We start from the raw sequence: 41344 nt of genomic DNA, 5'->3' as shown, positions 1-41344 counted from the left end.
CCAATTAAAAATAAGAAGAAAATCGTAAAAATATAGAAAATGAACCAAATAAAAAGCTTGTGGAAGAAAAAATAGTGCCTTTCTCCACAAGCTGAGCGGATATTTTGTATCCGCTGTTTTTCTCTATCGATCTTTATTTAATTCATCGATCAGCTGCTTTGTCCTCTTTGCATTTCCTTCAGCAAAGTTTTGCAGCCGGTCCTTCAGTTCGTCATCGTCATGAATCCGCTCTGCAGTAATTAAATAGGTCCTCATTAAATCCTCTTCTATTTCAAGCGAGTTTTCAAGAACAGCCTCAATGGTTTCTTTCTTCTGATCTTCACGAGAATGGGAGCCCATATTATAAGCCTCCTTTTTCTCTTATATTCCCCACCAGATTGGCTTTCATTCCCTACTTAAGATATTTTTCGCATCATTTACTTTTTTTATATTCTTCTTTTCTCCAGATGAAGAAGGCAGCCACGGCAAAAAGTGTCGATAGTAGTGCGACAGTCATGTAAGTATAGACATGACCGTATTCCTGTCCGTAGTAGCTTTCTATCACTTTTGTCAGACAGACAATATTGACAGCAAGAAAAAGGAATATGGAAAGAAAAGCGGCCCGTTTTTTATCCATGCCTTACTTCCCTCCCAACTGCATACACTTTTCCATTTTTCACTTCCAGGAGTATTTTGGGAAGTTCCCGCTGGGGAGGCCCGGCAACCGGATGACCGTTATTCACATCAAAGTAACCTTTGTGGCACGGACATAACAGTACATTCTCTTTATGCTCATAAAATACCGGACATTGGAGATGCGTGCATTTATTATTGTAGGCAACGTATTGATCGTCGGGAGTCCGCACAAGCAGGGCAGGTTCATCCTCTGTAGGGTAGGCAAAGTTCTTTGATTCCCCGATGGCCAGCTCTTTTGTATCCGCAATCTCCACTCTTTTCACCTTGCCATCAGCATCCCTCATATAAGAGAAAACCCCAAAAGGTGTTGTCGCAAGGCCAATGGCCACTGTTGCCCCGAATGAAGCTTTTAAAAATGCTCTTCTGTTTAGATTTACATCATCTTTACGATTTAAATTCTCGATCAGCTTAATCATATCCTGATCATCGTTTTGATGGTTGTTCTTCTTTTTATCATCACTCATATGAGAAATCCTCCAGCATTGTGGCTTATAAATCCTTGTTCTCTTTCAAACTGTTTTGGTGTCAAAATTTCGAATCAATTACCTTTGCAAGGTTCATGTACTCCCTATGAAGAGGAGTACCGCCTATTGCTATGGCAGGAGTTTCCGAGCTTTCAGCCGGCTCCTGGATGGGAAGCTGTGCCAGGAGGTCGACATGAAGCTGGTCAGCGAGCACTTCTCCGCCGCCAGATCCAAAGATAAAGTATTTCTGAACCCCGTCAGGTAAGAAATAGGACATATTTTCAACAACACCGATTACCTCATGCTTGCTTTTTATTGCCATCACCCCTGCCCGTTCCGCTACAAAGGCCGCTGCTTTGTGCGGCGTGGTGACTATAATCTCTTTGCTCTCGGGAATCATGAGATGCATATCAAGGGCGACATCCCCTGTACCAGGAGGCATATCAAGAATGAAATAATCCAATTCTCCCCACAGGACATCCTCCGTGAAATGCTGGATCATCTTGCCCAGCATTGGCCCGCGCCAGACGATTGGCTCATTGTCCTTTACCAGGAAGCCCATGGACATGACTTTGATGCCGTGGGATTCGACCGGAATAATTTTACCGTTGAATGTTTTTGGTTTATAATCGATATCCAATATTTTCGGGATACTAAATCCGTAAATATCCAAGTCAATGATGGCTACAGATTTCCCAAGTTCCTGTAGAGCGAGGGCAAGATTCACAGACATGGAGGATTTCCCCACACCCCCTTTGCCGCTTGTGACAGCAAGGACATTTCCCTTTAACAAATTGATGCACCCCTTCTGTTTTATTGGCTCCTGATTCCGATTACGCTTATTTAACTATTACCTAACCCGTCCTGATATAAGCCTCCAATATTCAAAAACTGGGGCGTTCTTCCTAAAAGACTGGCACAGGAGCAAGAGAAGAGCAGAGCCAAAAAACTTATGCCCGCTCCATATTGACTGGAACTTTAAAACTCGTTCCAGTTCTATCGCTGAGAGTCGGTATATACTCCGAAAAATTCCGGAACGTACTCCCACTTGTTTCCTTCCTGCGGTTTCTTGCCCTCCACAAGGTTCATTTGTGTACGCCTTCTTCTTAATTGCTGCATTTCATCAAAATCGATGAAGCGAATAGCTTCACTTGGGCAGACAGATGCACACATTGGAGCAATATCGTCCTTTGTTCTGTCATAGCACATATCGCATTTATACATTTTATTGGATTCAAAGTCGAACTTCGGGATGCCGAATGGGCAGCCAAAGGTACAGTTCCGGCAGCCGATGCACTTTTCTTCCATTGCAGAAAGAACGACACCTTCATCAGTGATTTGGATGGCATTAGCCGGGCAGACACGGGCACAGGCCGGATCTTTACACTGCATGCAAAGCATGGGGAAGGTCTGCCGGGATTCCGTAAAGTCAACATACTCAACATAGTTCCGTTCCTTTGCATCATGGTCCCCACACTCACGGCATGCAGCCTGACAGGCACGGCATCCAATACAGCGCTCAAATTCCAAATACATTATTTTATTCATATTAGCCGTTCCTCCTTGGAAAGCGATGGTGGTATTCTGGGAAACTCGTTTTTAGGACGAGCACCATTTCATCCGCCTTTTCCTATTTTGCAAGTTTTTCTAGCTTAACTGCACAAACCTTAAATTCAGGCATCCGTGAAATTGGATCCAATGCAGGATTCGTCAATTGGTTTATGGAAAGTTCCTTGCCCCAGTGGTAAGGAACAAACAAAGTATCATTCCTGATTGCTTTCGTAAAACGGACTGGAGCAGTCATTTCTCCACGAGGAGTGGAGATCTTTACTCTCTCGTTATTTTCCAGCTGATAAGCGCTGCCAAGCTCAGGATGAATCTCGATATATGGTTCCGGACATTGTTCCATTAAGAAGTCTACCCGTCTCGTTTGGTTGCCGGATAAATAATGGAAAACAACACGGCCAGTTGTAAGCCAGAGAGGAAATTCCCTGCTCGGAACTTCAGCCGGCTCCTCCCAATCGATGGCAGCTAAATTGGCACGTCCGTCATCAGTGGCAAATTTCTCCTTAAAGACGGTCGGTGTCCCTTGATGATCCAATTCGGGGACAGGCCAGAACATTCCATCAAGTTCGTCGATTTTTTCATAGGTGACACCGTAGTAATCTGCCTTTCCGCCTTTGGAAGCAATTCGCAACTCGTCAAAAATTTCTCTCGGTTCATTGTATTGAAAATGCTTCCCTTTGCCCATTCTCTCTGCAATCAGCTTCAGGATTTCCCAGTCAGGCTTCGACTCTCCCAGAGGTTCCACCACTTTGCGGATGCGGATAATCCGTCCTTCAATATTAGTCGTTGTTCCTTCATCCTCAGCCCAGGTTGTTGCGGGAAGGACAACATCCGCGAATTCCGCTGTTTCGGAAAGGAAGAAATCATTTACAACAAGGAAGTCCAGTTCTTTCATCGCTTCTGTTACATGGTTAATATTAGGAGAAGATACAACAGGGTTGGAGCAAATTACATGCATTCCCCGGATTGTCTTGTTCTTCATCAGATCAAACATTTCGTAGGCAGAAACACCCTCCATCGGCAGTTCTTCCGGTTTTATGCCCCACACTCCGGCAATGTACTCTCTGTGTTCAGGGACAGCAATTTTTCGATAGCCCGGAAGTGCATCTGCCTTTTGTCCATGTTCCCGTCCTCCCTGGCCATTTCCCTGGCCTGTGAAAGTGGCAACCCCGGAAGCAAATTTCCCAATCTGTCCTCTTAACAATGCCATGGATGTATACAGACTCACATTGTCGACGCCTTTTCTCTGCTGCTCTACTCCCCTTGCAAACATCACCACTGAGCGGGGTGACTTGCCAAAGATGTGGGCCGCCTTCAGAATTTTTTCTACACTGACACCAGTAATTTTAGAGGTCACTTCAGGAGTGAATTTCGCTGTCATTTCCTTCAATTCTGCAAAGTTATTGCAGCGTTCCTCCACATATTGATAGTCTACATAATCATGCTTGATTAACAGATGCATGATCCCGTTGGCAAGAGCTGAATCAGTTCCGGGCAGCAAATCCAGGTGGACATCTGCCACTCGGGCAGTTGGCGTTTCTCGGGGGTCGGCCACAATTAGCTTCGCTCCCTTGTCCTTCGCCTTCCAAAACCACTGAATGCTGGTTGGATGGCATTCTGCCGTATTTGTTCCCGACATGAAGAAGCAGTCTGAATGCTCAAGCTCCGTCCATGGCAGCGTTGATCCTCTGTCCATTCCCAGCGTTTTGTTGAAACCGCCAGCGGCCGAGCTCATGCAATAACGTCCGTTATAGTCGATATATCGCGTTCCAAGTCCGACACGTGCATATTTTCCGACAAGATAGCATTTTTCATTGGTCATGGAAACCCCGCCATAAACACCCACTGCATCTTTCCCGCAGGAAGATTGAATCTCTTTAAATTTCCTTTCGATTAAATCCAGCGCTTCCTCCCAGGAGGATTCAACAAACTGGCCATTCTTTTTAATCAAAGGGCGTTTAATCCTGTCCGGATGGTCTACTGTCTGGTAAGCAGTAACCCCTTTGGGGCACATCTTCCCTCGGGTCAGCACCCAGTCATAACGCGGCTCGACACCGACAACCTTGTTGGTTTTTTCATTGACGCGGATATGCATCCCGCATTGCATCCCGCAGTAGCAGCAATGAGTTGTGATCAATTTTTCACCTTTGCGGATTTGGTTTTTGACGCCTTCTTTAACGAGAAACTGGCTCATGCTCATTTTCCTCCTTTGAATCTTCCCTTGCCTTTTTATCCATTCCATAAAATTCTTCCGACCGTTTTTTGCCGAAGCCTGAAATATGGATGCCATTGTTCGTATTGACCGGGCCATACGGGTCCCCCATAGGAGCCTCCATATTCATTTGTTTCATCACACGGATGCGCCGGCGGCATCCTGTACAATAATCCGACAGATACGTTCCGTCTGCCAGCTTGAAATCAATGTCTTGAGCCTTCAGTATCGCCTGGACGTCGGCAATCTGGTCATCGTTGCTGTAAGGCTGACCGCAGCCTTTGCATGCTTTCGTGTCCACTTTAACGATTTCCTGATAGCTCATAGGCACAGCTGCTGCGAGCGGCCTGATAGGCACGTGGAACAGCTTCCCGAATGGGAAATACATCAGCATAATGACAACTGTTACCTGATGAGTCAGCGACATATAATGGTGCATCCAGCCATCAAGGAACGTATAGGAAATGGTCAGAAATAAACCGGTAGCTGTTACAGCCAATAAAATCAGCAGAGGCAGGATATCAAACTCAAAACGCTGGGTTACTTTGACATCGTAGTTTGTCAGCCTCCGGTAAAGCGCCATGCAGACACCGATCATCACCATGATTGCACCGATATTCAACGCGTTATAAACCAGCTCCGCAAACAATCCGTGTGCGGCCATTGTCATGGTCGGGATATTAAAAACAACAACCTGATATGTTTCAGGATCAATCAAATCAAAACGGAACCAGCCGAACGTCAGCCCAAAGGTAACCCCGAAGGAAATGAGGCAGCCCCAGGAAATCATAATGTGCTGAATGCCCCGGTAAATCCCGCGCCTGAAAATGAACTTCTGCAGAATGATATTATCAATCAATGTTCTGAAAATGGATTTAGCACTGCGCTTTAACCGTTCTATATCGAACAGGTTCTCGGTGCTTCTCGACGCCACCCGGCTGGTTGCTTTCCGATAAAGCCAAAAGCTCATGCGGATCCCCAGCCCAATGGCAAAAATGAAAGAGGAAATCATGTAGCCAAGCAAGGCCATATCGATATGAAGAAAATTTGATGTAGACACCCACATTGAAAAGAACAGAAGGAGAACTGCAAAGAAAGAATACATGCTTGCCTTGGAGTAAAAGGATTTTTCCAGTTTTATCATTAATCGTGCCTCCTAACGAGAATTGCTTGAGTTCGAAAGTAATCTTAACACGGCAAAAAGTCTGTTTATGTTTTAAATGTAAACACTTTGTGAATAGTAAAAATTCGCCTGCTGTTTGTTAAAAATTTGTGAACGAATAACTGCTGGAACCTACACGCCACCCTTCCGAGAAGACTTTCATCCTTTTTATCTAAATTTTAATAAAAGGAAGAAAGGGTGTATGTGAAATACGTCACAACAGAAATAGTCTCTTCTTTCTTCAGGAGCATTTGCTGGATGGTAAAAAAAACTTGCCATATACTTTAAGTAGTAGGAAATAGAAAGGGGTTATTTTATGGACAAGCCTTTTAAGGCGTTTATGGTAAACAAAATGGATGAGGATTTTTCTGCGGGATTGACGGAGCTGACCATGGCCGATTTACCGGCAGGCGAGGTAGAAATCAAGGTTGCTTATTCAAGTGTTAACTATAAGGACGGCCTCGCCAGTATCCCTGACGGCAAAATCGTCCGTTCTTACCCGTTTATACCTGGCATTGATCTGGCGGGCACAGTGATCAATTCCAGTGATTCACGCTTTAAAGAAGGAGACAGCGTCATTGCCACAAGCTACGAAATTGGCGTCTCCCACTATGGCGGATACAGCGAATATGCAAGAATTCCGGCTGACTGGATTGTTCCGCTTCCCGATGGCCTTACTTTAGAAGAATCCATGGTCCTAGGAACGGCCGGCTTTACAGCTGCTCTGTCTGTTCATCGGCTGGAGGAAAATGGCCTTACACCCGAAAAAGGCAAGGTTCTCGTAACTGGGGCAACTGGCGGGGTAGGCAGCATCGCTGTGGCCATGCTAGCGAAGAGAGGGTATCACGTCGTAGCAAGTACCGGGAAAGAAAGCGAACATGAATACCTTAAGGAAATTGGTGCAGCTGAAGTGATCTCACGCAGTGACCTGTCCGGTGAAAAACTCAGGCCATTGGATAAACAGGTTTGGGCGGGGGCAGTCGACCCTGTTGGGGGCAAGTCACTTGCATCCATCCTGAGCAAACTGGACTATAATGGTTCTGTTGCCGTTAGTGGCCTAACCGGTGGCACGGATGTTCCGGCGACGGTATTCCCCTTCATTTTGCGCGGCATCAACCTGCTTGGCATCGACTCCGTTTATTGCCCAATGAAAACAAGGAAGGTATTGTGGGACAGAATGGGATCCGACCTTAAGCCAGAGGCTTTGATTAATAGTATTAAACAGGAGGTTACACTCGACTCGCTTCCTGATGCGCTCTCCTCTATCCTAAAAGGACAGATGCGAGGCAGGACCGTTGTAAAGATTTAACTTAAATAAAAAAGCGCCGATTCAGCTGAATCGGCGCTTCGTTAACTCTCAAAGAATATCTGACAATAAATAAGGTCATTATGAATATTGTTAAATCTTTGTCGCTATTTCCCGAGAAATGATCTGAATCTCATTAATTTTGACATAATAACACCATATATACGGTAATTACCATTAAATAGTCTAATGGCGGCCTCTGCTGGCAAAAGGTTTTTACTGCTGCATTTTACCAGGATTGATGCTCGGTTTTCGGAATACATGATTGATTACCTCAGAGAAAACAAGCCCTACTGCAATCGCACCCGAAAGCATGGAAGCTCTTACTGCAAGGGCAACAGCTGTATTATAATCGCTCTCGACAATATTCCTCATCGTATCATAAGCCAGGCCGCCGGGAACAAGTGGAATGATTCCCGCGACGCTGAAAATAATAATCGGCATCTTGTATCGTTTGGCAAAAACCTGACTGATGACGGCGATTAGAAAGGATGCCGCTAAAGTCCCTGCAATGGGCCCGCTGCCGGAGTAAGTCAAGCCGAAATAAACGATCCATCCCAGCATTCCTGAAAGGCCGCACTTCAGCAATGCCTCTTTTGGGGCATTAAACAGAACAACAAAGGCAGCAGAGGCGATAAAACTTGTCACAAGCTGCTCTAAAAATACCATCTCTATTCCTCCAGACCTTTATAACAGAGATAAAACAACGGCAACACCCGACCCAATAGCAAAAGCGGTCAGAAAGGCCTCAGCACCTTTCGAAAGCCCGGATACTAAGTGGCCCGCCATCAAATCCCGCACTGCGTTTGTAATCAAAAGGCCGGGGACCAGCGGCATAACAGCGCCAATAATGATTTTATCCAATTCATTCCCGAGACCAAAGCTGATAAATCCTAACGAAACCACGCAAACCACTACGGCACCAACAAACTCTGCGAAAAATTTTACCGGAATCAAACGGTGAAAAAATGCCACAAAGTAATAGCCCGCTCCTCCAGCAATTAAGGATGGAAGGAAATCAGGCCACCCTCCCAGGAACATGATCGTAAAACAGCCGCTCGCCAAGGCAGCTGCCATGATCTGGGTCCAGATTCCATACGTTTCGCTTGATCTTTCAATCTCCCTCAGCTGGCTGCAGGCTTCCTCAAGGCCAATTGAACCTCCGCTTATTCTCCGGGAAACATCATTGACCTGCATAACCTTTTTCAAATCTGTTGTACGATTGGAAATTCTGATGAGCCTGGTCATTGCAGGCCTGGTCCCCTCTACCGAAAAAACGATGCCCGTAGGGGTCACATAGCTATGTGTCAATTCGACACCGAGAGAGGATGCAATGCGTGTCATCGTATCCTCAACCCGATATGTTTCCGCTCCGCTCTGAAGCATAATTTTCCCTGCTAAGAGGCAGGCATCCATAACATCGTAAATCATTTCCCGTGTTTCCATAAAAATCCTCACTTAAAACCAGGGCCTATTCCCCCGGCTAATCAAATCCGCAAATACTAAAACCAGTCTACTCGAAAGGAAAAAATCAATCAATGACAGATTCTTAGCATCTTATTTATCCAGCAGGAGTCAGGCACCGCAGCATTTCTTATATTTCTTCCCGCTGCCGCAAGGGCAAGGGTCATTTCGGCCAATTTTCTGTGATTGAATAAACGGAGTTTCTGAGGAGATGTTGGAAGTCGATTGAGCCGATTCCAGCAAATACTGTTTAAAACTCTCGGCCTTTTCATCTGCCTTGCGCTTCCACTTTCCTAACTCCTTATGTTCCATCCCTAAAATCTTAAAATAGCTATAGACAGTCTGTTCGGCATCTATCAGGAAAGATTCATGGCGAGCGGCCATGTACTCCTCTATTTCAGGCCTGGCATCAGCAGAGAGTTGCTGGCAAAGCGCTTCAATCAGGAGCTCTCGGTCATCCACATTTTTATGGAAGGCTTCCCGGAGAAGCTCCACTGCCCGGGGCGTTTTAATATTGCTCAAAACGGAAATGGCATATACAGAGGGCTCTTCGCCGGATAGATAAGGAACCACCGCTTCAGCCGCTTGATCATTCTGAAACGAAATCAGGGCATCTGAAGCCTCCTCCATCAGGAGGTCGTCTTCACCAGTCAACAATTCAGCAAAAAGCGGGATATGCTTTTCAAGCTTCATCTGGCCTGCCATATAAACAGCAAAAATACCCTTAAAGGAGAAGAATTCCTCCTTCATATCCTCTGCCAGGTCTTCGTCAATTTCCCACTCTTCGATCCAGCCGCTTTCCACCAGCTTCCTGGCAAGCAGTTTGGCTCCAAAGTACAATTCAGGATTGAAAGTCGCTGCTTCGTCCAAACTGGCCAAATAGGAACCGTACTCTTCCCATGTCTCTTCTTCCGTCCCATTGAGAAGCGTTTTGTACAATGCCCAGGTACGGCTGCTGACCCAATTTTGTAATTGATCCCTGTGCCTGACCGCGAGCTCGGGCTGAAGAGAGTGAAGCAGCGGAAGATAACGCAGCCTTACATTGTCTCCCGCCTTACGAATCCCCTCTGCTAGGACTTCCACAGCCTGATCATTAAAAGGAAATTTGCCAATGTAATCCAGAATCTGAGTTTCTTTTTCTTTGTTGTTCATTGCTTCTTTTAAAAGCATGGCTGTCCAATCCTCAGGGATGCCGGGGAAATCGGTGAGGGCCCCGAGGACAAAGCTTTGGATATGCAAGTCATCACTTATTAAATAAGGTTGTATTTTCTCAAGAAATTCCATTGCTTCCTCCTAGAACGCAAATTGTACTTCTTAGTTTTTCATTTTTATTAAAAGAAATCAAATAAAGAGGCCGGCAGCCAGAATAGGGTTCTGGCTGCCAGGCCTCTTTGGTCATGCATGACTGTTTCTTTATAGCGCTTTACGCAGTCTCCTGCTTTCGGCCCGTGCACTTTTTTTCCCTTCAAACAGGGTTAAAAAGAGAGCGGCAACCAGGAAAATGCTTGATATTTGGAATAATGAACCTGTTTGAACAAACTGCGCCAGAATTCCAAACACCAGTCCGCTGACCCCTATTCCCATATCAATCGCTGATAGATACATCCCCGTGGCAATCCCGCGCCGGTTCGGGGTCGTTTTAGACAATGTCCAGGATTGGAGAGTCGGCAGCAGGGTCCCAAAGCCGATTCCAAACAAGACACCCGCCAATGCCAGGGTCAAGTTTGAATGGGCAAGGGAAAGAACCCACATCGCTGCAAACGTAACGACAATCATAGTAAGCACAAGGCCTTTTGGGCCTTTCTCATCAAACCATTTGCCGGCAATGGGCCTTGATACAGTGGCAAGGATTGCATTGCACAGATAAAAGAGAAAAATCTGGCTGATTCCTCTCTCTTCTCCAAAAATCACGATAAAGGTAGCAATGGACCCGTAGCCAAGGCAGACAAGCAGCGTAACGAGAGCGGGAAACCAGCTGGACTTTTCAATAAAGGACCCAAAATAGGTAAACTTCAAATCTTCTTTTTTCGTTCGTTTTACTGTTTCAGGAGTTTGATAAGTGACAGTAGTTAGCAACAGCAGTGCAATGACTCCGAGAATAGCAGAAAAATAGATAAGGTTAGTGAACGAGGTAACCTGGAAAATCAGGATTCCAAGGCTTGGAGCAATGATCATCCCGATTGTCATGGACAGCCCGTAATAGCCCATCCCTTCTCCGAGCCTTGAATTCGGTACCACGTCAACCGCTGCGGTTCCCGTAACAGTGGTGGACCAGCCCCAGGCTAAACCATGGATGAGTCTGAACAGAAGGAACATCATGATGATCTGGGATAACGGATATAAAAGGGTGATGGCAAGCAGCGCACCTGCCCCAAGAAGAACAAGCGGCTTCCTGTCCCTGTACTCAAGCAAATAGCCAATGACCGGACGGCTGAGAACCGCCCCGATTGAAAACAATGCAGTGACAAGGCCTATCTCGGTCCCTGAAGCCCCGATGGATTTGATATAAGGCGGGAGGGTTGGGATCAGCATCTGAAATGACATAAAGACAAACAGGTTGCCGACCATCAGCATAATAAACGATTTGGTCCACAATGGCTCTTTCTTACTCAGAATCTCCATCTCCTTTAGGTAAACAGTTATTACCATTAAAAAAGAATCTTTCTTTATAGGAAAGATCCGGCTGCTTTCAACATTTGCATTTTAAAATTATATTTCGGATTCCTAAATATTAGCACAGATCAATAAATTTTAAAAGAGAAAATGGTCTCAGTTATCCAAAGAAAAGATTAAAACTGTATTGAAAAAAACAATATTCCCTCCGATATTACTATCAAACAGAAAGCGGAGGACTCCCTCCCCGCTATTAAATCGTCAGAAAGGAATACAGCCATGAATAATCAGAAAAGAAGTAAAATGAGGAGATTCTCTACCCTCACCATCAGAACCAGGTTATTTTTATCTTTTATCCTCCTGTTAATCATACCTGCCCTGCTAATCGGTACGTTTTCCTATAACAGTGCGGTGAAGGAACTGAAAGAAACCATCCTGTCCGGAGCAAGCGAGAACGTCAAGCTGCTGGATGAATTTTTATCAGACCAGCTAGATCCAAAAATCAACGATGCAAACTATTTCTCGGATCTTTTTAATAAGGATTCCTACAGCTCAAAGGAAAAGGGAAATACGATAAAAAAGCTTGAGCAGTATGCTAAACTGCATCCGGAAGCAACCTCAATTTATATTGGAACTGCATCCGGTGATATGATATTATACCCAAATCAAGATTTACCCGATGATTTTGATCCGCGGCAAAGATCCTGGTATCAGGATGCTGTTTCCAGCGATGGGAAGTCGATCACCACCGATCCATATACGGATGCCTCAACCGGTGATGTCCTGATTACCGTTGCACAGTCAGTGAAGGATGGGTCAGGTGTTTTGGCGATTGACATCAGCCTGAAAGAATTGTTTGAAATGGCAAGCCTGATCAAGATTGGCGAAAAAGGATATCCAATTATACTGGATACCACCGGTAATTATGTCGTGCACCCAACCCAAAAAAGCGGAGATCCGGCAACAGAGAGCTGGTCGAAAACGATTTACCGCTCCGACAGCGGACATATTAGCTATGATTATAATGGAACGCCAAAGGAAATGGACTTTTATACAAATGAGCTAACAGGCTGGAAAATCGTTGGAACCATGAATTTGGCTGAAATCGACGATGCTGCAAAACCTATCCTGATCAATACATTGGTGATCATCGCTATCTTTATCCTCCTGGGCCTGACGGTTTCTTATTTTATTACCCGGTCCATTTCAAGACCGCTCAAGGAACTAGTTGAGATTACAGAAAGAGTAAGTGAAGGCAATTTAACACAGTCCTTCAAGGTTAGGAATAATGATGAAATCAGCCAGGTTGGCATTAGTTTTAACAAAATGATTTTTGCTTTGAAAGACTTGATTCAGCATGTCGGCGAAAAATCGGATCAGCTGGCCTCCTCTTCTGAAGAGCTTACCGCCAGTTCTGAACAAAATAACCACGCCACTGAACAGGTGGCAAGCGCCATCCAGCATGTTGCTGCAGGCACGGAAAAACAGAAGAATATGGTAAGGGAAAGCACTACGGTCGTAACAGAAATGGCTGAAGGCATCCAGACCATCATGGCGAATTCACAGACCGTGGCCGGGACCGCGACTGAAGCAGCATTGGTTGTAACCAGCGGCGTGGAATCCATCCAGCAGTCCGTAAAGCAGATGCAAAACATCAGTGAAACCGTGAACGATCTTGGTGCAGTGATCAACACACTTGGAGAACGCTCAAAAGAAATCAGCCAAATCATCGATGTCATCTCTGATATTGCCGGACAAACAAATCTTCTGGCTCTCAATGCAGCAATCGAGGCCGCCAGAGCCGGTGAACATGGAAAAGGATTTGCCGTAGTAGCTGCCGAAGTCCGAAAACTGGCCGAACAGTCAGCAAAATCTACTGAAAGCATCCGCCACTTGATTACTTCCATCCAGTCTGATACCGGGCTTGCTGTGGGATCAATGGAAAAAGGTGCATCAGAGGTGGAAAAAGGTATTGCTATAGTCGATTCTGCAGGTACTTCCTTTATGCAAATCCAAAAGTTTGTTGATACCGTTACTACACAGATCCAGGAGGTTTCTGCTTCGATCGAACAAATGTCGGCCGGCGCAAGCCAGGTTGTCGAGCTCGTCAGCGAGATTGATGAAATCACAGCGTCAACATCCGCAGAGGGACAGGAGGTTTCAGCCGCAACCGAAGAACAGCTTGCATCTATGCAGGAAATAGCTGCCTCTGCTGCTGCCCTTTCGTTTATGGCTGAGGAACTTCAGGAATCTGTTAAGAGATTTAAAATATAGCAAAATAAAAATAATTCAAATAGAGACAGCGGCCGCTGTCTCTTTTTTTACTAGTCGGCATAGTTTAGAATATCAGGGAAATACACTTGTCTTTCTTCAATAAATAACTTTGAAGCAAATCAATTAGGAGGAATGAGAGAAATGCTCGATTGTCGGGATGAAGTTTTATTTTATACAAAGCAGCTTGTTAATATCGAAAGCATCGTCAATACGAACGGGGAAAAGGAAATTGCCCAGGTATTGCATGCGATGATTGCCTCTCTGCCCTATTTCATGGAATTCCCCGAACAGGTTGTGATTTCCCGGACGTCGGATGATGAGCTTGAGAGATATAACGTTCTTGCGTTTGTAAAAGGAACAAAATCGGACAGCAGCGATACCGTCATACTAATGGGCCATCTTGATACAGTCGGAATTGATGATTTTACCCAGCTGGCCGATCTGGCGTGCAATCCCGATGAGCTTTTGGAAGCAATCAAAAAAGAAGCCCTTCCGGAGAGTGTACGGGCCCATGCTGAATCCGGAAATTGGATGTTTGGCCGCGGAACCCTTGATATGAAAAGCGGGGTTGCCAGCCACCTGTATCTTTTAAAATATTATTCCGAACATCCTGACGAGCTTGAAGGAAATCTCGTACTCCTGGCTGAATGCGATGAAGAAGACAGCTCGCATGGAATATTATCAGCCCTTAAGGACCTGCAGGCCTGGAAGGAACAGCACGGCTTCAATTATATAGCCGCCATCAATGCCGATTTTGTTGCTCCCCGTCACGAAGGGGATGAAAACCGCTACATTTATAAAGGAACTGTTGGGAAATTGCTCCCTTCCTTTTTTATTACAGGTTCGGAAACACATGTAGGCTCATGTTTCGAAGGGCTGGATCCCAATCTGATCGCAGCCGAGCTGACAAGGCAGCTGGATTATAATCCGGAACTATGCAATGAGGCATTGGGCGAAACCACTGTACCCCCTGTTTCCTTGAAACAGATGGATCTGAAACCCGCTTATACCGTTCAGACAGCTTTATCTGCTTACGTATATTATAATTTTTTCATTCATTCCTGGTCGCCAAAGGATGTACTTGAGAAGCTGACTGTACAGGCAGAGATCGCCTTTACGAATGCCTTGACCCTTTTAAAAGAGCGATACGAGCGATTCTGCAGGATGACCGGCGAACCTTGCCGGGAGCTGCCCTGGAAAGTGAGGGTAATGACTTACGGGGACATGGAAGCAGAATTGGCACAAGCACACGGGGAAAAATACACCCGATATATAGAAGACTTCAAGCAGCAGCTTCTAAATGATCAGTCGCTGGACGTCCGGATGTTTGCGGCTAAAACAGTCGAGGAAGCATGGAAATGGATGCCTGATAAAAGTCCGGGGATCATTCTCTTTTATTCCTCGCTCTATTCGCCAAGGGTTGAACTTAAGGGAGATCGACCGGAAGAACAGAATCTGATGGAAGCCCTGGATAAAGCAGTGGCAGCTTTACAGCCTTCGTATTCAAAGCCAATTGTCGTACGGGACTTCTTCCCATATATTTCGGACATGAGCTTCGTCGCACTGAGCGATGATGAAGCGGCACTGGAAACCGCAGCAAAAAATAACCCAAGCTGGGGATCAAAGCTGCTGGTGAACTACCAGGATGTGCGCCGTTTAAACGTGCCAGTCGTCAATATTGGGCCCTATGGCCTTGATGCCCATAAAAAATATGAACGAATGGAGCTTGAATACTCACTGGAAGCCGTTCCGAACCTGACCAATATGGTTATAAAGGAGCTGATTGGAGGGAAATAAAGGAATCGCTTGATGATTGGAACATGAGATCCCTGATTTCTTGATGGGAAAAGCTTCCCTTGCCCGTGGTACCCCAGGGAAATAAAATCCGATCCCGTTCCCTTGGATTTCGTCCAGAAAACAAACATAGCCTTTTGAAATGCGGAGGCTGGATGACAAAAACAGGGGTAAGATGTTTGAATAATCAGATCCTCATCTTGGCAAATAAAATCGGCTTCTGCACTAAAAGCGAAAAGGGTACGGACACTATGGAGCTGTCCGTACCCTTTCCTGTTTCTAATTTAACGTATGACGGACCTGGCGAGAAGCTCGATGGTCATATCATCCATCGGCGGGTTATGCAGACCTGCACGAACATCCCGGTAGTAGCGCTGAAGCGGATTTTTTTGTGACAGGCTCCGTGCTCCTACAATTCTCATTGCCAGATCGACTACCCTGATGGCCCCGTTCGTGACTGCCAGCTTGACTGCGCCCAGCTCTGGAGACATTTGAGCCCGATCCTCTTCACTGGAGGAATCCCACTGTTTCGCCACGGAGTAAAGGAAATGGCGGGCTTTCATTAATTCAAGCTCCATCTCGCCTATTCTTTGCCGCACGGCCGGGATATCGATAATGGTCCCCTGAATGCTGTTCGGCGAGTACTCATTGGCAAATTGAACCGCATAGGTCTGTGCAGCCCAGGCAATTCCCAGGTAACACGCAGGAATATGGAGGAGCCAGCCATTGGCTCCTTTCTTTCCTGGAACAAATTCTTCAACAAAACATTCCTCACTTATCCTGACATTTTTGAGGACAAGGTCATGGCTTCCTGTACCCCGCATCGCCACACTATCCCATGTCTCTTCAATGCTCAGGCCTTCAGCTGAACGATGTATTAAAAAGTTCCCGGTCTTGTCGCTGTCTTGAACCGATGCAGAGACAATAAAATAGTCCAGAACCGGTGACATCGTTGTAAACGTCTTTCTGCCATTGAGAACCCAGTACTGCCCATCTTTTTCAGCAGTGGTCTGGGGTCTTCCCCCTCTCGTCGGGCTCCCTGTGCCCGCTTCACTCGCGGCCCCATTAAGCAGTGCCCCTGCTAAGGCTTCTTTACAGACCTTCCTGTAAATCTCCTCGTCCCAAAGCTTCTTTTCACCAAGGTTTTTCATTATGCCCATGTGCCAGCCTATGGAGAGTGCCGTAGATCCATCCCCTGCGGCAAGCTTTTCCTGCAGCCGGACCATTTCATATAAAGAGATTTCCTCTCCCCCATACCGTTTTGGAACCGTAAGGCTTGTATAACCCGAATTTCTTAAATCGTCTATATTTGCAAACGGAAAGCTTCCTTCCTCATCCAGGTTGGCGGCCCGTTCTGCAAATCTTCCAGCCAGGCTGCCCATGATCTCCAGCCTTTCCTCCAATGATCCTGCCTCTTGAAAATTCACCTATCCTTCACTCCCTGCTATTCTTACCTTCCGGCCACTGCCTCATAGATAAAAAGTGTATATATTAAAAATAACAGATTATCCCCCGTTTGTTTAACTTTGAACTTCCCCCTTTGCCGCACTTGTATTTCTGATCATTTCTTATTAGTATATACTTCTATAGAAAGGTATAATGATGATAATACTTTACATAAACAATGGAAAGGCGGATCAGATTGGAAGAGAATTCTAATTTTATTAAAACGATAATTAAAGAAGATTTGGAATCTGGCAAGCACGACAAGATCGTTACCCGGTTCCCGCCTGAACCGAATGGCTACCTGCATATTGGCCATGCGAAGTCAATTGTGATCAATTTCGGCCTGGCAGATGAGTTCAACGGCAAGACCAACCTCAGGTTCGATGATACAAACCCTTTAAAGGAAGACCAGGAGTATGTGGATTCCATTAAAGAAGATGTATCATGGCTTGGCTACGAGTGGGATAATCTGTTTTTCGCCTCCGATTATTTTGAAGAAATGTATAAACGGGCGGTGCTGCTGATCAAAAAAGGCAAAGCGTATATCGATGATCTCAATGCCGATCAAATCCGTGAATACCGCGGAACCCTGACGGAGCCAGGAAAAGAAAGCCCATATCGCAGCCGCTCCATTGAGGAGAATCTTGATCTGTTTGAACGGATGCGCAAAGGCGAATTCGGAAATGGTGAAAAGGTGCTTCGGGCAAAAATTGATATGGCATCGCCAAACGTAAACCTGCGCGATCCTGTCATTTACCGAATTGCCCATGCCACTCACCATAATACAGGTGACAAATGGTGCATCTACCCAATGTATGCTTTTGCCCACCCTCTTGAAGATGCAATTGAGGGGGTAACCCACTCACTATGTACGACGGAGTTCGAGGACCAGCGTCCTCTTTATGAATGGGTGGTCGCGGAGTGCGAGATGGAAGCAACCCCTCAGCAGATTGAATTCGGACGGTTAAATCTTACCAATACGGTTATGAGCAAACGCAAGCTCAAACAGCTTGTGGATGAGAAGTATGTGGACGGCTGGGATGATCCTCGTCTGCCGACCATATCGGGTTTAAGGAGAAAAGGATATACTCCGGAAGCCATCAGGGAATTTGTTATGGCAGCCGGTGTCTCGAAGGGCTTCTCCACTGTTGATGAGCAGATGCTCGAGCACTTTGTCCGCGAAGACCTGAAACTCAAGGCACCGAGAACGATGGGAGTCCTTAAGCCTTTAAAAGTGGTCATCACCAACTATCCAGAAGGTGAAGTCGAATGGCTTGATGCGGAAATCAACCCGGAAAACCCGGAAATGGGAATCAGGAAAATTCCTTTCTCCCGCGAGATTTATGTGGAGCAGGATGATTTCATGGAAAATCCGCCAGCTAAATATTTCCGCTTATTCCCCGGAAATGAGGTTCGTTTGAAGCATGCCTATTTCATTAAGTGCGAAGAGATTATTAAGGATGAAAACGGCAATGTCATCGAGCTTCGCTGCACCTATGATCCCGAAACAAAGAGCGGCTCCGGCTTTACCGGCAGAAAAGTGAAAGGCACCCTTCACTGGGTGGATGCAACACACTCTTTGCCGGCAGAATTCCGCTTATATGAGCCGCTCATCCGTGATGCCGACCTGAATGAAGATGAAGGCGAAGATAAGTCCTTCCTTGATTATGTCAATGAAAATTCCCTTGAGATCCTTGAAGGCTTCATTGAACCTAATATGAAAGATGCGAAGGCACAGGATAAATTCCAGTTCTTCCGCCACGGCTACTTTAATGTCGATCCAAAGCACAGCACGTCCGAAAAGCATGTGTTCAACCGGATTGTCTCACTTAAAAGCTCATTCAAACTTAAATAAAAAAAGGGTGCCTGACCCCCTTTAGCGCATGAATGCGCCGGGGGTCAGGCACCCTTTTTTATTTTAATCCGTTAAAGCACCTTGCTCAGGAAGGCCTGTGTCCTTTCCTGGTGCGGGTTTTCAAATAGCTGTTTTGGTTCGTTTTCCTCGACGATATACCCGCCATCCATAAAGATGACCCGGTCCCCGACTTCTCGTGCAAAGCCCATTTCATGCGTTACGACGACCATGGTCATTCCCTCTCTCGCAAGCTGTTTCATGACTTCAAGGACTTCTCCGACCACTTCAGGGTCGAGGGCTGAGGTCGGCTCGTCGAACAGCATGATTTTAGGTTCCATGGCCAGAGCTCTTGCAATTGCTACCCTTTGCTTTTGTCCCCCTGACAGCGAATCCGGGTAAGCAAGGGCTTTTTCCTCCAGGCCGACTTTGCGGAGAAGCTCCAGGCCCTTCCGCCGTGCTGGTTCCTCGGCAATTCCTCTGACCTTAACAGGTGCAAGCATGATATTTTCAATGACCGTCTTATGAGGGAACAGATTAAACTGCTGAAAGACCATTCCCACTTCTGCCCTCATTTTATTAATATCATTCATTTTGTCGGTAATATCCTTGCCTTCAATAAGGATATGGCCGCTAGTGATGGTTTCCAGCAGGTTGATGCAGCGCAGCAGCGTTGATTTCCCTGAACCTGACGGGCCAATGACAACCACTACTTCCTGAGGATTGATCACCAGATTAATATCTTTCAAGACTTCATTTTCACCAAATGACTTTTTGAGATTATGGATCTTTATCATCCTGTGTTCAGCCTTCTTTCAAGTCTATTTAATAAAAAGCTCAAGCTGATCGTCAAAATGAGATAAATCAGGGCCGCAGTCAGGTAAGGCTCCCAGACCTTATAGTACTGTCCTGCCATGGCTCGTCCCCAATACATGATTTCCGGGGCGGTTATAACGGCAGCAAGCGACGATTCTTTAATTAAGACGATAAACTCATTTCCAAGCGGCGGAATCATCCGTTTGAATGCCTGAGGCAGGATCACATACCTCATCGCCTGCCTTTGGTTCATGCCCAGCGACCTGGCTGCCTCCATCTGTCCCCTGTCGATGGACTGGATGCCAGCCCGAAAAATTTCAGCTATGTAAGCGGCTGCATTTAAGGATAATGCAATGATGGCCGCAATGATGGCATTCGTTTCACCCATGAATAATGGCACGACTCCAAAATGAACCAGTAAAATCTGTACAAATAACGGTGTTCCCCGAAAAAAAGTAATATAAAGGTTAAACGGAAAAGCAGCCAATTTATTATTAACCAGCTTCCCCAGTCCAATCAGTAAACCAAGCACCGTCCCTATGAGGATTCCTGCAATTGACAGTCCAATTGTCAGCAGGGTCCCCTTCACCAGGAAAGGTGTATATTCCGCGATGATATCAAAACGAAAATCCATTATTGCCCCCCCAATAATCTATGCAAAACTGCTTGGGTCAGAGCGTCTTAACATTCAGATGTTTCGCGCCGCCTCTTTTCCCAATGTGCTCTTGCCAGAAAGTCTAGATAAAAATTGCGTAACTTAAATGACAGTTACGCAATTTCTTTTCCATTATTGCTGTTCTTTTAAAACATCGATATTAGGCTCCGTTCCGAACCATTTCTTGTAAATTTCAGTATAAGTGCCATCATCGAGGATAGAATTGATCGCCTTATTGAATTCTTCCGGCAGATCGCTGCCTTTCGGGAAAAGCAGTCCATAGAATTCGGAGTCAAAATCAGCATCTTCAATGACCGTCAATTTTTTATCAGGATTGTTCTTTGCATACTCTTCAACAACAACGTTATCGGCAACAACCGCCGCAGCACCGCCGCTTTCCATTTCCATGATTGCAAGGTTGTTATCCTCGAATTTTTTGATGTCTTTATGATTTTTCCCAAGCAGGGCATCCATCGCCGCCTGACCGGTTGTTCCGTTCTGGACGGCAACCTTTTTTCCTTTCAGGTCTTCGGCACTTTTAATGTCACTGCCTTCCGGAGTAAGGATTTTATTGGTTGATTGAAAGTACGGCACAGAGAAATCATACGACTGTTTTCTTTCGTCATTGATTGTAATCGATGAAACAGCTAAATCTGCCCGTTCTCCTTCGATCTCGACAAAGATTGGATCCCATCCGACATGATCAACCTTAACTTCATAGCCCGCTTCCTTTGCAACGGCTTTTACGAAGTCAATGTCGAAGCCGACCACTTCTCCTTTATCCTGGTATTCCATTGGAGCATAGGCTGCATCTGTTACAACTCGCAATGTCTTTTTCTCTTCTTTTTCCTCTGTTTCAGCTTCCCCTGATGACTCCTGTGAAGAGCTGGATCCGCATGCCGTTAAAAATAAGGCAAATACGAACATGAGGCTGAGCATCGGCAACCATTTTTTCTTTTTCACAACATTTCCCCCTTGATTCTCTTATTCTAAAAAAGGACAATCTTCCAAATTTTCTATATTATTATGTGGTTTATTATATCTTGCTTTGCATGTGTATGCAATAAATCCTATAAAAAAACTTGTCAAACTATTTTATCAATATACTATTCACTTCTATACTTTGGGACAGGCCGGCACTAAGCTGCCTTTTCCATAGTTATATATACATGGGCTATCGCCCTGTCATTCCACATTCACCCACATAATGTATTAGGGTATTTACCGCCACCAAAAGGAGAGATGCCCCAATGAATCATTATGGATTTTATCCTGGCCTCCAGCAAGGCCACCCTTTAATGGAAACCCATCCATACGCGAGGCAGCAGACACCGGAAACCATGCAGTTTGGGATAGACCCTTTTTATCAGCAGCAATATAACCTGAACTATTTTGATCCGTACAATCATCCAGCCTCTTATATTGAAAATACCTTTGATGCTGAAGAAGAAAATGAACTGTCCAGACAGCCTGCCCTTGAGAGGCGAATCGCTGCCCTTGAGAGGCAGAACCGGGAACAGACACAGGAATTAAACCGGCTGAGCCAGGAAAATAGAAGGCAAAATCAGGAGACTGCCCGCCTTAATAGAGAAATCAACCGACTGAACCAGGAAGTAAACAGGCTGAATCAAAACGATGTCAGAACCACCCGCAGGCTAAACCGTCTCAACCAGCGCCTCCGGACAGTAGAGAACCGGCTGAATATCCCATTCACCGCGGAAGACGGATTTTAAAAGCGGGGTTGGTCCTCTTTTCGCAGCTGAGAGGACCTTCTTCATTTTACATGGCTTTTCCAGTTTTTTTCTATCAACTCCCTGTTAAACTATGCTACTATTATTACTTGGAATAATAGAGAACTTCAGGGGAATGTCCCCTGTTTTATAGAGTATATAGGGAACGGAGCCATTAACTATATGAAAAAACTGAAATCGCTGCTGACCTTCGTGTTTGTTAGTTTTTTATGGATATTTGGGACAAATTATCTAATTGAAGAATTTATTTCCCCCTCCTATTACAATCTATTCAACCATGGCAAAGAGGCTTTCTATGTGGTTGTAACGGGCTGTTTCTTTTTCTTTTACGTAATGAAGTCAGAGGAGCTTGATACAGCCAAAGAGGAGGAAAAGCGCTTATCCACCTTGATCAATTCCATGGTGGACTTTGTGAACTTCAAGGATGGCGATGGTAGATGGATCGAAGCCAATAAATTTGGACTTAAACTGTTCCAGCTTGAAAATGTCGACTATCGCGGGAAAAAGGATTCAGAGCTTGCGGAGTATACGGAATTTTACGGAGATGCTCTGAGATACTGTGAGATTTCGGATGAGGAAACCTGGCAAAAGGGGGTCATTTCCCGGATTGAGGAAGAAGTATTAATTCCGGATGGCTCAACTAAAACCTTTGATACATTGAAGGTCCCGCTCTTCCACCCGGATGGGGGCAGAAAGGGACTTGTGGTAATCGGCAGGGATATTACCGACCAAAAGCATGTCAAGAACCTCCTGGAGGAAAGCGAACAACGCTACAAATCGCTGTTTGAATATAACCCGGACATTGTTTACATGATTGATATCGATGGATTCATTACCAATCTAAATCCCCAGTATGAAAATATAACAGGGTTTAGCGTGGAGGAAACCATCGGACAGCATATTAAAGATATACTGCCTCGCAGGAGCAGGACAGAAATTTCGAACATCATTTCCTCGGTCATCTCCGAAAAGCAGCCCAAGACTTTTGAGCTGGAGGTTACCAATAAAGCCGGGAATAAAATTGTCCTGAATTGTGCGTCCGTGCCCATGATCATCAATGGCAAAATTGCCGGGATTGTCGGGTATGCGAAAGATATTACCCAGATCAGGGAAACCGAAGAACGCCTGAGAAGAACAGAGAAACTTTCTGTAGTCGGGGAGCTTTCCGCAAGTGTTGCCCATGAAATCCGGAATCCCCTCACCTCGCTCAAGGGCTTTGTCCAGCTTTTAAAAATGGAGGATGAAAAGCATCAAAGCTACTACCAGATCATGCTCGATGAACTAAACAGGATCAACCATATTGTCGGGGAACTCCTCCTATTGGCAAAACCACAGCGGCTTCAATATAAAAAGGCTGATATCCAAACGATTCTGTACGATGTAATTTCCCTGTTAAAAACAGAGGCAAGCCTTCACAATATCCAAATTGACTTTGAGTTTCTGGACAAAAAGCTTGAAATTGAATGTGAGCCGAACCAGCTCAAGCAATTATTCATCAATCTGATAAAGAACGCGATTGAAGCCTCTGCCAGCGGGGATACTGTCTTAATTTCAATTGAGCTGTCAAATGAAGAAAGTGTGGTTGTAAAAGTAAAAGACAATGGATGCGGCATATCGGACGAATTCCTCAAAAGGCTTGGAGAACCATTTTATTCCTCAAAGGAAAAAGGCACGGGGCTTGGCCTTACTGTCTCCTTTAAAATAGTTCAATCCCATAATGGGGATATCAGGTTCAACAGCCTTGCAAATCAGGGAACAGAAGTATTGGTTGAATTGCCGATGAGCAACAACCACAAGCGGGGAAAAGACCGTTAAGATCTAGTTCCTGCTCTATATGTTTCGAACTTTCCACCATTTTTAGCGTCAGTGAAGAGACTGAACGAAATGAAAAACCCATTCCGTGCCGGAATGGGTTTTTGTTTTACACCTTATGAGCTAGTCCTCATCCTTCACGTCTATATCTTCGGGGATTGGTTCACTCAGCACTTCTTCAATCAGCTTCTTATACTTTTCCACTTGTTTGAGGTGGGCATTAAATTGTTCCTTATAGATAAGGTATTGTTCACCATCATGGATTGCCCGGATTCGGTTCTGCCTGACCAGGCTGACAACCTGCTGTTCCGGCAGTGACAAATACTGTGCTGTTTCCTTTACTGTTAAATACATAAACTCCATCCTTTTGCAGGACCTCCAGCATACCCCATTACATTAAACCGCTAAAGGGGGTCAGACCCCAGAAGTGGAATCCGGTTCTGGTATTTCTGAATGAGCCTGCGGTTGTGTTCTTCTGCCCCATCCATGTTCCCGCTTTTGAAAATGGGAGGGTCAATCTTGCGGTCTGCCAGAAGCTTCACGGTTTCCGCCATGATTGCATTGACAATCGAAACGCCAATGATGGTTGAACCCGGTCCAAATGAGACATCGACTCTTTCATCTGTCATCAGCGCATCCCCCGCAGGAATATGGTTGTTAATGGCCAAATCAACGGCTTCGTATAAAAAAAGGCCATCCTTGTGCCTGGATGATTGTTTGCCGACATAGTCCAATGAAGTAACTCCAATGACAAAGGCACCCTTTTCCTTCGACAGTAAAGCTGCATCAATGGGAACGGGGTTCCTGCCGGAGTTTGAGGCAACAATGACTACATCCTCCGGGCGAATGTCGGCATCCTTCATAAAACTGTCGGCATAATTATTTTCCTGCTCAAGCCTTGAAGACCTTAGCGCTCCTTTATGCAGCATCAAATCCTCTACAAATAAAGGACTCACAGGTACCAGTCCCCCGGCCCTGTAAAAGAGCTCTTCACCCAGCAGATGAGAATGTCCGCATCCAAATACATGGATGATTCCGCCCGATTGAATACAATCAGAGATTTTTAAGGAAGCTTCTCCAATCGCAGTTTTTTCTTTTTCTTCTACAATATCCAGCAGTTCTTTTAATTGATGAAAGTATGAATGGATCATGGCAAGCCCCTTTACTTATTGTGGGAAGAACGCAGTGGCCTAGCGTTTCATATTAATCATAAATTTATAGCGGTCGGCCCGATAGACAGATTTAACGACTTCGAGCGGCACATCCCCTTCTAAGAAAGTGTTCCTTTGAATCAATAAGATAGGCGAGCCTTTTTTTATCTTTAAATGCAGTGCTTCGGCAGAGTCTGCGGAAGCTGCCTCGATTTGCTGGGATGCATGGCCGATCTTCAGCTTTAGATGTTCTTCGATATAGGCATAGAAAGAACGGCTGGCGATTTCTTCCGTCAAACCTTTAACAAGATTGGCAGATATATAGGTTGTTTCTAAAGCCATGGGGACATCGTCAGCCAGACGCACTCTCTTCATTTCGTAGACAGGCCCGTATTCCTGGATGGAAAGCTGCGAAGCAATCGCCTGACTGGCGGGGATAATGCTGAAGCTGATAAACTGGCTGGCGGGGGTTAATCCTCTTGCTTCCATATCTTCGGTAAAACTGGTCAAGCCGGTGAGAGGCTGCTCAATTTTCCTTTCCGCAACAAAAGTTCCTTTCCCCTGAAGCCTGTAAATATAACCGCTGTTTACCAGCTGTGTAATGGCTTGCCTGACCGTCATCCTGCTGATGTTATACATTTCCGCATACTCTCTTTCAGAAGGGAGAGCTTCACCTGGTTTAAGCTCTCCCTTTTCAATCCTGTCTTTTATTGCTTCTTCCAGTTGATAATAGATTGGAATCGGGGAGTTCTTATTGATCATGATAAAACGGCTCCTCTTTTAAGGGGTCTCTTTAGGAAATAAACTACACTTATTATAGCAAACATCCCGGAAGTCCTATGAGTAAAATCATTATTTTAACCCTGAGGCCGCTGCTTCATCTGCAATGATCGTTACATTGGGATGCCGCAATAAAACCGATGCCGGAAAGCTTTCATCCGGCTCGCTATTCATCAGTTTTGTAAAAGCATCTTTTTTAGCCTCTCCTGAGACAAGCAAAAGAATTTCCCTGCTTTTCATAATCGTTCCGATGCCCATTGTAATTGCATGAGACGGAACCTCTTCCATACTGTTGAAATAACGAGCATTTGCTTCCCTTGTCGATGAAGTCAGGGGGACGACATGAGTTTTTGACTGAAAAGAAGTGCCAGGCTCATTAAAGCCTATATGCCCATTTTTTCCGATTCCCAGAATTTGCAGATCGATTCCTCCATTTTCGGCAAGAAGCTTTTCATACCTTTCGCATTCTTCCTCGCTGTCGCCTGCATCGCCTTTTGGAATGTGGGTGTTGGCGGGTACAATATTAATGTGATCGAAAAGGTGATCCTTCATATAAAAACGGTAACTGTTTGGATGATTTCCCGAAAGTCCAATATATTCATCCAGATTGAAAGTGGTCACATCGCGATAAGATGTCCTGGAGTTCCGATGGTTCTCAATCAACTTTTTGTAAGTTCCCTCAGGGGTGCCGCCGGTGGCAAGACCCAATTTAATGAAGGGAAACCTCTGAACTTTTTCAGCAATATACTCTGCTGCTTTCCTGCTCATTTCCTGATAATCTTTTACAATCTTTATATTCATCTGGCGTTCTCTCCTGCCTTTCTATAAGCGATTTTCCCTTTACAAAGCGTAAGGTAAATATTGTGCTCTTCATCAAGGATGACGAGATCTCCATCTTTCCCGGGTGCAATGCTCCCTTTTCGGTCATACACATTCAGCTGCTTCGCCGGATTCCCCGAAGTCATTTCAATTGCTTCTTCCAGCCCGCAGCCTGTATACGCCATGATGTTCTTTACCCCATCGCCCAGCTTTAAAATACTCCCTGCCAGGGTCCCATCTCTAAGAACGGCTTTTCCATCCTCAACCGTTACATCCTGGCCGCCCAGATCATATACCCCATTCTTGAGGCATTTTGCCCGCATAGAATCTGTAATGAGGATTAACCCTTCAGACCCCTTCTGTTTGAAGGCTACCTTCACCGCTTCCGGCCTTGTATGGATACCGTCTACAATGATTTCCGCCATTAATTCATCCAGCAGGAAGGCTGCCCCGACTACTCCTGGCTCACGGTGATGGAACCCTCTCATCTGGTTATAAAGATGGGTTACCTGAGTTGCACCTGCTTCGGCTGCCTCCTTTACTTCCTCAAAAGAGGCATCGGAATGTCCGATCGAAGCAACAACTCCACTGTCGCGAAGATGCTTCACTAATTCCAGTCCCCCCGGGATTTCAGGCGCCAGGGTCACTAGCTTGATATTTTTTTGCGAGAGCTCCTGCCACTTATTAAATAAGTCCGTGTCTGGCTTCACCATATGCTCAACAGGCTGCGCCCCGGCCCTTTTTTCATTGACAAATGGGCCCTCCAGATGGACTCCAAGTATCTCCGCTTTTCCGGAGGCCTGCGAATGATTGATATATTCGGCCGCATTCTCCAGAGCCTTTTCGATTTCCGTTTTCCCTTGTGTGATCGTCGTTGCCAGGAAGCTGGTTGTTCCTTCGCAAGGGAGCGCTTTCGCCATTGTTTCAAGAGCTTCCGGAGTGGCATCCATCGTGTCGGCACCGGCAACTCCATGTATATGGACATCAATCAAGCCTGGTATCGCTTTATGAGCGGGTGGGATGTCAACTTCCAGATAGGTTTCGCCATTTCGAAGTTGAGCCATCTCCCCAAGTTCCACTATTTTTTCGCCTTCTATTTTAATAAACCCATTTTCAATAATCATATTCTCAGCATATATTTGGATGTTTTTGAGCAACATTCTAGTAGGGTTTTGGTTATTCATCCGTCTTTCCTCCCTTTTCAGTCGATTACATAATATCACCTACGAAGTACAGTTGTCTATACCAGTAGATTAACACAAATGCATTCCCTTCAGTAACGATTATAATTATAACATGCTCGTTTTTTAAAAAAATTACTAAATAAGTTTTGAAAATGGTATAGACAACTAAACATATAGCTGATAAGATTTGAAACTGTAGGTATACGCTTTCATCTTTTATAAAATTAGGAGTGATTATTATGCTTGGATTTCTGCAGCGAATTGGCAAAGCGTTAATGCTTCCCATAGCCGTACTGCCTGCAGCAGGCTTATTGCTGCGTTTTGGCCAGCCGGATTTATTGGATATCCCCTTTATTGCAAGTGCAGGTAATGCTGTTTTTGCCAACCTGGCCTTAATCTTTGCCATCGGAGTCGCCATTGGTTTTTCAAAGGACAGCAATGGTGCAGCTGCCTTATCCGGGGCCATTGGGTACCTGGTGTTGACAGAAGGGGCAAAGGCTTTAAATGAAGACATTAACATGGGGGTTCTCGGCGGGATTATCGCCGGAATTGTTGCAGGTTTATTATATAACCGTTTCCACAATATCAAGCTTCCGGAATGGCTGGGATTTTTCAGCGGCCGGCGTTTTGTCCCAATTGTAACTTCTTTGGCGATGGTCATCATCGCGTTTATTGCAGGCTTTGCCTGGCCGCCAATCCAGGAGGCAATTGACAGTTTAGGAAACTGGCTTATCGACCTCGGGGCGGTTGGCGCTGGTTTATTTGGCTTATTTAACCGGCTCCTGATTCCTTTAGGTTTGCATCATGTGCTAAACAGCCTATTCTGGTTTCAATTTGGAGAGTATGCTGGAAAGGCCGGGGATATCGCCCGTTTCTTTGCAGGCGACCCGACAGCCGGCGCTTATATGACTGGTTTCTTCCCAATTATGATGTTCGGCTTGCCTGCAGCTACACTTGCCATGATTGCTGCCGCTAAACCTGGCAGACGAAAAGCAGTGGCCGGCATGTTTTCCAGCCTTGCCCTTACCTCTTTCCTTACCGGGATCACGGAACCAATTGAATTTTCATTTATGTTCATCGCGCCGCTCTTGTATGGAGTCCATGCATTATTGACAGGCGTGTCAATGTGGATTACAACTGCCCTTGGAATCAGGGACGGGTTCACTTTTTCTGCAGGTGCCATGGATTACCTGCTGAACTTTGGGATTGCTGAAAAACCTCTGCTTCTTTTGCTCATAGGACTGATCTTTGGTGCTGTTTACTTTTTCATCTTTTATACAATGATCCGGGCTTTTAATATGAAGACACCCGGCCGTGAAGATGATGACCCTGAGGCAGCACAAGATGAAACAGCGGTAAAAGGAGAAAATAAATATTCCAGCATGGCTGCACAATTTATGAATGACCTTGGCGGAAAGGAAAATATTACAACCATCGACAACTGCGCGACCCGACTCCGTCTGCAAATCAAAGATATGGATAAAGTCGACGAAGGAGCCCTTAAAACACACGGTGCAAAGGGCATCATGAAAATGAGCAAAACGAATCTCCAGGTCATTGTTGGCACAGAGGTAGAATTTGTCGCAGACGAAATGAAAAAATTATAATTAAAACGAAAACCGGCTCATTTCTGGCCGGTTTTTTTTGTGTTCCCGTCTTCTTGACCGGACAATCCGGGAAGGCTGTCTGTCAGCTGTTCAGCCGCCCTTCGGTATAAATTGGAGATATTGGCAAGGGACAGAATCAGCATGACTTTTTTTAGGTCTGCGGAATAACCTTCTGCGTCGGAAAGCTCAGCATGAACAGCTCTTTCCATTTCCTCAACGTTTCTTTTAAAATCTTCAGCCCCCTTTTCATAAAGATGAAGATAACTCTTATAAAACTGCTCAAGATCAAAGTTTTCCTCGTCTGTTTTTTCATTGATCCCTCCCAGTATCGATTTGATGTCACCGATCGAGAGCGCCCCTTTTAGATGGTAGATTAATGAAATCAGAATGATGTGCTCCTTAGAGTATTTTTTATTTTTCACAGGAAAGAACAGCTTGCCTTTTGCATAATTATTGATCATTGTCTTCGTAAGGATTTTGTCGCCTTCCGATCGTTTCGTACCCTTGAACTTATTTTCAAACAGCTGAATCACTTGATCCATATATAAATCGATACCCGGAATATCCTCCAGCTGAATGTTCTGGTCCAATTCCAGTTTTGCTAAAAGCTCATCTAATTCGTTCATGTCCTGCCTCGCTTTTGTCCTTATTTTAGTCCATTATATCTTCATTCACACCAAAGGTAAACATTTGACTATGTGTCATTACGCGTATATAATAACACGTAGTATAAAAAACTACATTAAAGAGTTAAAGGAGTCGTTTTACATGATCCAGCGTATTCGTGAGCCCATTAATGGACTGACCCATTTATCAGGTGCTATTTTGGCCCTTATCGGATTGATCCTGATGATTTTAAAATCTGCGGTTGAATCCGCATCTCCTCTTGCGACAGGGGCAGTCGCCATTTTCGGAATCAGCATGATCCTTTTATACAGTGCCTCGGCGACTTATCATATGGTGATCGCAAGGGATGCGGTCATTGCATTTTTACGGCGCCTTGACCACTCGATGATCTATGTCTTAATCGCTGGTACGTACGCCCCTTTCTGCTTAATCAGCCTTAAAGGGCTTACGGGCTGGATATTATTCTCCATTGTCATGGCTGCCGCTATATCGGGTGTCGTATTTAAGATGGTCTGGTTTGAATGCCCCCGATGGATTTCAACTGCTCTTTATATTGCTATGGGGTGGCTGATTATCTTTGCTGCCGGCCCCCTTGCTAGCAGTGTGCCCGCCCCGGGTTTCTGGCTTTTGGTGGCCGGGGGGATTTTTTACACGGTTGGAGGCTTGATCTATGGATGTAAACCAAAATTCCTGAAAACCAAATATATGGGCTTCCATGAAATTTTTCATATTTTTATCATGCTCGGAAGCCTCGCCCATTTCCTGTGTGTTTACCTGTTTGTCATCTGATTCTTTTTATTATGGCCTCTATTTTTGAAGTAGGGGCTAAAGCGTTTTTCATCCCTTTTCCAATCCTCGCAAAAACATCGTCAGATATCATTCCAACAATGCTGACTTCCAGCAGCACTTCCAGTACTCTTATAAAAAATAACAAAAACCATTACTTGACCCAGCACTTCTTCCCAGCAAAAAAATATGATGGAAAAGGGTGGCAAGCAGAAATGAAAAACGGCAGGGAACTCCAATTGGCAGAAAGAATTATACAGCTCGACTTGTTGCGGGACGAATTATATGAGGAATTGCTGAAAACCTTTGGCAGCAGGACCCATGAATTCCTGAGGGCTGTGCAAAATCGGCCAAAATCTCCGACAGAAAGGAGTCCGCAGCCTCAAGCTTGACCAGATAAACAGCCTGTGAAGGTGTTCAGGAGGCTCCTTTCTGATGATGATGGGAGCCCTGTAAAAGTTCACCCCATTTACTGAATGAAGTTTTAATACTCTAGCAGAAAGGAGATGAAGGAAATGTCAAACCTTTTGCGCGAGGGCATTGAAAAAGCAAGGAAGCATTATATAGACAAAATTCTCAAGCTGAAACTGTACCAAAATTCCTCCTACGATATCTCCCACCTTTCCCTGACTGAACTTCAGGAGCTCTTCAAGAAAGAAACTTCACTCAATAAATAACCTACCAGTACAAAACCGCCAGGATTCATTCCCGGCGGTTTTGCATTTACGATTCACGTCATCCTTTATTTCCTTATGTTGAAGTGGGCATTGATCTGACCACGGATCATTTGGTTGCGCACTTGTTTTTGATTTCTTTCCTTTACTAGTTCCTTTTTAATTTCCGAGGTTTGAACTCCTTCTTCCCTTTTTTCGGCGATTTTCATTAAGGTTTCCACATCCGCAAACGAATATCTCCGGCTCCCCCCATTCCCGATCCGTTCTGGTGTAATTAACCCCCGTTCCTCATAATAGCGGATCTTTCTTAACGAAAGACCGGTCAGTTCACTGACAATTCCAATGGATATCACCTTTTTTTCTTTATAAGATGTCATTTTTCCCTCCTTGCTTCTTAGCTTTTTAGAGAAGCGATACCTGTAATGTGATTATCTAATATTTGGTACTTTTCACAACTTCCTTGGAAGAGTTTCTGACACTATTTTGTTTCAGATAATTTCCGAAGCACCGCAAAAGGAAATAACAGGAATTTAGTTTTAACTGAAAATTTACAATTTTTTATAGTCTAATCCAGCACTATGTGAGATAATTTAACGTAGATTGTAATATATATTAACAAATCAATAATGAGGTGATGATCGGTGTCAAAGGAGGCTTCCTACAAGGATAAGAAGGTAATTACCATTGGGATTGTGAGGGAACTCACCGGTTTAACAGAAAGGCAAATACGTTACTATGAAGAAAGGAAGCTCATTTTTCCGGAAAGAACAAACGGTGGGAGCAGAAAATATTCTTTCGCCGATATTGAGCTGCTGATGGATATTGCCGAGAAGATTGAAGACGGTGTTCAGACGTTCGAAATACGCCAGGAAATGATGAAGGAAAAGAAGGCCGCGGATGCAAAACTTCGCAAGAAGATGATCCAGGGCCAGCTGAACGCACAGTTTGGCATGAGGAGAATCTAGGATTGTTCAGCCGGATTATGCTCCAAGATTTCCTTCAGGCAGGTCTTTAGAATTTCATTTACGAAATCCACCAAAATCTATGTTAGGTTTTCTAACAAACTTATAGAATTCCACTCTGTACGATGCGAAAATACAATTACAAGTTAGAAACCAGAACAAAGAATTTGGAAGGGGCGAAATGATGGATACTTTATTTTTAATGAACAGTCTTTGGGTTATGATATCTGCGGTTCTAGTAATCTTAATGATTGGGGGCTTCATCCTGCTGGAGACCGGGTCCACAAGGATGAAAAACGCCGGCCATATTGCTGGCAAAACGATTCTTACCTTCGGAATTTCCTCCATTGTCTTCTGGGCAGTCGGATATGGGCTCATCTTTGGGGAAGGTAATTCATTAATTGGTTTATCAAACTTTTTCTATTCAGGTTATGATATAGAGGGTTTATCACTCTCTGGAGCAGTATTTTTCTTATTCCAGACAGCATTCGCAGGCATTTCGATCACGATTGCCTTCGGCGGATTTGCTGAAAGAGCAAAAATGTCTGTTTATCTAGTATTCTCGGTTTTATTTTCCGTATTGATCTACCCGCCTATTGCCCACTGGATCTGGGGCGGAGGCTGGCTGGCTGAACATGGAAAGCAGGACTTTGCCGGTTCAACAGTTGTTCACTTGACTGGAGCGATGGCTGCACTGGCAGCTACGATTCTTCTAAAGCCCAGGATTGGGAAATACAATAAAGATGGCTCCGCCAATAATCTTTATGGTCATAACCAGGTTTACACCGCACTAAGTGTCCTGCTTTTATGGGTTGGCTGGTTCGGTTTCAATGCAGGCAGCACAGTAGCTGTTGACGATGGATTCTTTGGATTTGTAGCAGTGAACACGAATTTGGCCGCAGCAGCAGGTACCATCGCTGCGATGATTATTTCCTGGGTTGTAATGGGGAAAGCGGATGTTTCCATGATGCTGAACGGTGCTCTGGCAGGATTGGTTGCCATCACTGCCTCCTGTGCCTTCGTTGATGTATGGGCATCGGTGGTAATCGGATTCATCGCTGGCATTCTCGTATTCTACAGCATTCGTTTCTTTGAGGCCCGTAAAATTGACGATCCAATCTTTGCCTTGTCCGTCCACGGTGCTGCAGGAGTCTGGGGAACCTTATCCACTGGTTTCTTTGCAACACCGGAACTTGCTTCTGTTGGGAAGCCTGGTCTCTTCTACGGCGGCGGTTTTGAACAGCTCGGTGTTCAGGCACTGGGAGTTGTAGCTTGCGGAGCATTTGCATTCATCGTATCATTCGTTGTTTTAGCCATAATGAAAGCGTCCATGAAAGGACTGCGCGTCACGGAGGAAGAAGAAATCATGGGTCTTGATATCAGTGAGCATGGATCTTATGGATATCCTGAGCTGCTTCAATCCGAGATGAATCCGACTGCTGACAAGTCAATTAAGGCCGGAACTGTACCGGCCGACAGCAAGCCGGTCAATGCTTAACTATTAAGCGGGATTAAATAAAAGAGATTTCCCCTTGGACGTTCTGTTCAAGGGGAAATGCTATTTACACACGGGGAGTGAGTCAGCATGGCAAGTCTCGTCACATATGAACAAATAAGGAAATCCCGGGACCGGGAGATTCGCCATGTTTCGTCCAGCGCAGCAAGCTTAAATCTGTTCCACGACCAAATCATCAGACAAACGGTTGCTGCGGCGCTCGACCGGATCAAGGAGGAATCAGGGCCTCCCCCATCACCGTTTTCTTTCTTTGTAATGGGGAGCGCCGGCCGCCGGGAACAAGGCATCTGGAGCGACCAGGATCATGGCATCATTTACGAAGGAGGTCCGGTACAAACAAAGCACTATTTTCTAAAGCTGGGAAATGAGATTTCAGAAGGGCTTTTACAGACAGGGTATAAAAAGTGCGAGGGAAACGTAATGGCAAGCAACCCGATGTGGTGCCGTTCTCTGGAGGAATGGGAAAAGCAGCTGAAAGAATGGGTTTTGGATGCTTCCTGGGAATCAATCCGCTATCTGCTCACCTTCCTTGATGGCAGGACCCTGCATGGTGAATCTTCCTTTATCACCCGACTAAAGCTTAGGGCCTATGAGACGATTCATCAGGGCAAGCTGATCGTCCGCATCCTCCAAAACACGATGCATGTCCGGAAAGGGGTTGGCGTACTTGGCCAATTCCTCGTCGAGACACATGGGCCCTATACGGGAATGCTTAATATCAAGGATACTGCGTTATTTCCGTATGTAAATGGCGCAAGGCTTTTGGCAATTCATGAAAAAATCCTCGAAACGTCCACCATTCAAAGGCTGGAAGAGCTGCCTGATTCACTTCTGCCTCGCCGGGAACGGGATAAACTTAGAGACAGCTTTATCAATCTGCAAAACTATCGATTGCTATTCAGCAATCACAGTGACTATGAATCTGGGCATTATCTGGCAGTGGACAGATTAACCAAACAGCAGAGAAAAGTTTTGAAAGAAGGGCTGAGGGACGGCATCCATCTTTATGAGTATGTAAGGAAACTGGTTGAAAAGGAAGATCGCGATGGGCGTGAATGATTTTATTCGATTTTTTAGGGGAATGGGCGGCAGGATTGGTTCGAATGTGCTCGCTGGGGTTCATGGACAGACAAACCCGCAGAGCATTTCATTTTTACGCCAGCTCGAAAAGGAAGTCAGGCAAAAGAGTGATCTGGACTGCCCGCTCGACAAGCTGGAAGTGGTTGTTTTTGACATCGAAACAACGGGGTTCCATCCGGAAAGAGGGGACCGGATCATTTCAATTGGTGCAGTGAAAATGAAAGGCAGCAGCTTGATCGAGCAGGAAACCTTCTATTCTCTTATCCGCTCGGATTCCCCCCTGCCTCCAACTATTTCTGAGCTGACCGGGATTGAAGACAGCCAGCTTTCGGTTGCCCCGGATATTGCCGATGTCCTTATAAGGTTCTTTAAGTTCGCCTCCAGCTCTATCCTTATCGCCCATCATGCCAAGCATGAACTGGATTTTATGCAAAAAGCCACCTGGGAGCATACCCGTACCAAATTCAATCACAGGATTATCGACACTTCCTTTTTAACAAGGCTTTTTGATCCTTCAGCAGAGTCACTGCCCCTGGAAATTATATGCGAGGATTGCGGGGTGAACATTGAAAACCGCCACAATGCCCTTGGGGACGCCTTAATGACAGCCAAGGTCTGGGGTATATACCTTGAAAGAGCCCAGGCAGCAGGCTTCAAAACCCTCCAGGAAGTATACGCCCACCTCGCCACCTTAAGATAGGATCTTATTTTATTCATTCGGCGAAGCGGCAGTGCATCACACCACCAACGCGTGCCTGACCCCCCTTTAATTAACTAAAGGGGGTCAGGCACTCTATTTTTGAATTTGATTTCTCATGAAGTGGATGGTCTGGCGCAGTCCGTCTTTGTAGGGGGTTCTCGGCAGTGGTCCGATTGCTGTCTCATACTTTTCTCCATCCAATACGACCGGTTCTTCGTTTAGGTAATACATTTCCACAGCTTCCCTCATGTTTCTGTCGAAAAGGCCAAGAAGTCTGATCATGCTTTTTGAAACGGTATATACTCTTTTTTTGCAGGGGGTGATTTCACGGATTTCCTTAATAAGCTCCTCCCCGGTTATCACGCTGTGTCCCGGAATATTCCAATTCTGCCCATATGTCCGATCATTCATGGCCAGGTTCACAATGGCTTTTCCTCCATCCGGGGTAAAAATGAATTCCCTCGGGGTCTGCTGGTTCCCAACATAGAGGGCGTTCTTGTTTTTGACCATACTTGAAAGAGTGTAGTGAAGGATCGAATTCTCTACATTTGGCCCGTAGAAATCAGGAAAGTGGGCAATGACGGCATCTACTTCGGATTTTTTAATAAAGTTCTCAATTTCCAGGCGAATTCTTCCTTTTTTTGTATGGGGATTTTTTGGAAAGGTTTCTTTTACTTTGTTCCCGCTGCTTCGCCCATAGGCATAGATGTTTTCAACAATGGCAAGCTTCGCTGATTGACTCTGGGCTGCTGAGACGATGTTCTCCATGAGCCTGCCAAGGTTCCCCTCCCACTCGGCGTAAGGAATATTGGCTGCCTGGAATATCACATCCACTCCTTTTGCAGCCATTTGGATATCCTCCATAACCGACAGATCCCCCGTCCTGATTTGAACATTTGGAAAATCATTAAAAAGCCTATCTAATTTAGGCCGGTTCCGCGCAAAAGCGATGACCTCCATCCCCCTGTACGACAATTCCCTGACAATGGAATACCCCATTCCGCCAGAGGCACCCAAAACCAGTGCCTTTTTCATCCTGATTCCCCCTTTATCATTCGTTAGTCTGAAGCTTTAAATTAATTGACCACTGTTCAATAGTGGCTAAAAAATTAGCGGATCGACCTTAAAAGAAAATCCGCATGTGCCGCCGCCATGCCCTGAACATCTTCATATGAGGTAACATGACGGCTGTAGTGCGTCACAAACCCGTGCAGCGAAATAAAGATGGACCATATATCCTGGATGGAAAGCTTACGTTCGCTTAATAAGGAAAGTGCCCGGGCAAATTTCTCATAACTTCTATTTGGGCTCTGGCTGAGAAAATTTCTTACTTCCTCATCCTTGGTCAAAAACATGATTTCATAATGGTTTTGATGGGTCAGGCCAAATTGCATGAAGCCAATCAAAACCTCCCTTATCTTTTCCTTTGGTTCTATTTCTTTCTCCAGGATTTCATCGAGGATCTGATCCAGCATTTTAAAATGCTCCTCGACAAGGGCATAAAATAGTTCTGCCTTATTTTTAAAATGATAGTAGATAGCCCCATGACTATATTCCAGTTCCTTGGCTATCTGCCTCATTGATACGTGCTGATAGCCTTTGTTTACGAACAGGGTTCTTGCAGCATCCATAATCATATCACGTGTCAGTTCTTGTTGGACCGATTTCCTTGGCAATGTTCTTCCTCCTATTGACCACTGTTCAATTAAATATTATTACATTTAATTCCAGTTGTCAAACACGAGACTTTATCGAAAATCAAATCCTTAAACAAAACCAGTATATCGCTTATAGATAATTTCTTATATTGACAGGGACACTGCCTGATTCTTTTTTCAATATTAATCCCAGGCTCCTTCGTTCAAAATAAAAATAAAAACCCAGAAAGGAATTGCTTCATCCTTTTTGGGCTGCCAGTTCTATGTGGTATTAAATTAATCTGCCTTCTATTTTTTCATCAGCTTTTGAATTGTTACAAGCAGTTCATCGACCACTTCATGGTCACCTTCCTGAATCCGTTCGACAATGCATGTCTTCATATGCCCTTCCAGCAGCAATTTTGCGACACTGTTCAATGCAGCCTGAGTTGCGGAGATTTGGGTAATGACATCATCACAATAAGTATCTTTTTCAATAAGTCCCTTTATTCCCCTGATTTGGCCTTCAATCCGGTTGAGCCGGGTAACTAAGTTTTTCTTTGTTTTATCAGAATGGTGGCTTTTTCTGCCGGATGACGCGCAGTGATCACCTTGTTCAATATTTTCTAAATCGGTATCGAGGATATCCAAATTAAAACCTCCTTTCCCTACATTTTATAATACCCCCATAACGTACTCAACTACTCATTTGGCTATGGAGGTGCCTTTATCATTTCCGCCTTATATGGATTGATCAAAACCATTTCAATATGGATCTTTTATTTAATCAATACAAGCTGGAACATCCTGGCGCGTTTTTCGGATGAAATCATGTCCTGAAACTGGTTTCTTTCCGTCCTTCTCATCAACCCTTCAAAGAAACATTTCTTCGGTTCCCTGCAATCAGGTATAATCGCAGACACCTTGTTTCTCTATTGGATTTCAACGACAAACGGAAAAGTCCGGACCTTTCCACCCTGTTTGAACTCCGCCCAGACCTTATAAATCCCTGCCTGATTAAAAGTGGTTTCAAAGACAGGCTGGTTATGATTGAGAGGATGAACATGAAGGTAATTCTCCGCCGTTTCATCGAGTATTACGACATGGCCTGCAGCCCCAAGATAAGGTTCAAGCTTCCCGTCACCCAGATCAAATGTGAGAGTCACCGGTTCTCCCGGATGAAAGGAACTCATCTTCAGCATTGCTTTCTGTCCGTCGACTGTCTTTTCTAAAACACGATCCGGCTTAAGCGGCTTCTGGTGTTCGTGATGGCTGGCTTCATCCCCGGATTGAAAAGAAATCGGGGAAACCTGGTAAGCTAGTTCTTCCGGCTTGATATCAACGAACGCTTTAAAGCTGCCTTCAGGAAGGTCCTTATCGATTTGGAATTGTCCCCCTCCCAGCTCTTCCGGGTGAAGATGGTAGTATTGATCGAGTTCTTCATTCACCACGATTAAGTGCAGGAGTTTTTCATGGTTGACCTTTAATTTTGAGACAGGATTCCCGTCAAGGTCTCGCAGCTCAATTTCAATCTTTCCATCGGTATAGGAAAGAGAAGGGATGACCTCACTATGGACATGCTCGGTATTTGCCTTATGGCTATGGCTTTGATTCTTTCCTTCATTGGACTCATGGCTGTCGGAATGCTGTCCGCTTTTATGTTCATTTTCGCCTGTGGCAGAGATTTCTTTATCACTTGCGTTAAACTGGTCAAATATCTGGTAAGCTCCAATTACGGCAGCTAAGTAGATAATCGCTGCTATCGCCCACTTTTTCATGCCCTGACCTCCTTTACAATTTCACTCTCTGAAGGCGCAAGGCATTCAGGACAACCGAAACAGAACTGAACGCCATTGCTGCGCCGGCAAGCCATGGTGCAAGAAATCCTAAGGCCGCAACCGGGATTCCGAGTGTATTATAGGCAAACGCCCAAAACAGATTTTGTTTGATATTCCTTATGGTTTTTTTACTCATAAGGATAGCGTCGGCTATGCTGTTCAGATCACCGCGCATCAGCGTGATGTCAGCGGCTTCCATCGCCACATCCGTACCGGTCCCAATCGCCATGCCGATATCAGCAACTGCCAATGCCGGAGCGTCATTGATGCCGTCCCCGACCATAGCAACATGCTTCCCTTGCATCTGGAGCTTCTTCACTTCTTCCGCTTTGCCTTCCGGGAGGACTTCTGCGATGGCGCGATCAACCCCAACTTCTGCCGCAATTGCCTCTGCGGTGCGCTGATTGTCACCAGTCATCATGATGACCTCGAGCCCCATATCCTTAAGACGTCTGATAGCAGCCTTTGAAGACTCCTTGACCGTATCGGCTACAGCGACAATTCCGGAATAAACGCCATCCACAGCTACCAGCATCGCTGTTTTTCCGTCCTTTTCGAGAGCTTCCATTTTTTCAGCAGCAGATGCAATGTCAATTCCAGACTGATTCATCAGCTTTCTTGTGCCTACCATGATGTTTCTGCCACCTGAAGCCGCCTTGACTCCATATCCCGGGATTGCTTCAAAATCATCCGGGTCTGAAAGAGATATGCCGCGGTCTTTAATACCTTGCACAATGGCTTCTGCTAAAGGATGCTCAGATTGTTTCTCCACAGAGCCCACTAAGGATAACAGCTGCTCTTCCGTTATGTTTCCTTCTGCAATGACGTCGGTTAATACGGGTTTTCCATTCGTAACCGTACCGGTTTTATCAAGGACTACAGTTGTAATCCTGTGTGTCAGTTCGAGATGCTCCCCGCCTTTGAACAAAACTCCTAATTCAGCAGCCCTGCCGGAGCCCGCCATAATGGATGTTGGCGTTGCAAGGCCAAGAGCACAAGGGCAGGCTATGACGAGCACTGCAATGAATTTCTCGAGTGCTTCTGCAAACTCGCCAGGACTTACGAATAAAAACCAGACCAAAAAAGTAATGATGGCAATCCCGACAACGACTGGAACAAAGACTCCTGAAATCTGATCGGCAAGCCTCTGAATTGGCGCTTTGGACCCTTGGGCCTCCTCCACCACCTTAATGATCTGCGCAAGTGCCGTATCCCTTCCAACCTTCCGGGCCCTGATTTTTAAGGAGCCGTTTTTATTAATAGTGGCACCGATGACCATATCGCCTGCAGTTTTATCGACAGGAACACTTTCGCCTGTCAGCATGGATTCATCCACTGCGGACCTTCCTTCAATGACTTCCCCATCGACCGGGACCTTTTCACCAGGCTTTATTACCAGCACATCCCCGACAGCGACCTGCTCCAACGGTATCTCCTCTTCATTCCCGTCCCTTAGGACTGTGGCCGTTTTCGCCTGTAAACCCATCAGTTTTTTTATTGCTTCAGAGGAGCGGCCTTTGGCTCTTGCTTCGAACAGCTTTCCTAACAGAATTAAAGTAATGAGCACAGCACTCGTTTCAAAATACAGTTCCACCATATGCGCACCTGAACCAATTGAAAGAAAAGCTAAATATACACTGTAAAAATAAGCAGCCGATGTTCCGAGGGCCACAAGGACGTCCATATTGGCACTTTTGTTCTTGAGCGCTTTATAGGCACCAATATAGAATTGTTTCCCGACAATAAATTGGACAGGTGTGGCAAGAGCCATTTGAACCCAAGGATTCATAAAGGCTTCCGGAAGATAAAGGAATGAAGTAAATTCAAAATGATTCACCATTGCCCAAAGCAGCGGAAAGGATAGGATCAGCGAGAAAATAAATTTTCCTTTCTGTTTTTCAATCGCCCTTTCACGGTGGTCGCTCCCTTCAGATACCTGGTCCTGCTTAACCTTTGCTTCATAGCCCAGGTTTTCCACCTTGCTGATCATGTCCTGAACAGTCAGCTGTGACGGATTATATTCAATATTTGCTGTTTCCAGAGCTAAATTTACTGTGGCCTTTGAGACGCCCTCCAGTTTGTTGAGCCCTTTTTCAATCCTTGTAGCACAGGCAGCACAGG

42 protein-coding genes (1 of these 42 only partly in view) are annotated in these 41344 nt (G+C 45.2%); 14 read left to right on the top strand and 28 right to left on the bottom strand.

Going from position 1 to position 41344, the window contains the following annotated elements:
* Nucleotides 1-123: 123 nt before the first annotated feature.
* The 7 genes from EV146_RS20745 to EV146_RS20715 form a co-directional block, all read right to left on the bottom strand.
* Entirely contained in the window at nt 124-339 is a 216-nt protein-coding gene (locus EV146_RS20745; RefSeq protein WP_132010301.1) for a hypothetical protein, read from the bottom strand.
* 73 nt (nt 340-412) lie between these two features.
* A complete protein-coding gene (locus EV146_RS20740) occupies nt 413-616 on the bottom strand; it encodes a hypothetical protein (protein ID WP_121609890.1) in 204 nt (67 codons plus the stop codon).
* Nucleotides 609-1139, bottom strand: a complete 531-nt coding sequence (locus tag EV146_RS20735) for a Rieske 2Fe-2S domain-containing protein (RefSeq protein WP_121609891.1) — start codon at nt 1137-1139, stop codon at nt 609-611. Before EV146_RS20735 ends, EV146_RS20740 begins: the two co-directional genes overlap by 8 nt.
* Nucleotides 1140-1200: 61 nt before the next feature.
* Nucleotides 1201-1932, bottom strand: coding sequence for an Mrp/NBP35 family ATP-binding protein (locus EV146_RS20730; protein WP_219916422.1), 732 nt, complete (start codon nt 1930-1932; stop codon nt 1201-1203).
* Nucleotides 1933-2135: 203 nt separating this feature from the next.
* On the bottom strand, nt 2136-2687 hold the full coding sequence (locus EV146_RS20725; RefSeq protein WP_121609893.1) for a 4Fe-4S dicluster domain-containing protein: 552 nt from the start codon (nt 2685-2687) through the stop codon (nt 2136-2138).
* 82 nt (nt 2688-2769) lie between these two features.
* Nucleotides 2770-4899 (bottom strand): molybdopterin oxidoreductase family protein, encoded by a 2130-nt coding sequence (locus EV146_RS20720; RefSeq protein ID WP_132010297.1) that lies wholly within the window; start codon nt 4897-4899, stop codon nt 2770-2772.
* Entirely contained in the window at nt 4880-6061 is a 1182-nt protein-coding gene (locus tag EV146_RS20715) for an MFS transporter (RefSeq protein WP_181215952.1), read from the bottom strand. Before EV146_RS20715 ends, EV146_RS20720 begins: the two co-directional genes overlap by 20 nt.
* Before the next feature lie 334 nt (nt 6062-6395).
* Here EV146_RS20715 and EV146_RS20710 point away from each other — a divergent pair, with 334 nt between their 5' ends.
* Nucleotides 6396-7388 carry an NADPH:quinone oxidoreductase family protein gene (locus tag EV146_RS20710; protein ID WP_132010295.1) on the top strand — a complete coding sequence of 331 codons (993 nt, stop codon included), beginning with the start codon at nt 6396-6398 and terminating at the stop codon, nt 7386-7388.
* Nucleotides 7389-7601: 213 nt separating this feature from the next.
* Here EV146_RS20710 and EV146_RS20705 read toward each other — a convergent pair whose 3' ends face one another.
* The 4 genes from EV146_RS20705 to EV146_RS20690 all read right to left on the bottom strand — a co-directional run bounded on the left by EV146_RS20705 (nt 7602) and on the right by EV146_RS20690 (nt 11471).
* Nucleotides 7602-8054: a threonine/serine exporter family protein gene (locus tag EV146_RS20705; protein WP_121609896.1), complete on the bottom strand. Its 453-nt coding sequence runs from the start codon at nt 8052-8054 to the stop codon at nt 7602-7604.
* An 18-nt stretch (nt 8055-8072) separates the two neighbouring features.
* Nucleotides 8073-8831, bottom strand: a complete 759-nt coding sequence (locus EV146_RS20700; RefSeq protein ID WP_121609897.1) for a threonine/serine exporter family protein — start codon at nt 8829-8831, stop codon at nt 8073-8075.
* A gap of 129 nt (nt 8832-8960) precedes the next feature.
* Nucleotides 8961-10133, bottom strand: a complete 1173-nt coding sequence (locus EV146_RS20695) for a HEAT repeat domain-containing protein (RefSeq protein ID WP_132010293.1) — start codon at nt 10131-10133, stop codon at nt 8961-8963.
* Between the two features lie 129 nt (nt 10134-10262).
* Nucleotides 10263-11471, bottom strand: a complete 1209-nt coding sequence (locus EV146_RS20690; protein ID WP_132010368.1) for an MFS transporter — start codon at nt 11469-11471, stop codon at nt 10263-10265.
* A 270-nt stretch (nt 11472-11741) separates the two neighbouring features.
* Here EV146_RS20690 and EV146_RS20685 point away from each other — a divergent pair, with 270 nt between their 5' ends.
* Nucleotides 11742-13736, top strand: coding sequence for a methyl-accepting chemotaxis protein (locus EV146_RS20685; RefSeq protein ID WP_132010291.1), 1995 nt, complete (start codon nt 11742-11744; stop codon nt 13734-13736).
* Between the two features lie 141 nt (nt 13737-13877).
* Nucleotides 13878-15533, top strand: coding sequence for a M20/M25/M40 family metallo-hydrolase (locus EV146_RS20680; protein ID WP_132010289.1), 1656 nt, complete (start codon nt 13878-13880; stop codon nt 15531-15533).
* 281 nt (nt 15534-15814) lie between these two features.
* Here EV146_RS20680 and EV146_RS20675 read toward each other — a convergent pair whose 3' ends face one another.
* On the bottom strand, nt 15815-16957 hold the full coding sequence (locus tag EV146_RS20675) for an acyl-CoA dehydrogenase family protein (protein ID WP_132010287.1): 1143 nt from the start codon (nt 16955-16957) through the stop codon (nt 15815-15817).
* 215 nt (nt 16958-17172) lie between these two features.
* Between EV146_RS20675 and EV146_RS20670 the strand changes: the two genes are divergently transcribed.
* A complete protein-coding gene (locus EV146_RS20670; protein ID WP_132010285.1) occupies nt 17173-18831 on the top strand; it encodes a glutamine--tRNA ligase/YqeY domain fusion protein in 1659 nt (552 codons plus the stop codon).
* Between the two features lie 71 nt (nt 18832-18902).
* Here the strand turns inward: EV146_RS20670 and EV146_RS20665 are convergent, their stop codons facing one another.
* The 3 genes from EV146_RS20665 to EV146_RS20655 form a co-directional block, all read right to left on the bottom strand.
* Nucleotides 18903-19625, bottom strand: a complete 723-nt coding sequence (locus tag EV146_RS20665) for an amino acid ABC transporter ATP-binding protein (RefSeq protein ID WP_132010283.1) — start codon at nt 19623-19625, stop codon at nt 18903-18905.
* Nucleotides 19622-20278: an amino acid ABC transporter permease gene (locus EV146_RS20660; protein ID WP_121609904.1), complete on the bottom strand. Its 657-nt coding sequence runs from the start codon at nt 20276-20278 to the stop codon at nt 19622-19624. The genes EV146_RS20665 and EV146_RS20660 overlap by 4 nt, the downstream gene beginning before the upstream one ends.
* Before the next feature lie 153 nt (nt 20279-20431).
* The gene (locus EV146_RS20655; RefSeq protein ID WP_132010366.1) at nt 20432-21238 is read right to left on the bottom strand and encodes a basic amino acid ABC transporter substrate-binding protein; all 807 of its coding nucleotides are present in this window, start codon (nt 21236-21238) and stop codon (nt 20432-20434) included.
* Between the two features lie 413 nt (nt 21239-21651).
* Here EV146_RS20655 and EV146_RS20650 point away from each other — a divergent pair, with 413 nt between their 5' ends.
* Both EV146_RS20650 and EV146_RS20645 read left to right on the top strand, forming a co-directional pair.
* A complete protein-coding gene (locus EV146_RS20650) occupies nt 21652-22032 on the top strand; it encodes a hypothetical protein (RefSeq protein WP_373566089.1) in 381 nt (126 codons plus the stop codon).
* A 180-nt stretch (nt 22033-22212) separates the two neighbouring features.
* Nucleotides 22213-23865 carry a PAS domain-containing sensor histidine kinase gene (locus EV146_RS20645; protein ID WP_132010281.1) on the top strand — a complete coding sequence of 551 codons (1653 nt, stop codon included), beginning with the start codon at nt 22213-22215 and terminating at the stop codon, nt 23863-23865.
* A 120-nt stretch (nt 23866-23985) separates the two neighbouring features.
* On the opposite strand, the gene EV146_RS20640 is transcribed toward EV146_RS20645, so the two are convergent.
* The 5 genes from EV146_RS20640 to nagA form a co-directional block, all read right to left on the bottom strand.
* Nucleotides 23986-24216: an excisionase family DNA-binding protein gene (locus EV146_RS20640; protein ID WP_132010279.1), complete on the bottom strand. Its 231-nt coding sequence runs from the start codon at nt 24214-24216 to the stop codon at nt 23986-23988.
* Between the two features lie 50 nt (nt 24217-24266).
* Nucleotides 24267-25013 (bottom strand): SIS domain-containing protein, encoded by a 747-nt coding sequence (locus EV146_RS20635; protein WP_132010277.1) that lies wholly within the window; start codon nt 25011-25013, stop codon nt 24267-24269.
* A 39-nt stretch (nt 25014-25052) separates the two neighbouring features.
* Nucleotides 25053-25775, bottom strand: coding sequence for a GntR family transcriptional regulator (locus EV146_RS20630; protein WP_121609908.1), 723 nt, complete (start codon nt 25773-25775; stop codon nt 25053-25055).
* Between the two features lie 90 nt (nt 25776-25865).
* On the bottom strand, nt 25866-26594 hold the full coding sequence (nagB, locus tag EV146_RS20625; RefSeq protein ID WP_132010275.1) for a glucosamine-6-phosphate deaminase: 729 nt from the start codon (nt 26592-26594) through the stop codon (nt 25866-25868).
* On the bottom strand, nt 26591-27796 hold the full coding sequence (nagA, locus tag EV146_RS20620) for an N-acetylglucosamine-6-phosphate deacetylase (protein ID WP_132010273.1): 1206 nt from the start codon (nt 27794-27796) through the stop codon (nt 26591-26593). Before nagA ends, nagB begins: the two co-directional genes overlap by 4 nt.
* Before the next feature lie 239 nt (nt 27797-28035).
* Between nagA and nagE the strand changes: the two genes are divergently transcribed.
* Nucleotides 28036-29403: an N-acetylglucosamine-specific PTS transporter subunit IIBC gene (gene nagE, locus EV146_RS20615; protein WP_132010271.1), complete on the top strand. Its 1368-nt coding sequence runs from the start codon at nt 28036-28038 to the stop codon at nt 29401-29403.
* Nucleotides 29404-29420: 17 nt separating this feature from the next.
* Here the strand turns inward: nagE and EV146_RS20610 are convergent, their stop codons facing one another.
* Nucleotides 29421-30029 carry a DUF1836 domain-containing protein gene (locus EV146_RS20610; RefSeq protein ID WP_132010269.1) on the bottom strand — a complete coding sequence of 203 codons (609 nt, stop codon included), beginning with the start codon at nt 30027-30029 and terminating at the stop codon, nt 29421-29423.
* Nucleotides 30030-30171: 142 nt separating this feature from the next.
* Between EV146_RS20610 and trhA the strand changes: the two genes are divergently transcribed.
* Nucleotides 30172-30819, top strand: a complete 648-nt coding sequence (trhA, locus tag EV146_RS20605; protein WP_132010267.1) for a PAQR family membrane homeostasis protein TrhA — start codon at nt 30172-30174, stop codon at nt 30817-30819.
* Here trhA and EV146_RS27675 read toward each other — a convergent pair.
* A complete protein-coding gene (locus EV146_RS27675; RefSeq protein ID WP_199232698.1) occupies nt 30812-30964 on the bottom strand; it encodes a hypothetical protein in 153 nt (50 codons plus the stop codon). The two genes, trhA and EV146_RS27675, sit on opposite strands and share 8 nt — an antisense overlap.
* A gap of 67 nt (nt 30965-31031) precedes the next feature.
* On the opposite strand from EV146_RS27675, the gene EV146_RS27670 reads away from it, so the two are divergent.
* Together EV146_RS27670 and EV146_RS27195 are read left to right on the top strand one after the other, a co-directional pair.
* Complete coding sequence (locus EV146_RS27670) at nt 31032-31208, top strand: hypothetical protein (RefSeq protein WP_162990130.1); 177 nt, start codon at nt 31032-31034, stop codon at nt 31206-31208.
* Nucleotides 31209-31331: 123 nt separating this feature from the next.
* Nucleotides 31332-31493, top strand: a complete 162-nt coding sequence (locus EV146_RS27195; protein WP_158287158.1) for a hypothetical protein — start codon at nt 31332-31334, stop codon at nt 31491-31493.
* A 65-nt stretch (nt 31494-31558) separates the two neighbouring features.
* On the opposite strand, the gene EV146_RS20600 is transcribed toward EV146_RS27195, so the two are convergent.
* The gene (locus EV146_RS20600) at nt 31559-31867 is read right to left on the bottom strand and encodes a MerR family transcriptional regulator (protein ID WP_132010265.1); all 309 of its coding nucleotides are present in this window, start codon (nt 31865-31867) and stop codon (nt 31559-31561) included.
* A gap of 264 nt (nt 31868-32131) precedes the next feature.
* On the opposite strand from EV146_RS20600, the gene EV146_RS20595 reads away from it, so the two are divergent.
* The 4 genes from EV146_RS20595 to EV146_RS20580 all read left to right on the top strand — a co-directional run bounded on the left by EV146_RS20595 (nt 32132) and on the right by EV146_RS20580 (nt 35748).
* Complete coding sequence (locus EV146_RS20595; protein WP_121609915.1) at nt 32132-32455, top strand: MerR family transcriptional regulator; 324 nt, start codon at nt 32132-32134, stop codon at nt 32453-32455.
* A 181-nt stretch (nt 32456-32636) separates the two neighbouring features.
* The gene (locus tag EV146_RS20590) at nt 32637-33950 is read left to right on the top strand and encodes an ammonium transporter (protein WP_132010362.1); all 1314 of its coding nucleotides are present in this window, start codon (nt 32637-32639) and stop codon (nt 33948-33950) included.
* An 87-nt stretch (nt 33951-34037) separates the two neighbouring features.
* Nucleotides 34038-35027 carry a DUF294 nucleotidyltransferase-like domain-containing protein gene (locus EV146_RS20585; protein ID WP_132010263.1) on the top strand — a complete coding sequence of 330 codons (990 nt, stop codon included), beginning with the start codon at nt 34038-34040 and terminating at the stop codon, nt 35025-35027.
* A complete protein-coding gene (locus tag EV146_RS20580) occupies nt 35014-35748 on the top strand; it encodes an exonuclease domain-containing protein (protein WP_132010261.1) in 735 nt (244 codons plus the stop codon). The genes EV146_RS20585 and EV146_RS20580 overlap by 14 nt, the downstream gene beginning before the upstream one ends.
* 93 nt (nt 35749-35841) lie before the next feature.
* On the opposite strand, the gene EV146_RS20575 is transcribed toward EV146_RS20580, so the two are convergent.
* The 5 genes from EV146_RS20575 to EV146_RS20555 all read right to left on the bottom strand — a co-directional run.
* Nucleotides 35842-36783: an NAD(P)H-binding protein gene (locus tag EV146_RS20575; RefSeq protein ID WP_132010259.1), complete on the bottom strand. Its 942-nt coding sequence runs from the start codon at nt 36781-36783 to the stop codon at nt 35842-35844.
* 74 nt (nt 36784-36857) lie between these two features.
* The gene (locus EV146_RS20570; RefSeq protein ID WP_132010360.1) at nt 36858-37385 is read right to left on the bottom strand and encodes a TetR/AcrR family transcriptional regulator; all 528 of its coding nucleotides are present in this window, start codon (nt 37383-37385) and stop codon (nt 36858-36860) included.
* 309 nt (nt 37386-37694) lie between these two features.
* Nucleotides 37695-38030: a metal-sensitive transcriptional regulator gene (locus EV146_RS20565; RefSeq protein ID WP_121613780.1), complete on the bottom strand. Its 336-nt coding sequence runs from the start codon at nt 38028-38030 to the stop codon at nt 37695-37697.
* 287 nt (nt 38031-38317) lie between these two features.
* Nucleotides 38318-39163 (bottom strand): hypothetical protein, encoded by an 846-nt coding sequence (locus tag EV146_RS20560; RefSeq protein WP_132010257.1) that lies wholly within the window; start codon nt 39161-39163, stop codon nt 38318-38320.
* 13 nt (nt 39164-39176) lie between these two features.
* Nucleotides 39177-41344 carry the 3' portion of a heavy metal translocating P-type ATPase gene (locus tag EV146_RS20555; protein ID WP_132010255.1) on the bottom strand. Its footprint extends 250 nt past the window's final position, so the window shows 2168 of its 2418 coding nt (coding positions 251-2418); its start codon lies beyond the right edge, outside the window — the gene reads right to left on this strand; the stop codon is at nt 39177-39179.

Source organism: Mesobacillus foraminis, assembly GCF_004340465.1.
Taxonomy (GTDB): Bacteria; Bacillota; Bacilli; order Bacillales; family Cytobacillaceae; genus Mesobacillus_B; species Mesobacillus_B foraminis.
This window is presented reverse-complemented; position numbering and strand designations above follow the sequence as displayed.

What these genes read in the sequence shown, in the direction of transcription:
- EV146_RS20745 (WP_132010301.1), bottom strand. Translation starts at nt 339, where the DNA reads ATGGGCTCCCATTCTCGTGAAGATCAGAAGAAAGAAACCATTGAGGCT.
- EV146_RS20740 (WP_121609890.1), bottom strand. Translation starts at nt 616, where the DNA reads ATGGATAAAAAACGGGCCGCTTTTCTTTCCATATTCCTTTTTCTTGCT.
- EV146_RS20735 (WP_121609891.1), bottom strand. Translation starts at nt 1,139, where the DNA reads ATGAGTGATGATAAAAAGAAGAACAACCATCAAAACGATGATCAGGAT.
- EV146_RS20725 (WP_121609893.1), bottom strand. Translation starts at nt 2,687, where the DNA reads ATGAATAAAATAATGTATTTGGAATTTGAGCGCTGTATTGGATGCCGT.
- EV146_RS20720 (WP_132010297.1), bottom strand. Translation starts at nt 4,899, where the DNA reads ATGAGCCAGTTTCTCGTTAAAGAAGGCGTCAAAAACCAAATCCGCAAA.
- EV146_RS20715 (WP_181215952.1), bottom strand. Translation starts at nt 6,061, where the DNA reads ATGATAAAACTGGAAAAATCCTTTTACTCCAAGGCAAGCATGTATTCT.
- EV146_RS20710 (WP_132010295.1), top strand. Translation starts at nt 6,396, where the DNA reads ATGGACAAGCCTTTTAAGGCGTTTATGGTAAACAAAATGGATGAGGAT.
- EV146_RS20705 (WP_121609896.1), bottom strand. Translation starts at nt 8,054, where the DNA reads ATGGTATTTTTAGAGCAGCTTGTGACAAGTTTTATCGCCTCTGCTGCC.
- EV146_RS20700 (WP_121609897.1), bottom strand. Translation starts at nt 8,831, where the DNA reads ATGGAAACACGGGAAATGATTTACGATGTTATGGATGCCTGCCTCTTA.
- EV146_RS20695 (WP_132010293.1), bottom strand. Translation starts at nt 10,133, where the DNA reads ATGGAATTTCTTGAGAAAATACAACCTTATTTAATAAGTGATGACTTG.
- EV146_RS20690 (WP_132010368.1), bottom strand. Translation starts at nt 11,471, where the DNA reads ATGGAGATTCTGAGTAAGAAAGAGCCATTGTGGACCAAATCGTTTATT.
- EV146_RS20685 (WP_132010291.1), top strand. Translation starts at nt 11,742, where the DNA reads ATGAATAATCAGAAAAGAAGTAAAATGAGGAGATTCTCTACCCTCACC.
- EV146_RS20680 (WP_132010289.1), top strand. Translation starts at nt 13,878, where the DNA reads ATGCTCGATTGTCGGGATGAAGTTTTATTTTATACAAAGCAGCTTGTT.
- EV146_RS20665 (WP_132010283.1), bottom strand. Translation starts at nt 19,625, where the DNA reads ATGATAAAGATCCATAATCTCAAAAAGTCATTTGGTGAAAATGAAGTC.
- EV146_RS20660 (WP_121609904.1), bottom strand. Translation starts at nt 20,278, where the DNA reads ATGGATTTTCGTTTTGATATCATCGCGGAATATACACCTTTCCTGGTG.
- EV146_RS20655 (WP_132010366.1), bottom strand. Translation starts at nt 21,238, where the DNA reads ATGCTCAGCCTCATGTTCGTATTTGCCTTATTTTTAACGGCATGCGGA.
- EV146_RS20645 (WP_132010281.1), top strand. Translation starts at nt 22,213, where the DNA reads ATGAAAAAACTGAAATCGCTGCTGACCTTCGTGTTTGTTAGTTTTTTA.
- EV146_RS20640 (WP_132010279.1), bottom strand. Translation starts at nt 24,216, where the DNA reads ATGTATTTAACAGTAAAGGAAACAGCACAGTATTTGTCACTGCCGGAA.
- EV146_RS20635 (WP_132010277.1), bottom strand. Translation starts at nt 25,013, where the DNA reads ATGATCCATTCATACTTTCATCAATTAAAAGAACTGCTGGATATTGTA.
- EV146_RS20630 (WP_121609908.1), bottom strand. Translation starts at nt 25,775, where the DNA reads ATGATCAATAAGAACTCCCCGATTCCAATCTATTATCAACTGGAAGAA.
- nagB (WP_132010275.1), bottom strand. Translation starts at nt 26,594, where the DNA reads ATGAATATAAAGATTGTAAAAGATTATCAGGAAATGAGCAGGAAAGCA.
- nagA (WP_132010273.1), bottom strand. Translation starts at nt 27,796, where the DNA reads ATGAATAACCAAAACCCTACTAGAATGTTGCTCAAAAACATCCAAATA.
- nagE (WP_132010271.1), top strand. Translation starts at nt 28,036, where the DNA reads ATGCTTGGATTTCTGCAGCGAATTGGCAAAGCGTTAATGCTTCCCATA.
- EV146_RS20610 (WP_132010269.1), bottom strand. Translation starts at nt 30,029, where the DNA reads ATGAACGAATTAGATGAGCTTTTAGCAAAACTGGAATTGGACCAGAAC.
- trhA (WP_132010267.1), top strand. Translation starts at nt 30,172, where the DNA reads ATGATCCAGCGTATTCGTGAGCCCATTAATGGACTGACCCATTTATCA.
- EV146_RS27670 (WP_162990130.1), top strand. Translation starts at nt 31,032, where the DNA reads ATGAAAAACGGCAGGGAACTCCAATTGGCAGAAAGAATTATACAGCTC.
- EV146_RS27195 (WP_158287158.1), top strand. Translation starts at nt 31,332, where the DNA reads ATGTCAAACCTTTTGCGCGAGGGCATTGAAAAAGCAAGGAAGCATTAT.
- EV146_RS20600 (WP_132010265.1), bottom strand. Translation starts at nt 31,867, where the DNA reads ATGACATCTTATAAAGAAAAAAAGGTGATATCCATTGGAATTGTCAGT.
- EV146_RS20590 (WP_132010362.1), top strand. Translation starts at nt 32,637, where the DNA reads ATGGATACTTTATTTTTAATGAACAGTCTTTGGGTTATGATATCTGCG.
- EV146_RS20585 (WP_132010263.1), top strand. Translation starts at nt 34,038, where the DNA reads ATGGCAAGTCTCGTCACATATGAACAAATAAGGAAATCCCGGGACCGG.
- EV146_RS20580 (WP_132010261.1), top strand. Translation starts at nt 35,014, where the DNA reads ATGGGCGTGAATGATTTTATTCGATTTTTTAGGGGAATGGGCGGCAGG.
- EV146_RS20575 (WP_132010259.1), bottom strand. Translation starts at nt 36,783, where the DNA reads ATGAAAAAGGCACTGGTTTTGGGTGCCTCTGGCGGAATGGGGTATTCC.
- EV146_RS20570 (WP_132010360.1), bottom strand. Translation starts at nt 37,385, where the DNA reads ATGATTATGGATGCTGCAAGAACCCTGTTCGTAAACAAAGGCTATCAG.
- EV146_RS20560 (WP_132010257.1), bottom strand. Translation starts at nt 39,163, where the DNA reads ATGAAAAAGTGGGCGATAGCAGCGATTATCTACTTAGCTGCCGTAATT.